The following is a 57671-nucleotide window of genomic DNA, read 5'->3' on the forward strand; positions in this document are numbered from 1 at the left end:
TCTGGTAAAATGTTGTATGGCGCCTTTGGCTGAGTAGGAGGGGACCGTGGCCGGGCTTGCGTAAGGTCCAGGGGATAGTCGCGTCTCTACAACATTGTAAGGCAGGGAGCGACTCGTGAAAATAGGTCTCGTGACTCCATACGATTGGAGCTATCCTGGTGGAGTGCGTGAACATGTCCGCCATTTGGCGCGTGAGTTTCGCAAAATGGGTCTGGAGGTGCGCATCCTTGCCCCGGTCTCTCGAGATGACGAGCGGTTGGCAGAGGAACAGGTCTATAAGATGGCCGGGGCCTCACCCGTTCCTTTTAATGGCTCGATCGCTCGCGTGGCCCTGAACCCCTATCTGGGGCGGCGCGTGCGCTCTGTGCTGCAGCACGAGCGTTTTGATATTATCCATCTTCACGAGCCATTGATTCCTGGTTTGCCCCTGGCGGTGCTACGCTTCTCGCGGGCAATCAATGTCGGGACATTTCACGCCTTTGCTGCTGCCAGGATTACCTCCACACCCTATCTGGCCTATGCATCGCTGCATCCTTTCCTGCGCCCTTACTTTCGCCGGCTGGCCGGGCGCATCGCCGTTTCATCGGCGGCCTACCAGTTTGTTTCACGCTACTTTCCGGCGGACTATCGCCTGATCCCGAATGGGATCGATCTAGAGCGCTTCAACATCTGGAACCAGCCTTTACCCTGGTTCATGGATGGGAAGCGGAACATCCTCTTTGTCGGGCGGTTTGAGAAGCGCAAGGGCGCCAAATACCTGTTACGCGCTATCCCCGCGATCCGTGAGCGCCATCCCGACACACGCTTCATTTTCGTGGGTGAAGGCGGGTTGAAGCGCGGTTTCGAACGCTTTGTGGAGAAGCAGGGCTGGCAGGATGTGGTCTTTGTGGGCCGGGTTTCGGCGGAAGAGCTGCCACGCTACTTTGCCAGCGCTCATGTCTTCTGTGCCCCCTCGATCGGCGGGGAAAGCCTGGGGGTGGTCCTGCTGGAAGCGATGGCTTCCGGCGTACCCGTGGTGGCGAGCAACATCGAGGGGTATGCCACAGTTATCACTCACGGCCTCAATGGCCTCTTAGCGCCCCCACGCGATAGCCTCGCGCTTAGCATGGCTATCTGTCGCCTGCTGGAGGATGAGCCACTGCGGCGCCGTCTGGTGGAGGCTGGCCTGCAAACCTGCCAGCAGTATGCTTGGCCACAGATCGCCCGTCGCGTGCTGGATTATTATCAGGAGCTGCTAGAAGAGCGGCAGCTCCTCTATGCCCTGCGTGAGCGGGAGCCGGTTTAAACGGCCCTTTTCTCCGCAGCAGGCCAGCGAACGCGCTGGATTGGGCCACAGCACCGGCTGGCTGCGCTTAGCCGAGCCGCTCAGTAGCGGTGAGCTGGATGGAGAAGAAGTAGACAGGCCAGGGAGAGAGATAGCTCCCACCTCCCATCGGATGGGAACGACTGGCTCACCAGCGAAGAGAGGAGAGCAGGGCAGATGGCCAGCCAGAAGCTAAGTGCTTTCAGGGCACGGGCAGCAAAGGGGCTGCTCCTGTGCCCGCCGTTGGCTCAATGTCGACCTCGCAAAACCTCGGCCAGCGCTCGGCTGCCTTGTTCACCGACGATCTGCGCTGCGCATTGCTCGCGCTTACGCTTGCCTCACTCTCTCGCCTTGCCGCTGCAGTGGTCATACTCTGGCTGCTGTCAGTCAGAGGGAAAACACCAGAGGCAGGGACGCGGTGCGCTACTCTGCGTTTGTTTGGTTGTGTAGTGCGTTGTCTACGTCATCTTCAGAGGCCCTCGCGGCAGGCTCGCTGCGAAAAAAGAGCTAGTCCGAAGAGGGCCGGGTATGGTACAATAAAGATATGTTAAGCAGACGCATCCAGCAACAAGTTCGACTCCTAGTGGCTTTCATTATCAGACCGCTAGCCAACCTTGGCGTGACTCCAAATATGTTAACGCTTGTCGGGCTGTTGCTTAGCGGCTTAACAGCCCTGGTGATAGCGCAGGGGTACCTGGTGGCAGGCGGTTTGCTGGTGTTGTTTGCTGGCATCTTCGACATGTTCGATGGGGCTGTGGCTCGCGTTCGCCAGGCGGCTACGACCTTTGGCGCTTTCTTTGACTCGACTCTCGACCGCTATTCGGAAAGTGTCATTCTCTTTGGGCTGCTCTGGTATGTGTTGCAGCGGCCAGATCTCCATGAGCAGCTCTGGCCCTTCGGCCATGAGCAGCTCTGGATGATTGTCCTGGTGTTTGTCGCTGTTGTCGGCTCGCTGATGGTTAGCTATACTAAAGCACGCGCCGAAGGTCTCGGACTGGAATGTAAAACTGGATTGCTTGCCCGCCCCGAACGTGTCGTCATCCTGGCCATTGGCCTGATTATGGGCATTGAGATCTGGGCACTGGTTCTACTGGCGGTCTTCTCTCAGGTCACCGCTCTCGAGCGCATGTTTTATGTCTGGCGCATCACGCGCCGGCAGGAGAGTGAGCGCGCCACGTCTCAGCCGGCTCCTGCTTCCGCTCCGCTCGCCAGTGATCAGCAGAGCAGTGCCCGCCTTGAGCGCGACCACGAGCAACGCGCTCGCTTCCTGGGCCGGGGCCGGGCCGGCAAGGCCCAAGAAACACCTGCGCGCCCCGTTCCCAGCCATATCCCGCCTCTCAGCGGCGGTATGCAGCAACAAGAGTGATTCCAAGCTTTGCGAACGGTGTAGAGGAGATCGGGATCGGACGTGCATGTAGCGTGAGGTGCCTGTCGCAAGAAGCGGAGGACAGGCAGGGCGGATAGATGGTAGTGAGCATCCGCCCATCTTTGCAACGCGGATCGGTGAAAGTACGGCGTGTTTCGATGTGCTTACTCTTGATTAGCTAGCCTTTTCCCGAGCACCCGTTGAAGTAGAGCAGACGATAGGCGAGCAATGACGACATCCATTCGCCCTGACGGTTCTGTGCGTCAAGTACCTCTCCCGAAAGTCGCCTGCGCTCCGGTCCCGAATTAGTGAGACTGGAGATCTTTTTGTGACAAGAGAACATTCGCAGCCAGAGAAGAGCGACGTTGATGTGTCCGTCGCAAAGGAAGCATTTGCCTCCGAAGACGCAGCAACTCCTGCTTCTCTAGAACCGACTGCGCCCCCCGGGGCGCAGGTGCCGGAGGGTACTGTGGAAGGGCAGAAGCAACCACCTGCGCGGGAGAGCGTGGACGCTGCTCCTGGCTATGAGCTTCCGTCTCGGGCGGAGGCCTCCTCTCAGCGCATCCAGGAAAGCGTCGCCGCCTACTCACCCGTTGAACCCCTTTCCGCCTCTTCCACTCCCTCTACACCAGCAGCACAGGAGGCCTTTGCGACAGCGAGCGAGGAAGGCTCCTCGCTCATAGAGGACTTTCTGCCGTTCAGTGAGGGGAAGGTCCGTCCCTTCAGTGAGTTTATTGAGGAGTTTCGTCAGGCAGAGGAAGCCCGCCAGGCCGCTACGCGCGAAGCGGTGCATGAGGCGCTAGATGCTCTCAGCTCCTTGAGTAGGGTGGGTGACTTGGCCACGTCCCCTGAGCGCGAGAGCGGCCCCTCCGCTCATCAACCGGCTGCTTCGCTGCCAGTCGAACCAATGCCTATGCTGGCCATTCCCGGACGCCTCTCGTTTGTGAGCAGCGGTAGCGGCCTGGTGATTAGCTCGCCTTCGGCGAGTGAGGCTCAGGTCCAGTCGGCAGAGCCGTCGACCGAGTCCGCTCGCGAGGAACAGAGCGGCGGTGAACCCGCTCAGCCTGGGCAGGTGCCCGCGCCTGCCGAGGAACCGACTGAAAAGCTGCCGGAGGAGCCGCCGGTTGCCCAGATGCCACCGGAGGCACAGGGTCCCGCGGCACCTGAGAAGCCTGCTGAGCGTCCACCGTCGCCATTGTTGCGCCCGGCGACGCGCATCCGTTTGCCTCGCTATGGGCGTCTGCGTGAGCCATTTATCGAGGAGCGCCCCTCTCCCGAGCCGGAAGCGGAAAAGGGCGCTGAAGAGGAAAGCCAGGCCGTCGCGCCTGCCGCGGCTCAGACCAGCAGCGAACCGATTGCCGTTCCTCCTCCCGGCGAAGGGGAGGCTGGCAACACCGAGGCCACGACCGTGACCGGCGAAGAGGGACAAACGGCTCGTCCCGCGCGTCGCTATCGCTTCGATCGTCCGGCAACTACGGTCAATAGCGCTATGTTCCTGGTCAATCCATCTCAGCAGTCGGCACCTCCTGAGCAGCAGCGCGAGACCGATGAGAAACTGGCTGCTTCTGGTAGCCGCGGTCCTAGCTTGGCGGCCCAAGAGGAGCATCGACCCGCGACGGAACAAGCGAAGACGACAACTACTCCCGGCCAGCGCGCCGGCGAGGTTCTTCCTGTCTCGCCTCGTGAGATGCTAAACGAGCAGACTGTGGAAGAGCAGCAATATAATAATCAGAACAAAGATAGTAGAAAGCAGCAACAAGAGAAAGAACAAGAACAGGAGCAGCCGGCTGCCCCTGTGACTTTGCAAGCGCAGCCGACGGCCAACGGCGCCAGGCCGGCGGCTCAGGAGGCCCAGGCTCCTGCCCCTGAAGATCTGCCTCCGCTGGAGTACTCTGAGATTCAGGCGGCCACCTCACGTCGGCGACGCCGTCGTCGTTCCAAGTCGGCGGCTGCCCCTGCGCCCGCGCCGGCAGTTGAGCCGACGCCACCCCCGATTGCTCCGCCGCCCACGCCGGTCTCTCCGGTCACTGTGCCGCCTGTGACGCAGCCGGCGTCGGCACCGGCCTCGCAGCCGACAGCTCCTGCCGGACTCTACCATATTATCTCCGGCACTACTATGAACCAGATGAACCTGGGTAACGAGTTCGGAGGTCCTTTCATGGCGCCAGAACCTTCGCCCGCACGCGGCAGCGTGGCTGTGCGCGAAGCTGGTGTGCGCCCTTCACGCTCCGATGTGCAGCGGAACAATGTTGTCTATCCTAATAACCGGGGCAGTGATCCTATGGCTCAGTTCGCCAATACGGTCGTGCAAGCCATCCAATCGCAAACCGACCGTATTGTAGCCGAGCTGCGCCGTTCTCAGCAGTCACCAACCAACGTTTCGGTCTCGATTCCCCCTCCGCCGTCCACAGAGCGGGTCGGGGTCTTCGTCGATGTAGCCAATCTGCTCTACTCCGCGCGCACGCTGCGGCTCACCATCGACTTTGGCAAGCTGCTCGACTTCCTGCGCGGCAATCGTCGTCTGGTGCGAGCCCATGCCTATTGCCCGACCAGCCCGCAGCCCGGCGATGAGCAGATGTTCCTGCAGGCCGTCAAGGGCCTGGGATACCGCATCACGACGAAGAACTATAAGACGTTCTCCAGCGGTGCCAAAAAGGCCGATCTCGATCTGGACCTCTGCATGGATGTCGTGCGGCTTGTCGAGAGCCGGGCTGTTGATTGTATTGTTCTGGTCAGCGGCGATAGCGATTTTATGCCGATGCTCGATTACTGCTCGGATCACGGCGTGCGCGTCGAGGTGGCCGCCTTCGACGAGGCCATGTCGGCCACGCTGCGCCAAAGCTGCGACCTCTTCATCAATCTCTCGGTACTGGAGGAGATCCGCGCCTGAGAGCGCCCTGGAGGGAAGCCAGAGGCACAGGCGCAGAGCTGTAGTCCTCTGTGACCACTGGCTCCCTCTGGAAGAACGTCTGCGAGAAGGTCGCCATACGGCTGGCACACCAGCACGGCGGCGAGGAGTCCAGGATCAGCCCAAAGCAGGCGGCTGATCGCTCCTCGCCGCTTTTCTTGCTCCCTGGTTGACTGCTTCTCCTCCCCTCCTCTGTCTGCTTGCTTGCCTATCTGCCTGCCCGAACAGTTCCCATCGGCCAATAGCCAGGCCAGCAAGCGAGTCGCGCCCGGGCTGCGCTGGACTGCCGACCTCTGAGCCTGTGAGATGTTACAGTTCAGCAGCGTATAATTGACATGGAACCACCGCAAGGTCTCTGCCGCTGCCCGGTGCTATCCCGCTAGAACAGTTGGACCGTGCTGTCCTGGTTTCTTACGGCTCTGCTTGTCTCTGGATCTGCAGCCTGCTGTTGGGTATGGCATAACAGATGGAAGCAGGGCGTCTTATTTGTTTGTCGCTACCACTACATTAACAGGAAGAGAGCTTTTCCGCTGGCACACTACAATCTCTGGGGAGAGAAGAAAGGAACGCGCGTATGCGAAACGGTGGCACATCAGCCCGCATCGTGGCACTGCTCACCTTCTTAAGTCTCCTGCTGGCTGCTTGTGGCGGTGGCAACACGAGCAGTTCGGGGGGCGGCGGAGCCACTACCCCCACAGCGCAGACGGCCATCTCGGTGGCCCTCGTCACAGATATCGGCGGTTTGAACGACCGTAGCTTCAACCACCTGGCCTACGTCGGCTACACTAAGGCTATGAACGAGTTCCATTTTACGCGCCAGGTGATCGAGACCAAAAACCAGGCCGATTACGTCAAGAACCTCACTTTGGCGGCCCGCAGCGCAGATCTGGTCTTCGCTGTTGGCTTCCTGATGCAGAATGCCGTCGATCAGGTGGCGCATCAGTTCCCCAATAAGAAGTTCGCCATCATCGATGGCTGCGCCGTTCCCGCCGGCAAGCAGGATTGCGAGTCGCTCTCGAACGTGGCCCCGCTTTTCTTTAAGGAGCAAGAGGCTGGCTGTCTTGTCGGCGCCATCGCCGCTCAGATGGAACTGGATGGCAAGTCTAAGATTCCCCAGTTGCGCGGCCACAATACGATTGGCGCCGTCGGAGGATTGCCTATTCCGCCCGTCAATCGCTATATTGCCGGCTACAAGTTCTGCGCTAAAAAGGTTGATCCCAACATCACGGTGGTAATTAACTATTCGCAGGATTTCACCGCCACCGACAAGTGTAAGGATGCCGCACTTAGCCAGATCAATCAGCACAATGCTGACATCATTTTCCAGGTGGCCGGCGGGTGTGGTGTGGGTGCCCTCGATGCCGCCGACCAGGAAGGGGTCTTCGGGATCGGCGTGGATGCCGATCAGAATTATCTCCATCCCAAGAGCGTGATCACGAGCGCACTCAAGAAGGTTGATGTGGCGGTCTATGATACGATCAGCGACTACGCTCATGGCAAGTTCACCAACAATCCCCCGCGCTTCGATCTGGCTCATGATGGAGTCGGCTACGGTACGTTGAGCAGCGTGGTGCCTGCCGATGCCAAGAACAAGGCCGACCAGATCGCTGATCAGATCAGGGCTGGCACGCTGGTGGTTCCTGAAAATATTCCTTCTTGATCGGCAGCGTAAGCCTATGACTTAGCGGCCCGGGCGCGACCAGAGCGGGAACCTTCCGCAGTCCCGCTCTGGTCCTTTGTTCTCTCGCCGCTTTCCTGCCGGTCTCCCGCTGTTCCGCTCCTTTCCTATCTGTCTGTCTGTTGTCTGTAACGGGCAGGGACTGGCCTGGCTGGCTGGGTGCGCTGGCCTGCAGGAGATCCTATTCCGCCATGAGCTGGCCCTGGGGAGACCGCCCTCGCTCCGAGCCGTATTCTGGGCGCCTGCTAGCTCTTGCCGTCCTTAAGCAGCGCTTGTCTCTGCTTTGTGCCAATGCTATCATTACAATTCAGTTTTTTGTGTGACGTGACGGAGCATATAGCCAGGCAGAAGACTGATCGCTTCTTCTCCCTTATCCTCGTCGTGCTGCCTGGTAACTGCTGATCTGGAGGACTTGCGATCTATGGCCTTGCAGACTGCTCAACCGCGCTCACCTACACCTCCGGCCCTGGAGACCAGGTCGACGGCCTGGCTGCTCTGGCTGCGCAGGGTCGGCGCCGGGCTGGGGCGCCCGCTGCTGGCACTGCTGCTGGCGATGGTGGCCGGAGTGATTGTGATCATGATCACCTCTTCCGGCTCGCTTCTCGATCGTTTCAACGCCGCCCTGCTGGCCTATGGCTACCTCTTCTCGGGAGCCTTCGGCAACGCTGCCAATCTCTCCTTCTCCCTGGTGAATGTTACGCCCCTCATCTTCACCGGTCTCTCCGTGGCCATTGCCTACCGGGCGCGCCTCTTTAATATTGGGGCCGAGGGTCAGTTTGCTGCTGGAGCGATTCTGGCAGCCATCATTGGCCTCAAGTGCTCGACCTGGCCTGGCTGGTTGCTGGCTCCGCTGATGATCGTGGCCGGGGCTCTGGCCGGAGCAGTCTGGGGCGGCATCGTTGGTCTTCTCAAGGCCTGGCGAGGGGCTCATGAGGTGGTGACGACCATCATGCTCAACTGGATTATCTTCTATATCAGCGACTGGCTCGTCTCCGGTCCCCTGCAGGCTCCGGGCCAGGCCGATCAGACATCCTCTATGCCCCCGCAGACCAATCTCCCCAAGCTCTCGGTGCTCTATGATCAGACGCTGGGCCATTTTCTCCCCCCCATCAATCAGCCTGAGCAGTACATCGTCGACATTAGTTTTCTCCTGGCCCTGCTGGCTTTGGTGGTCTACTGGTTCCTGATGACACGCACCACCTTTGGCTACGAAACGCGCGTGGTCGGGGAGAATCCACGGGCAGCTCAGTACGCCGGGATCTCGGTGAAGCGCAATGTGGTGCTGGTCATGACACTCGCTGGCCTCTTTGCGGGCCTCGGCGGCACATTGCAGCTGATGGGCCAGTACCCCTACGAGGTCATCGGCCAGGTCTTCCGTAACGATACTACCGGCTTCGATGCGATCGGCGTCGCTCTGCTCGGACGGATGACCGCCATCGGCATCTTTCTGGGAGCCTTGCTTTTCGGAGGCATGCGTCAGGGTGGCTCTCTGATGCAGCTGAAGGCCAATGTGCCCGGCGACCTGGTCTATATTATTGAAGCGCTGGTCCTCTTTAGCATCGCGATCCAGTTCCTCCCTGTCATTCGGCAGGCTCTGGTGAAGCGCTTCTCTGCGGCCCGCCGGCCAACGGTGGTGGCCGCTCTGGCCGGAGGAGTAGTCGACCTGGACCAGGCCCCGGCTAACGGAGCAGCTGCTCCGTCACTCGACGAGCAGCCATCATCTGAGACCGGGAGGGCTACCCTCGATGCCGGGCAGAGAGCGACTCAGTCTCAGCCTCAGTCCCCGTCTCAGGAGCGTCAACATCAGCAGAATGGGGAGGTGTGAAGCGTGTTCTGGCCTATCTTTTTGCGCGTGATTACTTCTGGCGATCTCTGGCAGGCCTCTCTGCAGTTCGCCGCTCTCCTGCTCTTGCCCGCCCTGGGTGGGGTGATCTCAGAGCGCAGCGGGGTGGTGAACATCGCAATGGAAGGCATGATGCTGCTCGGCTGCTATGTGGGGGTCGTGGTGACCCTGGCCAGCCATAATGTCATCCTCGGGGTTCTGGCGGCAATCGTGGCCGGCGGCCTGCTGGCCCTGGTGCATGGCGTGGTCTCGATTCATCTCAAGGCCGATCAGATTATTGCTGGTATCGCCATTAATGTGGCTGCCCTGGGCCTGACCAATTACCTCAATATCGTGCAGACCGGCGGCCAGGGTATTCCTAGCCTCGCTTCCTCTCTCCGCCTCCCGATCCTGGGTTGGGGACCACTGGGACGGCTGCCCTTTGTCGGTCAGGTGCTCTTTCAGCAGAATGTCGTGTTCTACCTGGCAATTGTCATTTTGATCGGCATGCAGTTCTTGTTGTTTAGAACGAATCTGGGCCTACGCATTCGGGCGGTGGGGGAACATCCCCAGGCCGCGGATACCGCCGGCATCCCTGTGCGTCTCATTCGCTATGCCTGCGTTGTGGCCAGCGGCCTCCTTTCTGGGCTGGCGGGGGCCTTTCTGGCTTTAGGGGTGGCTGGCACCTTTAATCCCAATATGACCGCTGGGCGCGGCTTCATCGCTCTGGCGGCGGTGGTCTTTGGCAAGTACACCCCGCTGGGGGCCGCTGGGGCCTGTCTGATCTTTGGCCTGGGCCTGGCCCTGAGCGTTCGTCTACAAGATACTGGCATCGACTCCAACCTGCTGGCTACGCTGCCTTACCTGCTGACCATTATTGCCCTGATCGGGCTGGTCGGGCGCACTGTGGCTCCGGCTGCCGATGGTGTGCCTTACGAGCCTGGTAGCGCTGAGTAGCGGGTGAGGATCCGAGGAGGTCAAGGAAGTATGCACGAACAGGAGAAGGCGTCTCTTGCCCAGGTGGAGAGCACTGGCTCGGTCCTCTCGCCCTACGCGGTCGAGATGCGCGACATCTGCAAAGCCTGGCCAGGTGTGGTGGCGAACGACCATGTGAACCTGCGTGTCCGGCGCGGCGAGATCCATGCCCTCGTTGGCGAGAATGGAGCCGGCAAGACGACCCTCATGAACATCCTTTACGGACTGGTGCGTCCCGACAGCGGAGAGATTTATGTTAATGGCGAGCGCGTCCATATCAGCGGGCCACGGGACGCCATCCGCCACCATATTGGGATGGTGCACCAGCATTTCATGCTGATTCCTCCCTTGACGGTGGCTGAGAACATCGTGCTGGGCCAGGAGCCTGGGGGACCGGTGGCCATCTATGATCGGCGCCAGGCCCGTGAGCTGGTGCTTCAGCTCAGTGCCCGCTATGGTCTGCCGATCGATCCCGACGCCCGCATCGAGAAGCTCTCTGTCGGCTTGCAGCAGCGGGTTGAGATCCTCAAGGCCCTCTACCGCGCCGCCGATCTTTTGATTCTGGATGAGCCGACCGGCGTGCTGACCCCTCAGGAAACCTACGAGCTGTTCGGTGTGCTGCGCTCCCTGTCTCGCCAGGGAAAAACCATCATCTTCATCACTCATAAGCTGCGCGAGGTTCTGGAGCTGACCGATCGCGTGACCGTCCTGCGCCGCGGGCGCAATGTTGGCGAGCTGGTGACTCGCGAGACAAACCAGGCCGAGATCGCGCGGCTGATGGTCGGGCGGGAGGTCCTCTTGCAGGTCGAGAAGCATCCGGCGCGGCCCGGGCCTGTCGTGCTGCGCGTTGAGAATCTGCATGCCAGGTCCGATCGTGGCCTGGAGGCTCTGCGCGGGGTCAGCTTCGAGGTGCGGGCTGGGGAGATCCTGGGCATTGCTGGAGTGGAAGGCAACGGTCAAAGTGAGCTAGTCGAGGTCCTGAGCGGCATGCGCCCCGTCACGGCTGGCCGCATAACGATCACTCATGCGAGTGGCGAGCAGGCCGGTCGATCCTACGACATTACGCATATGAATGCGCGCCAGGAGCGTCTCGTCGGGGTAGCGCACATTCCCGAGGATCGGCGCGGTACGGGTCTGGTGCTCAGCGATACCATTGAAGACAATACCATTCTGGGACGCGAACGCTGGCCGCGCTTTGCCCGCGCTCGCTTCATTCTGCGCCTGCGCGAGATTGCTCAGTGGGCACGGCGCCTGGTGCGCGAGTTCGACGTCCGTACGCCGAGCACCCGGTTGCCGGTGCGTGCTCTCTCCGGCGGTAACCAACAAAAGGTGATCGTGGCGCGCGAGTTTGCTGCCGATCCCCAACTGCTGATCGCGGCCCAGCCGACGCGCGGCGTCGATATTGGAGCCATCGAGTTCATCCACCGGCGCATCATTGAGCAGCGCGATGCGGGCAAGGCGGTCTTGCTCGTTTCCGCCGAACTGGACGAGATCCGCTCGCTCTCAGATCGCATTGCCGTGATGTATGAGGGGCGTATCGTCGATATCGTTACACCAGAGGCCAGTGAGGAGGAGCTGGGCCTGCTCATGACGGGCGGACGCCCGCCCGGGAAGCCGCGAGAGGAGCCGACGCCGGCGCCAGGAGAGTCGGGGCGCTGAGCGTCTGGCGGGGCGCCCCGCTGCCGCCAACTCTGCTTGGCGAGGGCTGAGGATCGTGCGGACAAGGCCTGCCGCGCGGAACTGACCATCTCCTGGCTGGCCTGTTCCTGGCGTCTGCCCTGGCGCATAAGATCTGGCTGACCGCCTAGCAGCGCAGGCCCAGCACGCGCAGCAGGCGCACGATCTCGCCAGCACGGCAGGCGTCGCGGCTGGTCAGGGCGGCCTGACCGGCCTCCTGCAGGAGCTGCACGGCTTCGGGCGTCTTGAGATCATCATCTAAGAGGGAGATAAAGCGGGTGCGCAGCTCATCGTCGCTCCCCTCGGTCGCGCTGGAGCCGGCCAGGGTGGCCACCTCTGCGAAAAGGGCGGCCTGCCGGGCGGCCTGCTGCAGATCAGCGGGGAAACATTCCCAGGGCTGGCGATAGTGGTGATTCAGCAGTAGGAGACGGATGGCGTTCGCGCTATACTGCTTCAGAAGGTCACTGACCAGGGTAAGGTTGCCCAGCGACTTGCTCATCTTCTCGCCCTGCTGATAGACCATGCCGGTATGCAGCCAGTAGCGCACAAAAGGCGCCTTGCCGGTGTAGTGCTCCGACTGGGCGATCTCGCAGGTATGGTGAGGGAAGGCCAGATCGGCCCCTCCGCCGTGGATATCGAGCTGATCGCCTAAATAGTGGAGAGCCATGGCGCTGCATTCGATATGCCATCCAGGACGCCCCGGTCCCCAGGGACTGGGCCAGGCCGGCTCACCGGGCGCCTGGGCCTGCCAGAGCACAAAATCGAGCGGGTCGCGTTTGCGCCGATCATCGGGATAATTGCCGCGCTCGTTGGCCACCGCCAGCATGGCAGAGTAGTCCTGCAGACCGATGGCCCGTCCCAGGACCCCGAAATCGGGATCGTGCCGCACATCGTAGTAGACGCTGCCATCGCTGACGTAGGCATAGCCGCGCTCAATCAGTGTCTGCACGATCTCGATAATGTGGGGGATCTCATCGGTGGCGCGCACGTAGAAAGTCGGACGGCGGACGTTGAGCGCGTCCATATCGCGCAGAAACCTCTCGGTCTCGCGCCTGCCCAGCTCGTCCCAGGGCACACCCAGTTCGCGCGCCTTGCGCAAAATATCGTCGTCGATATCCGTGACGTTCTGCACATAGCGCACGGAATAGCCACGGAATTCCAGATAGCGAATGAGCGTATCGAAAGAGGCGTAGGTGAAGGCGTGACCCAGATGGGTGGTATCGTAGGGAGTCACCCCACACACGTAGATACGCACATTGTTCCCTTCGAGTGGAACAAAAGCTTCTACTTGCTGGGTGAGCGTATTAAATAGCTTCATGGCGTTCTCCAAGACCGAACAGGCGCGTGGCGTTCGCCGTAGTAATCTGAGCGATTTCATCCAGCGTCAGGCCCCGGATCTCGGCTAGCTTCTGGGCGACGTACTTCACGAAGAGCGGCTCGTTGCGCCTGGCTCGCAAGGGCACGGGAACGAGATAGGGGCTGTCGGTCTCGATCAGGACCCGATCGAGGGGGACCATGCTGGCGACCGCGGGAAGGGCGTTGCCTGGACGGGTCAGGGGGCCAGCGAAGGAGAGCATGAAGCCATCGAAAGAGAGACATTCCTCTGCCTGGGCCACCGTGCCCGAGAAGCAGTGGAAGACCCCACGTAGCCCCTGACCATGCGCGCGCAACAGCTCGATCACGTCTTCGTGAGCGTCGCGCACATGGATAATACAAGGAAGGCCGCAGCTACGCGCCAGCTCCAGGTGAGCGCAGAAGACCGCTCGCTGTACGTCGCGCGGCGAAAGCATGCGGAAGTAATCAAGCCCAAATTCGCCAATGGCCACTACCTCGGGGGCCCGCGCCAGACTGCGTAGCTGAGCCTCTACCTCCTCGTTGTAAGAGGTGGCCTCGTGAGGATGCACGCCTACGGCGGCAAAAACTTGACCACGGTAGGTCTGGGCCAGGGCTAGCGCCGCCCGACTCGACTCCAGATCGCAGCCGGGATCAACAATCCTGCCGATCCCCCCGGCGAAGGCAGCGCGCAGCACCGCATCGCGATCTTTCTGAAAACGGGGAGCATCGACGTGGGCGTGGCTATCAACAAGCAACCGCTGCATCCTTTCCTCTATGAACAGGAAGACACGCAAAAAAAAGAAGGGTCAACGCTGGCTGTTCTTTCTCTGTTCAAGAGCTTTCTTTAGTATAGTCTATCGCAGAAATGGATGTCAACAAGGCGGCGGCGACGATCGGCGGGCCGTGCCCGCCCGGGCCGGGCGGGTCTTCGCTGGCCGTTGCTCCCTTCCAGAACCTGGCGGCCTGGGCGTCGGTGGCAGAGGAAGTCGTGGGAGATCAGAACCCTATGGAAAAATACGCGGGGAGGCCCCAGATAAAATCAGGTAATCACCTGATGCCTGGCCCTTTGCCATACGCTACGATAAACAGGAACATCTTGAGCCATGCTGTCAGAGCATGGCATCTGGCACTCGTGATCAAGAGGATGTCTTTGGAGGAGAGAGAATCGCATGCAGAATCTCGCGCCACAGGTTGTATCAATTGCTGATGCCTGCCTGGGCGGCTTAGACGGTCGCTCTGCCCTGCTCATCGGGCCGGAGGAACTGCGGCGGCCCTTCGTGCAGCTGCTGAAGCAAGCTGGCATGCAGTCTATCTTCGAGGAGGAGAGCACAAGCCAGCTTGACAGGCTTCTGCCGCAGGTGCAGTTGCTCATCAGCATCCCGGCTGTGACGCCTGCCGCCCCGCTCATCTCCGCTGCGGCCATTGCCCAGGGATGCGGCAATCGCCAGGTTCCGTTGATCATCCTGGACCTGGCGCGCAGCCCTTCCGTTGAAGAGATGGTCGGCCTGTTGCCCTTCGTTTGCCTCTACACGCCCGCCGACCTCCAGCGTATTCTCCGCAACAGCTGTGTTAAAGCAAGCTGATTCTATGGTACCATAGATAAAGAACTCTCTAGTTAGTTAGAGAAGGCGCGATCGCCAGATCCTGATGGCCCATCTGTTTCAGTAAGGTCTCTCTCTGCTGCCTCTTTCCAGGGGCAGGGGACGAATGAGGACATTATGGAAGTGATCAAGATCTCTCCCCGCGGCTACTGCTACGGCGTTGTTGACGCTTTGCAGATCGCGCGGCGGGCTGCCAAAGATCCAACGCTGCCCCGTCCAATCCATATCATTGGCCAGATCGTTCACAATCGGCATGCCATTGAAGAGCTAACCGCGCTCGGCATCATTACTCTGGATGGGCCGAATCGCGCGGCGATTCTTGAGCAAGTCAAAGAGGGGACGGTCATCTTTACCGCCCACGGCGTCTCGCCCCTGGTTAAGGAGCGAGCGCGTGAGCGCGGCCTCTACTGTATCGATGCCACCTGTCCCGATGTGACCAAGACGCATGAGCTGGTGCGCGAGCTGGTGGCGGAGGGCTACTATATTCTCTATATTGGCAAGAAAGGGCATCCTGAGCCGGAAGGCGTCATGGGTGAGGTCCCTGGTCATATCAGCCTCATCGAAAGCGAGGCCGATGTCGATGAGCTGCGGCTGACGCCCGAGCAAGAAAGCAAGCTGGCTATTTCCACCCAGACCACGCTCTCGCAGTGGGACACGCAGCGCATCATCAACTACATCAAGGCCCGCTATCCCCAGGTCAAGGTCTACATCGACATCTGCGCCGCCACCCAGCTCAGGCAGGAGGCGGTCGTGCGTCAGGCGAAGGGGGCCGACCTCACGATCGTTGTTGGTGACCCCCGCAGCAACAATACCAACCGCCTGGTCCAGGTCTCAGAAGAGCTGGCCGGCGTGCCTGCCGTGCGCATCGAGGATCTTTCCCAGCTAAAGCTGGAATGGCTCAAAGGCAAGAGGCGCGTTGCGGTGACGGCGGGCGCCTCAACTCCCAGCCAGATTACCCGCGAGGTGATCCGTTTTCTGGAGCAGTACGAACCAGAGTCCTAGCCCTGGCCCGTCTGGCCGGCCAGGGCTAAGCTGACGCCGGACGAGCCGGCTGGCGATGTTCCCTCTTCCCCAAGCCTGTATGCTCCGGTTCCGACCTGAAGGCCAGCCTTGATCCCCTCCTCCGCTTGCGAGCCAGCGGCCAGCCACTGACAAGGCTGCCCTGGCCCTGGCTGGTCTGGTACCCCCCTTCTCTCCTCTCGTCGGCATTCCTCGACGGTGGTTGGATGCCTGGGGCCTGATTCGACGGACCCGATCTAGCTGGTCAGAGCCTTGGCCGGCAAAGTTCTGGGGCGCGCTTTATGAGGCCCTCTGGTCCTGTCCCCCGAGCTTGCAGCCCTTCACTGGGGACCAAGCAAGGTATGGCGAATCAGCATCAGGTGAGTCAGCGGACCAAGGCCACCGGGTACCGGCGTCAGGAATGAGGCCACGCGGGCCACGCTCTCTCTATCGACATCGCCGACAACCTTTCCATCGACCGTTGTAATGCCGGCATCCAGGACCACCGCCCCCGGCTTCACCATCTCGCCGGTAATCAGGCCCGGTCTGCCCGTGCTCACCACCAGAATATCGGCGCTGCGCGTGATCTCGGCCAGATCGCGTGTCTGCGAGTGGCAGATGGTCACCGTGGCATCCTCACGCATCAACGCCAGGGCGATCGGTTTGCCTCCCGTATTGCCCCGTCCCACGATGACCGCATGCTGACCGGCCACGCGGATGCCTGCCTCGCGCAGCACCGTCAGCACCACCTCGGCAGTCGAGGGGATAAAGCTGGGAAAGCCGAGCAGGAGATTGCCGGCGTTGCGCGGACCAAGGCCGTCGACGTCCTTTTCGGGACGCAGCACCTCGGTCACCACGCGCTGGCGAATATGCTCCGGCAGCGGCAGCAGCAGCACGATCCCGTCAGTCGTGGGGGCCTCGCTCAGCGTCGCCACCTCGGCACGAATCTCCTCCTCGTCTACCTCGAATGGGTAGGCCAACGTCACGCAGCTCAAACCGAGGCGACGGCAGGAGCGGACAAGCTGGCGGCTGTAAACCTCAGCGGCGGGATCGTGGCCGATGATGATCTGCGCCAGGCGTGCCGAGCGACGATGCTGCTTGCGAAACTCGGCTGCCTCCTGCTGCAGCTCGGCCATCATGCGCGCCGCCAGAGGGCGGCTGTCGAAGATCGTTGCAGACATCAGTCAAGAAGCCTCCTTCCTCCACAGGCAAAATCTCCTGGCGTCCATCATACCATAGCCGGGAATGCGCCAGGGCGCCGTGCCGCTCCTGGCCGCTCCGCCCCACGGGCAAATCGCAGAGCGGCCAGGAGCGAAGCGACGGAGAGCTGGAGCGGCACGCAGGCAGGGCCAGGAAAGCAAGGGCGGCAAGGAGGAGCCTTCACGCTGCGAGCGTTCGCGTCTCAGTGCGCTGCAGCAAGAGCAACACAAGGATGCCAAGCGGCGCCAGCTCCAGAAAGGCCACCCCAGCCACAATACCCAGGCGCCCGGCGATCAGGCCCACGATACTGGGCAGGACCACCGAGAAGGGAGTGCCCAGGCTCAGCAAGGCACGACCGGTGCCAGAACGACCCGGCAGCCGTTCATAGACCTGGGCACGGGCCAGCGGAAACCACCCAATCGAGCTGGCTCCTACCACGCAGAGCAGCAGGCCCGCCAGCCAGGGAGAGCGCGTCAGCAGCAAAGCCGTCATCCCGACCAGAGCCACCAGGGCCGAGCCAGCCAGAACCTGACGCACCGTGAGACCCAGGGCCAGCAGCAGCTCGCAGATGACCAGGCCGGCAAAGCCAGAAGCGCTCTCAAACGTAATCAATCCCTCGACGGCGTCATCAGATAGGCGGAGCACATCCTGCAGATAGAGCGAAACGAACGAACGATAGACCTCATCGAGCATCACCGGCAACGTAGCGATGATCACCCAGCCGAGCAATAGAGGGTTGCGCAGAGCTGCCACAAAGCCTTCCAGCAATAAGCCCAGCCGCGAGCGCCGCCCCTCGCCCCGCTCCACCTGGGGAAAACGCAGAGGGCAAGAAAAGAGGGCCACCACCAGCCAGATGGCCGCGGCCAGCCAGCAGAGACTTGCCCAGCCGAGGGCCAGCAAGGCAACGATCGTCACTGTCAACGGCGTCAGAAAATCGCCCAAATTGCCGATGAAGGCCAGGCGCAGCATAGTGCGCGTGCTGCGCTGAGGATTCTCATCGATCAGCGAAGATTGGGCGGCCCCCAGGGCGATGTCGTTGGAGGGATAGAGCAAGGCAAAGGCCAGCAGAATCACCGCGAAGGAGTGAGCGAGGCCGGCCAGAACAAAGGAGCCTGAGAGTACCACCAGCCCACCGATCACCCAGACCTTCTTTGTCCTCCCCAGATCGCTCAGAACGTTGCTCAACGGCTCCAACACCATCGACATTGCTGCCCCCAGCGTAAAAAGCAGCCCGATCTGAGTATACGTCAGTGGTACCTGGTGGCGCAGCAGAGGCAGACCAATCGTCGGGATACCCGAGAGCATCTCTTCTAACAGGGTGATGCCGAACAGCGTCAGACGCAGAGGGGAGAGAGAGAGGCGGCCCGTCAGGGCCCTGGTAAAGAGCATGGAGTCTCCTTCCTTTCGGTTCGGTACGCGACCTTCGGGCGCATGGTCCGCCAACCGCCCCAGGAGCAGGCAGGCGCGCAACCCTGCCGCCGCCCTCGCTGCTGTCCCTGCTGAGCGGTTATGATGGCTAGAATTTTCTTGCTATCATCAAGTATACTCTAAAATCTAAATATTTGTAATATTGCTTAACAAGCGAGCAGAGTTACAGGTTGCTTCTATAGCAAGCGTCCTGTTTTTCTTGAGGGAGGGGGAGGGGGGAAGAGCCTGGGGGCTGGGAGAGGATGGCTAAGTACTTTAGTACCAAAAAGAGAGCTTCAATGCAGGATTGTAGTAACCTAGTGACAAAATGAAGGTGAACTTGTTGGCAGGTGCCCATTCTGAGTAGAGAAGAGAGAAGGAAGAAAGCGAAGCCCACATGCCTGGGAACAGACAGGTTTTCAAGACAGCAATGGATGCCGCCGACCGCTACCGTTGGGATAGCAAGTGGACGGAGGCAGCCCGCGAGTATCAGCGGGCGCTGGTAGAGTTCCCAGACGACACAGCGGCGCACGAGGGCCTGGGCTTCTGCTATATGCAGACCAAGCAGTGGCAGCAGGCGCTGGATGAATATGAGTATCTCCTGAAGCGCAAGCCTCATGATATCATTGTGCTGAGCAAGGTCGCCGAGCTATATAGCTGGTTGGGCCGGCGCGACGAGGCTTACAATGCCTATCTGCAGCTTGCCGATCTCTATGCCCAGGCGGGCCAGGGAGCGCGGGCCGAGGCCGCCTGGCAGAAGGCGCTTCAGTTCTCGCCTGCCAGCCCTGAACCTCACGAGCGGCTTGCAAACTACTACGCAGAGAAGAAAGATCTGTCGTTGATGATACAGGAGCGCCTGGCAGCCGCCAGGGGCTATCTGCTCCGAAATGACCTGGCGGCGGCGCGCGCTCAATGTGAAGAGGTCCTGCGTGTCGATGTCTCCAACGCTGAGGCGCGCTCGCTTCTGGCGCAGATCAGTGCTGGTCTGCAGCAGGGGCCGGCCGCCTCGCTCGTCGGCGAGGCCCCCGCAGGCGCGCCCTCTGGTGAGAACGGATACGCAGGTCAGGAGGCTTCTTTCACTGGTAGCCCGGTCGCTGGCCCTGCCGCGCCGGGCAACATAAGCGGAGGTAATACTGGCATCATGGGTAACATGGGTAGCGCGGGCAATTTCGGCGGCATGGGGAACCCGGGGCAGGCTCTCGCCCCTGCTGGCCCCGCTGGCGGAGGAGCGGCTCCGCAGAGACGGATCACGGCAAGCCAGGTCACAGGCATTTTGCGTCAGGCGCAGGCCTTCCAGGCCCAGGGTCGCTATAACGATGCCATCGATCTCTGTGAGCAGATCCTCGAAAGCGGCTTTGATCGTCCCGATGCTCGCTACTTTCTGGGCTGGCTCTATCAAGAGCAAAAGCGTTGGGATGACGCCATTCGCCAGTTCCAGATGCTGCTCAATGACCCTGAATACGCGCTTTCTTGCTATTACGCCCTGGGGCAGTGCTATCGCGCACGTGGCGACCTGCGCACGGCCACCGTGCATTTCGATGAGGCTGTCGACCGTGTCAATCTCGATGCTTTGACGCTTGAGGAGGCAGACCAGCTTGTCCAACTCTGTCAGGAAGCGGCCGAGGCTCACCGCCTGCTCGGCGAGCAGGAGCAGGCGCTGACGATCTACAATGCGTTGCTGGGCTTCCTGCGCAGTCGTGGCTGGAACGACAAAGTGGCTCAGGTGGAGCTGCTCTTGAAGCAGATGCAGAGTGCCCCGCCTTCTCCCCAGCCCAGTACGCCGCCACCTTCTTTGCAGCAGCAACAGATGCAGGTCCCCCCTGGCCTCTCACCTGAGCAGCCGGCGACCCCGTCCATCCAGGATGCGGCGACTATGATGTTCTCGGTCCCCAGTCCTGGCCAGGGAGCGGCTCCTCAGCCTCCCGCTGCTCCGGCCCCGGCTCCTGCTCCGGCGGCGCCGGCCTCATCGGCTGCCTCCGCCGCGAGCGAATTGCCCGACTGGTTGACGGGCATCCTCAGCGAGCCTGCGCCTGCGCAGCCAACGGCCAATCCGGCCCAGCCAGCGCCTTCTGCCGCTGCGCCCGCCCCTGCTGTGTCTCCGGCAGCTCCCCCGCCGCAGCCGGCGGCTCCGGCAGCTCCACCCCAGGCTCCCACGCTTCCCAATCCGCCGGCCCCAGCCTCAGCCTCTTCGGCTTCCTGGCTGACCGACAGTCCGACCCGGCAGGTAGAGCTGCAGCCTCCGACCCCTCCGGCCCCGGCGGCCCCAGCCGCCCAGCCGGCTCCCGCTCCGGCGCCAGCTCCCAACGCCTTCCCGGCCCAAGGCCAGCTCTCAACACCGCCAGTGGCTCCGGCGCCAGCTCCCGCTTCCGCTCCGCTGACGCTGGAGCAGCTCAGTCCGGCAGCTCCCACTCCTCCTTCGTCTACGAAGGATAACGTTGAGGAACTGCTGAGCAAGATCGCTGGCAATACGGCGCGCGACGAATCGCTGCAGCAGGTGGCCGGGGCCGTGCTCGCAAGCACGGCTGCCTTACCCGAAGGCATCCGTATGCAGGTGGTGCGCTCGATGCAGGATATCCAGCGCTACATCGAGCACGGCTTGCTGAACTCCGCCATCGATGAGTGCTTGAAGGTTATCGAGATCGCTCCCCAGTACCTGGATGTTCATCAGGTACTCTGCGAGATCTATGTGCGCCAGGGCCGCATCGAACAGGCGATCACTAAGTACGCTATCCTGGTCGATACCTATATCGCTAATGGGCGCATCGATGACGCCATCGCGACCTATCGGCGTATCCTGCAGTTGGAGCCGAATAATCTGACCTATCGCATGCGCCTGATCAACCTGCTCTCCTCTCATGGCAATAAAGAGGATCTGCTGCGCGAGAGGACCCAGGCCGCCGAGGCTTATCTTCGCCTGGGTTACATGGATCGCGCCCTCAGTGAGCTGGAGCAGGCCCTGCAGGAAAGCCCAACCAGCGTGCCGACGCGCTTGAATTACGCGCTGGCTCTGCAAAAACTTGGTCGCTCTCAACAGGCGGCCGCCGAGTACCAGCGCGTGCTCCAGGTCGATCCACGCAATATTGTGGCTCTGGTGCGCTGGCACCTCCTGATGATTACTGGCGCGGCCCCCGCGGGGCGCGCCTCAGCCCTGGAGCTGCTGACCCGCATCCGCTGGCAGTTGCGAGGCCAGGGCCAGCGTCACTATGAGGTGGTGGCGCGCGAGTATACCCAGGCTCTGGAACTGCAGCCAAATAACGCCGATCTCCATTTCGCTTTGGGGCAGATCCACCAGCAGGCCGGCTACTTCGATCGCGCTGTGGCTTCCTACCAGGAGGCAACGCGCGATAGCGCGGTGGAGGTCCTGGCTCGCGTCAGCATGGCCCATTGCCTGCTTTCTCAGGGAAAGCCCGAGGAGGCTATCCAGCAGCTAGAGCAGGCCCTGCAGTTGGTCCGCCGCTCGCCGGCTGCTATGGACCCCACGATCTGGGCCGCCCGCCCGCGCGAGGACGATGAGGAGCACCAGGCCCCCGAGGTCGAGATCTCCCTCCTGCTGGCCAAGGCTTACCGCCGCGCCGGCAAAGAGGAGCAGATGCAGGCGGTCCTCCGCCGCATTAAGCAGGTGACCACCTATCAGGACGAGGTGGCCTCTGCTCTGGCTGAGATCTCCGCGCGCCAGGGCGATATCGATAGCGCCCTCCAGGAGTACGCCGAGCTGGCTCGCTACTACCTCAGCAAGCGTCAGGGCGATAATGCTCTCAATGTGCTCAATGAGATGGTGCGCCTGGCCCCCCAGGACCCCCGCGCCCATGCCGAGCTGGCTGAGATCTATATTAATCGCGGCCAGCTTGAAGAGGGCATCGCCGAGCTGCGCCTCCTGGCCGATATCTATGAGCGCCGCAGTCAGCGCTCCGAAGCCTCGGAGGCCATGCGCCGCATTGCCGATATCTATGCCGAGATGGGCAATAATGAGGAGGCTCTGACTTGCTATCGCCGCGCTGTGGACCTCGCTCCTAACGATATGGGGCTGCTGCGCGAGGTGGTGGCTTTCTGCTGGCGCATCGGTCGTACGCGCGAGGCCACCGAGTATCAGACCGTGGTGGCTCGCTACTACTTCGAGACCCACCAGGTCAAAGAGGCTGTGGCCGCTTTGCAGCAGTTGATCGCGATCGATCGCCATAATTATGAAGCCTACGATATGCTCGGCCAGACCTATCAGTCGGTGGGAGAGTACGAGCAAGCGAGCCGCGTGTATAAGAATCTGGCTCGCATCAAGCCCGATAGCGCAATTGCGCGCGAGCGCCTGGCCGCTCTGCAGGCCCTGCGCTCCGGCCAGTAACAGTTGAGCGGGCAGGGCCTGCCCCCCTCTCGCTCGTTCGTTCAGCCGGATCGGACGGGGGAAGATCCTGAGTGCTGGCCTCTGACAAGGGGCCGCCTGCCAGATGCTGATATCCAGAATGATTCAAGAAGGGGGATCATCCAACCCGCCCCCAAGGGTGGCGGTACTGGGTGATCCCCCTGTTGCTTTTCTGCGCTTTCTGGCCTGAATGCCCCCGACCCCACGATCCTCCCTCTCTTCGAGCCGGGAGAGACCAGCCAGATAGACAGGCAGATGAATCTGCTGGTGTCTAGTGGGTGACGGCTGGGCGCTCTGCGGCGGCTGGCTGGCTGACGCTCTGCTGCTCCCGACGGCTCCGCTGCTGCTGATCGCGCCGGCGCTTCAGGTCCAGCAGACGGCGGTAGGCTTGATAGACGAGCGGTTTGTAGGCCAGGTCGTGAGTCTCTAGAAAGCGCAAGGGGTAGCCGCCGAAGCCCTGCTTGAAGATGTAGACCCCCCATAGCTCTTGACCTTCCTCCAGGACGTCGGGAATGCCTCGGAAGTTGTAGTACCAGCAGTCGTGCTCTTTGGCCCAGCGGATGGCCGTCCACTGCAGCAGATGGTTAGGCATGCGGTTGCGGTGTTCGTTGGAGGAGGCCCCGTACATGTACCAGCTCCAGCGGCCAAAGCGCAGGGCGATCAGGCCAGCGATGGCTTGCCCTTCGTATTCGGCTAGAAAGAGTGCGGCGCGATCGCCCTCGCTGTAGAGGCGCATGATGTCCTCGTAGTGGCCCTTCTCGTGAATGAAGAACTGATCGCGCTCGCTGGTGATGCGGTAGAGCCGATAGAAAGTATCGAGATCGGCAGGTCCCTCGCCCCGGCGTACGCTGACCCCTTTGCGCGTGGCCAGGCGAATGTTGTAGCGCCACTTCTCTTTCATGTTGGCCAGCAGGGTTTGCTCGTCGGGGCGGATATCCAGCACCCACTCGTGACGGATGTGCATGGCATAGGGGGTAGGGCGGAAGCCGTGGCGCCGCAGAGCAGCTAGCCAGCCCTCGTCGCCATCGGGGACGCTTGGCTCTACTTTGAGCATGAAGGCCCCGCGCCTCCGGGCCTCGCGACGCACGAAGTCCAGGAGCTGGCCGAGCGCCGGCGAATTGGGATCGTCTATGACTGGTCCCCTCGGGGCGTAAAAGTAGGTGCCCAGCACAGGGAGCCGCGAAACCAGAACCAGCATGGCCGCGCGGAGCTGTCCGCGCTCATCGACGACGCCTGTGTAGAGGGCTTCGGCGTTCAGATGGGGGGCGAGCTGCCCCCATTCATAAGATTGGGTAATATTGCAGCACACCGAGGCAGCTACAAAGTCGTTCCACTGCTGCCTGTCGGTAATAAAACGCGCTTCCATAAATTTCCCTCAAAGAGGTACAAAAAATGAAACTTCTACATCTTTATTGCTATTGTTACAGTGACTTATGAGACCATCGCTCAGGGAGAGTAGGAATCTCATCTAACGGCTACACTGGCGCCTGGCTGGGCTGGGACCCTTGAAGGCGCTGGGGTTACCTTGCCTGACCAGGGCTGGGGCCAGGCGCGTTGGTCCCCTCTGCCAGCCGCGGGACTGGCCCCGGAAGGGCGCCTGGCTGGCAGGGTACGGGAGGCCGGCCCTTACTGGCTGGTCCCCGAGGACGAGGCTGGCTCTGCTGAAGGCTGGCCTTTCTCCTTCGGGCCGCCGCTCCGGGCAGGCGCCGCGGCCTGGGCTGGCTGGCTGGCCTCAGATGATTGGCTTCGGCCTCCCTGCTTGCCTCGGGCTGCTCGCTCCAGCTCGACGCGCCTGCGCTCAGCTCGCCTGCGCTCACGCCGAATCTCTACCAGTTTGCTCCAGAGGCGGTAGATCAGGGGACGATAGACGTAGTCCTGCGTTGGCATATTGAGGCGCGAGTAGCCGCCGAAGCCCTGCTTGTACTCGTAGACGCCCCACATCTCTTCTCCTGGCTCCAGTACCTCCGGAATGGCTCGAAAATCGAAGTGGGTGCAGCCCTGCTCTTTGGCCCACTGGATGCAGCGATACTGGAGCAGATAGGCAGCTTTCAGGTTGCGCTTGTGGTTGGCGGTGGCCCCAAACATGTCCCAGCACCAGCTTCCGAAACGGATCAGCATTTTGGCGGCCAGGGCCTCACCTTCGTGCTCGGCCAGGAAGAGGACGGCATCGCCACGGGCGGCGAACTGGCGCAGGATCTCGCGATGGTAGTCCTGGCTGTGGATAAAGAAGGCGTCGCGCTCGCTCGTAATCTTTAGTAAGGCATAGTAGGCGTCGAAATCGGCATCGCTGCTGGCTTCGCGCACAGTAACACCCTTGCGCCCGGCTACGCGCACGTTCTGCCGCCAGGTCATCTTGAAGTTGGCAAAAAGGGTCTCCAGGGGGGGCCGGATATCCAGCACCCAGCTACGTCTAGGGTGGACAGCGTAGGGGTAGACCCGAAAGCCGAGGGCCCGATAGGCACTCTGCCATTCTTCCAGGCGCGGATCGTCATCGGCAATGTTCGGTTCGAGGCGCAGCACCACACTGCCTTCGCGGCGGGCGATGGCGTGGGCCTCAGTGATCAGGGCGGGGAGAGCGGGCGAGTCCGGCGCCTCGACCGTGGGACCACGGCAGCTATAGAGCCAGTTGAGTTGTAGACCAGGCAGACGAACGGGCAGAGGTACGGGAGCGACCGCTACCATCATAGCCCCAATCAGCCGTCCCGCTTCCAAGGCCCCTAATCGGTAAATGCGCCCGCCAAGGTACTTGTTTAGCTCGCCCCACTCGTAGGACTGGAGCAGATGCCCACCTGGTTGAGAGGTCAGAAAGGCGTTCCACTGCTCGCGGTCGCTGATTTCCTTTACAACAACTGTCATCGCAATGCCTATCCTCTGACAGACTTCAGCTTCCCCTGGTCTCCTGCTGGAGATGTTCAAGGTATTCGCTTCTGAGCAGGCTGTAGACTCGAACATCATGGTACTTGCCGAAGCGCAGAATCGCCTGACGCAGGGTCCCCTCGTATTTAAAGCCGGCCTTCTCATCGGCGCGCCAGCCGCCGATGTTCTCCTCCATGTCCTGCGTCTGAATGCGGTTCAGGTTCAGCTCCATGAAACCGTAGCGGATCATCAGCCTGGTGGCCTCGGTCCCGTAGCCCTGGCCCCAGACCGCTCGGTCGCCAATGATAATATAGAATTCTGCCGTCTGATTAAGATAGTTGATGTCTTTCAAGCCTACCAGACCTATCAGCCGGTTGTTGCTCTTAAGCGCCACACCGAAGATGATATGTTTGCCATCCCTGTAAAGCTGCTCCAGGCGTTCCTTAGCGCGAGCGTCGCTGGTAGGGTAAATCGAGAAATAGCGGCGAATCTCCTCGTCGTTGAGCCAGGTTGCATAGAGATGGTTGTCCTGGGTGGGTTCCAGCGGGCGCAGATAAACGCGCTCGCCAACAATAAACGGGTTCTGAAGATGGGTGATCTCTTCTGCCATCGTCTTCTCACTCCTGGGATAGACTGGTGCGCGCCACGCTCGCTGCTGATCGCGCTAGCGCTCCGGGGAGATACGGCGTGGCGGGCAGGAGAAACGTGTCAGACCTGTTCTTCTTCGAGCTGACTCTACTGAGAGCAATCGGCTAGTGCCAGTCCAGTATAGCATAGTCCCCAAAGGCCGACAACGCGCGCCTCTGTCCCTAGGACCAGAGGGGAGCGGCGGCGGGACGGACGGCGCTCTAGCTGGCCTGGCTCTCTACCCGGCTGAGTGGGTAGAGAGGAGGGGAGAGCCATCCCATCTGCCGCTGGCCCCCTCGGAGTATTCAGGTCGCTTCTTCCTGATCGTTGTTGGCTAGACAAAGCGGGGGAGAGGCCAGAGATGGTAATGGAGCTTCAGCGCGACGATGCGCGTGACCGAGGCGTCGATGGCGCTCTGCGAGAGCTGCCCGCTGGCCAGGGCCTGCTTGATGGCTGCGACGGCGCTGCGTAGATCGTAGGAGCTGCGTACACCCAGGATCATATCGTTGCCCGCCGCCAGGGCCAGCACCACTGCCTCCGGCAGGCTCCATTTCTTGGCAATGCCTTCCATGTAGAGGGCGTCGGTGATGACCACTCCATTGTAGCCCAGCTCGTGGCGCAGGATGCCTGTCACGATCGTCGGCGATAGCTCTGCCGGCCAGACAGGATCAAGTGCCGGCATTAAGAGGTCGGTCGTCATAATCATGCCGGGGTGGTCCAGCGGCTGAGACGACTGGACGAAGTACTTGAAGGGGACCAGCTCGGTGCTGTAAATCTGCTCGCGGCTGCGCTTAATCACCGGTAGATCGGTGTGGGCGTCGGTCTGGGCGGCTCCCAGGCCGGGGAAATGCTTGAGACAGGCAATTACCCCGGCGCCCTGGACGGCGCGCAGGTAGGCCCCCCCGTAGTCGATCACGGACTGGGGCGTATAGCCCCAGGTGCGCAGATACTGGTCTGGGCCATTGACCACCGGCACATCGACATCGGGAGCCAGGTCGGTATTCAGTCCCAGGGCCTTCAAATCGTGGGCAATCCCCCGACCAAGGGCGGCGGCGTTGCTGACTTTACCCGTCTGGTAAATTTCAAGGGCCCCTGGCCGGTGGCCGTAGATATTGTTGATCCGTTCGACAAAGCCTCCCTCCTCGTCGGCCGAAATGAAGAGCGGCATCCAGGCCCTGGCCTGCATGTGCTGAATATCGGCGCGCGTCTGCTGGAAGGTCCGCATCTGGGCCGCGTACATAATAACGCCACCCGCGTAGAGGTCGTGAATCATCGTCTCCAGATCCGCTGAGTAGGTGGTTCCATAGTACTGCACCATGAAGAGCTGGCCGAGCTTCTGGTCGAGCGTCATGTGCGACAGGTAGAGATGCGCCAGCGCCTGCTCGTTCATGGCGGCCTCGCGGTGGCGTAGGGCCTCAACCTGGGCAGGTGTCAGGGGATTGGTAATGAATGGGCCGGCAAGGAGCGTTTCTTGAAGCTGGCTGGCCTGCCGTGGCCCCAGCGCGAGGTCGCCCTTGCCCAGCAAAGCCGTGGCCAGCAGGAGCAGCGACCCCAGGCTCAGCAGGAGAAAACGCCGGACCGAGCGCGGGCGCTGAGAGCGACGCTCCTGCCGCCGAGACCGCCCGGCGGCTCCCGTTTCCGTTTCCTGGTCCCGCTCTTCTTGTGGACGAGGGCTAATCGTCGAAGGCTCGCTCTCTGTTAACATCGCTAGAAGACTCCCACCCGGAGACTAGCGTTGTACTTTTATTGTACAAAGCCTAACGAATGACAGATTTAGTGTTTTTAGAACATCTCTTGAAGAACGAAGGAAGCATCAGAGAGGCCGCGTCGGGCCTGTTCCTGGCGTGGCGGTCCTCAAGCTGCAGGAGGCACAGCGGGCATCAGATGGTACTGCATCTTCAGGGCCAGGATGCGGGTTACCGCCTCATTGACGCGCAGGATCGAGAGCCGCCCATCCTGGAGGGCCGCCTTGAGGCCATTAATCATTGCCAGCGTTTGAGCGCTTCCTGTGGGACCGAGAAGCATGTCGTTGCCAGCGTTGAGCGCCAGCACCGCGGCCTGGGGCATATCCCATTTCTGGGCGATGCCCTGCATATAGAGGGCATCAGTGATCACCACGCCATCGTAGCCGAACTCCTGGCGTAGAATCTGGGTCATGAAGCGGTACGACAGCTCGCCCGGCCACTGTGGGTCAATGGCGGGCATCAGGACATCGGTAGACATAATCATGCCCGGGCGCATAGATGGGTCGGGGGCCTTGGCAAAGTATTTGTAGGGGGCCAGCTCGGTCGAGTAGATCTGGCTGACGCTGCGATTATCCGAAGGCAGCGTCTTATGGGCGTCCTCCGTTGTATTGCCCAGACCACCCGGGTAATGCTTGATGCAGGCAATCAGGCCGTCCTGCTGCATAGCGGCCATAAACGGACCGGCGTACTTGATCACGTCCTGGGCTGTCGTACCGAAGGTCCGCGTAACGGTGTCGTAGCCTGGCACCAGCATCACATCGACATCGGGGGCCAGGTCAACGTTGATGCCGAGCGCCAGCAGGTCGTGGGCCATCTTGTGGCCCTGCTGGGCGGCATAGGCTACGCTGCCCGATTGGTAAATATCCCAGGCCGAGGGACGCGAGCCGTAGATGTGAGAGAGGCGGTGAACGTAGGGACCACCCTCTTCGTCGGTAGAGATCAGCAGAGGAATTTTGGCGTTTTGCTGCATGAGGGCAATATCGTGCTTGGTCTGTGAGAAGCTCTGCATTTGAAACTCGTAGAGGATCACGCCGCCAGCATGTAGATTCGTGATCATATTGTTCAGATCGGGCGAATAGTAATCGTCGGCGTACTCCACCATGATCAGCTGGCCCAGCTTCTCGTCGAGCGACATCCGTGCGACGTAGAGGCTTGCGAGCTGCTTATAGGACATGTGGTCGCTCAGGTGGCGCAGAGCATTGATCTGGGTTGGGGTATAAGGAGGAGTAATGAACGGGCCGGAGGAGCTGTCTCCCAGAAGACCAGACCCAGAGGAAGGGACAGGTCCGGGAAAGAGATAGGCGGCGTTAAAATAGGCAAAAAGCGCTCCGCCGGCGGTGAGGATGGCCAGCGCAATCATCACAATGGCGAGGAGGAGTCGCAGCCGATGGCGACCTCGCCGCTCCGGCAGGCGTGGTGGACGTCGGTCTCCATTCCTCGGCGGTGCCGAGCTGGCAGGCGCCCCTGTCCAGTCCGCTGGCGTCCGGCTGGCCGGGCCAGCGGCAAGCGCGCCCTCGGCTCCCTCTTGGGAGGCTGGGCCGCCTGCTGAAAAGATAGAGCTTTTTACTGACTTTCTTGTGAACAGAGACATAAAAACTCCTGATAACAACCACGCTGTGTATCTATTATAAAAGAGTTATCAATAAATGTTTAAAATCAGGCATCATCAGAGCGTTCTGAAGAGGGGCCTGGGGCTGGCTCCTGTCCCTCTCTCTCTAGTTCTAACGCCCGGGAAGAACGATTTGTTACATCAGGAGAGAAGGGGAGGGGGTGGCGTGAGGCGGAAGGTGGGAAAGAAGGCTCAAAGGCCCCGGTCTCGGCTTCGATCGGCGAGGGCGCCAGTGAGCCGCTTGTTGAGCTGCCGGGAGCGGTATGGGGCAAGTGTAGGGGAGCAGGAGCGGCCTGCCGGCGGCGCATGCGAGAGGCGCGCACGTTAGGCACCGTCAGAGCCGGCTGCAGCGCGTAGTCAAAGATTACCTTAATCGCGCGTGTCTGGGCCCGGCGCATAGCCGTGCTCAGGGCATGGCGGTAGTCGGTCAGAGCGAAGCGATGGGTAATCAACTGCTCGGGGGCCAGCAATCCCTGAGAGATCAGCTCGCAGGCGACTGCGAAGGTCGAAGTGCGGCTCGGCTGCTCCGGTGGCCAATACTCCTGTCCATGCGTCAGCGAGCCGAGCAGATTCACCTCGCGTGACCACACTGGAGTCAAGTCCAAACGCAGGCGATGGAGGCTGCGACCAACCAGCACGACGGTGCCGCCAGCGCGTGTCCAGCGCAGCGCATCCTGGAGGGTTTGGCTCCCCCCCACGGTATCGTAGATCACATCGTAGCCACCCAGCAGGATTGGCTGGCCGAGAGGCCCGCTGACCACCTCCGCGCCTGTGACGCGCGCCACCTCGCGATAGCGATCCTGCGGATAGATAATGTGGGCCGCTCCCAGACGGGTAGCGCGCTCCACCTGAAAGGCGTGGCGGGCCATCACTCCCACTACCGCCTGGGGTACCAAGGCCCGCACGACCTGGAGCGTCAGCAGGCCGATCGTTCCCGCTCCAATGATGAGGACCCGCTCGTCTGGCTGCGGCAGGCAGCGCAGCACCGCATGCAGTGCCACCGCCGTTGGCTCCAGCATCACAGCTTGCTCGTCGCTCAGCAGCGGCTCGCCTGGCTTCTCGGGGGACTCAGGAAGGCGAAAGAGCTGCTGCTCGTGGACCAGCATCTCCTCGCTCCAACCTGAACCGATCTGGGTGGGTCCAGGCTGGTAGGCGCGCTGGCAGAGGTTATAGTCTCCCGCGGCACAGGCCCGACAGGGAGGTTGCAAGCCCGCCGTCAGACAGTGGGGCGCATACTGCAGCACTACTGTATCGCCCACTTGCAGCGTCTGGACCGCGTCGCCCACCTCGATCACCTCACCCACCACCTCGTGGCCTGGATAGAGCTGTTGACCGGCCAGCGCTGCCGTCACCCGCGGATCAACATCGGCGGTAATCAGGGGCAGATCGCTGCCACAGATCCCCGCCAGCCGGTTACGCACCCGCACCCAGTCGGGAGCCGGCAAAGGACGCCGAGGCAGGTTCTGTACCTGCAGCGGAGCAAACGACGAAAAATAGGCTCCTCGCCAGAAACGTCCCAGCAGCGAAGTCACAACGGCCCGTTTGGGATCAAGGTCCAGGGTTGACGTCCACATAGCGGTAGCCCTCCACCGCGCAGGCTTGGCTCACACGGTCACTCAGCTACGCGAGGACCGAAGCGTCCCTCTCTTCGCTGGCTGCCTGGCTGTAATTGCTGGCCGATGTCGCCTGTGGCCCTTCCCTGCCATGAGCAGCTCAGCAGCGATCGAAGGCAGTGTACCATGTGCACGAGGCGCGGTCAATGCTCGTGGTCAATGCTCTTACGATCGTCAGTTTGATCAATAATCGACAGCCAGGCGGGCGAAGGCGGGTCTGGTCCCGCCCGTCGGCTGCTACCGCCTGCAAGGCGTAGGGAGGGAGGGAGATGGTGAGGGGCAGCCTGGGAAATCCGCATGGAAGCATAGCAAGCCTGGGGAGACCGGTGAGGCCGTGCAGGAATGGCTAAATAAATAGGGATGCGCTGGCCCTACAGAGCCAAAGGCGTGACCGCCGCTAGTGCTCTGCCCCATTCGGCGAAGGCAGGGGCCGCGTTGGCGAGCCGGGCAGGCAGGGCAAAGTCAGAGTGAAGACAGAGCCCTTGTCTTGCTCGCTGCGCACGCTGACCTCTCCCTGATGAGCGTGCGCGATCGCCCGCGCGATGGCCAGGCCCAAACCGGCGCCAGGGATGGCGCTGCCATCCGCCCGGCTGGGCGGAATATGGCGACCGCGATAAAAACGCTCAAAAATATAAGGTAGATCCTCGGGAGCGATTCCTGGCCCATTATCGATCACCTGGACCTCGCCAAGATCGGCCCGGCGATCCAGGCGGACAAGCACCTGACCCTCGGGAAAGGGGCGTCCATACTTCACGGCGTTATCCAGCAGTGCCGCCAGCGCCTGCTTCAAGCGATCCGTATCGCCGCGAACGACCAGCCGCTCCTGGGTAGCCAGCTCCAGCTGGATACGCGGGCCTTGCTCGCCCGAGGAGAGGCGGGCCTGCTCGACGCTCTCGACGGCCAGCTCCACCAGGTCCACCTCGCGTAGCTGCAGAGGGCGCCCTTCCTCGAGGCGCACCAGCGTCAGCATATCGTTAATCAGGCGGCTCATCCGCTCCGATTCGCTCTTGATCAAACGCAGAACGCGCTGCAGCAGCTCGGGATTCTCGACTGGTCCACGCAGCAGAACCTCAGAGAGGCCGCGAATCGACGTCAGCGGAGTGCGCAGCTCGTGAGAAGCGCTGCTGAGGAGGCGCTGAACGCGAGCCTCACTCTCGCGCTGGCGAGCGGTGGCCAGCTCCACCTGACCAGCGAGGGCGTTCAGGCTCTGACCCAGACGAGTCAGCTCATCGGGAGCTGGAGGGGCTGCCGCAGAAGGAAGTCGTGCTCGCTGGCTGAAATCGCCTCTGGCCAGGACCTGGGCGACCTGGGTCAGCTCCTGGAGAGGACGCAGCAGCAGCGTTGTCGCCAGCACGCTCAGGCCGCCAGCGAACAGCACCAGCAGCAGATAAGCGCCCACAAAAGCCAGCGGCGCATTCAGTGACCTCAGATGGAGCAACAGGAGCATTAGCAGAGCCATCAGCGCCAGGCTCAGGGCCAGGATAGCCAACTGCAAAAGCGCCAGACGCAGGCTCAGGCGATCTAACGGCAGGCGCACAGAAGTGGCCAACAGCGGACCGGTAGTCAGATAACGCCGCTGCAGGCTGGCCAGGGCCGAGGTCTCGACCCGCTCATCGACCTGAGCGCCGGCCTGTGCCCCAGAAGTCATCTTTCCTTCCGCTGATGATTGTCTCATCTGCTCATGCTCGTTACCAGTGGACCCATTGGGAACTCCCTCCGCGCGTGTCCTCAGCGTTCCTCGCTCGGTTGGCATAGCAGCTATCCCTGGCCTTTCAGAATATAGCCGACCCCGCGCACCGTCTGGATCAGGCGGGGAGCGCTCGGGATATCCTCAATTTTCTCACGCAGATAGCGCACATACACCTCAATGATATTGGTCTCCCCAAGGAAATCATACCCCCAAACACGATTGAGGATCGTCTGACGATCCAGTACCTGGCGCGGATGGGTCATAAACAAATGCAACAGATTGTATTCTGTGGCCGTCAGCTCGATCGAGCGATTGCCACGGCGGACCTCGCGCGTGGCCGTATTCATCCAGAGGTCCTCGAACTGCAGAATATGCGCAGAATCGGAAGAGCCGGGCCGCTCGCCCTGGCCGCTGCGTCGCAGGCGACGCAGGATAGCGCGTATGCGTGCCACCAGCTCTTCGAAGCTGAAAGGCTTCGTCAGGTAGTCATCGGCGCCGCTGTCGAGACCGAGCACCCGATCGCGCACATCATCCCTGGCTGTCAGCATTAAGATCGGCACATCGCTCGTCACCGGATTCTCGCGTAAGCGACGGCAGACCTCCAGGCCATCCATATCCGGCAGCATCAGGTCCAGAATCACAATATCGGGGTCGCAACGCTGTGCCGCCGTCACTCCCTGCGCGCCGTCGGGGGCCGAGACCACCTCGAAGCCCTCGTAGTGAAGACCCAGCTTGATGAACTCGATAATCGACTGCTCATCGTCGATCACCAGCGCCTTGAGGGGCCGTTTCTCCTGATCGGTGCGTTCGTGAACTGCTTGCGGCATGGCTGGCATCCTTCTCTGTAGGATTCAATTTTCATTATAGTTACCACGCAGCAGCAGTGCAAGGCGTGCGCCAGCGAGGGCCGCTCAGCAGGGTCAAGGCGATGGGAAGCTGCCCGCTCTGCTCTGGCCGGCTCCCCTTCTCTCAAGCTCATGCTCGTCAACGTTGCCTGGTCGGGGCCAGTATCCGGGATCTGGCGGGCAGCAGCCAGGTGGGTGCGCTCTCCAGCTGGAGTCGGAGAGCCTCGGGCGCGCCTCCGGCTCTGGCGAGCAGAAAAGCGAGCTGGCAGGTTCTCAGGGCAGGTGCGGTATGAGCAGGCACGGCGCGCTCGCGCCCGGTCAAGCTCAACAGCTTTGGCCGCCACCGTAATCTTGCCATCTATTCCCTCCCACGAGAAAGGTGATAGAAGAGTTTCAGCAAGGACACGAAAGTGTCCTGTATTTTAGCAATGTGTTTCTAATTGTCTTATCCTGGTGATTGGTAGCGATCTTAAAAAACTCTTAAGAGCGCTAGACATTGATTGACAAGTCAAAGGGGACTCATTACAATGGTATTGATAGAGACGGCTCACGTAATCAGCAGGAGGCAGATTCATGGCAGTTGTGCATCCCGACTTCTATCGTCATGAGCACCTCGTCCGCAAATCGATTCAAATTCCGTTGACCCAGCACCAGGAGCTGAAGGCGCTGGCGATGGAACTGGACTCCTCCCTCGGGGATGTTGTGGAGACAATCATGGAACTAATGCGCCGGGATAACTACCAGCAACTGCGTCAGGCGATCCTCCAGAAACGCGAACAGGCTCTCTCCTCCTTGACTCACTCCCTCGATGAAGCGTATGCTTATCTAGGATCTCTCCCTGAAACTCTCGAAGATGCCCGATTTTATTTTGAGGCCGGGCGTGAAGGTATCGTTGCATGAGTAATGAGGCCAGGCAAACATCGCCCAGCCCCAGCCATAGTGAGGATACTGCCAATCGAATACGCGAAATGCCCAGTCCCAGGCGCGGCGAGATCTGGGATGTCAACTGGTCTCCCGGGCGCGGCGCGGAGCAGCAGGGTGTCCGCCCTGCCTTAATCATCCAAAATGATCGAGGCAATGCCTCCTCCACTTATCCGTTGACGATTGTTGCCTCGATGAGCCGTACGGAGCGTGAACTGCCCCTGCACGTACGCATCGCGCCAACGCCCGAAAACGGGTTGACCGACTTCACCGATGTAAAGTGCGAACAGATCATGACGATCGAGAAGTCGCGTCTGATCCGCAAGCGCGGGAGCATTACAAAGGAGGAACTCGCGCGCGTCGACATGGCCCTTAAAATCAGCCTCGATCTGCTCTCCTGATCTCAGGACAGGAGCGGCAAGCCGTCGCGCTCTCCTCCTCGGGGTACCGCCTGGCAGCATCCATGCTGGAGGTTGCTCGGTCCGTTTGGGTGTCCTTGTTCTGTGTTGTTATGCCTGGCTGCTTGCTTGGAGAGAGGGCCGTCGTCTGATGGCCTGGCCTGGAGCAAATCTGGCCGCAGACCGCCGGCGATCGATTGGCCGCCTTTTCGAGCGGCGGGCCGGTGGCTGGTCGGACCGTCAGGGCCACTGTAGGGGGGTGTCCCTTCCCTTCGCCCTTCCCTCCACCTCCGTATTTCTGTCTCTCGTTCTTTCTCCTTTCCTTTACTTGCTTTCTCTCTGGCTGATCTCCCCTCGCTGGATTGGCTGGTGTGAGCTGACAGCCAATGTGCTACAATGAAGGCCAGATGTTGAGGCAAGACCGCAGGAGATGATCAGCTATGCAGCAGAGAACGGTCGGAACGGTTGATGTCAAGCGTAGCTTCCCTGAGATGCTCAAAGGTGGCGTGATCTGCGATGTGGTCAATCCCGAGCAGGCCAGGATCGCCGAAGAGGCCGGCGCGGTCGCGGTGATGGCCCTGGAGCGGGTTCCCGCCGACATTCGCGCTCAAGGCGGCGTTGCGCGTATGACCGATCCCGAACTGATCATTCGCATTAAAGAGGCCGTCACGATTCCCGTCATGGCCAAGTGCCGCATCGGCCACTTCGTGGAAGCGGAGATCCTGCAGGCCATTGGCGTTGACTGCATCGATGAATCGGAAGTGCTCACGCCCGCCGACGAGCAGTTCCATGTCAATAAGCACTTGTTCTCGGTGCCTTTCGTCTGCGGGGCGCGCGACCTGGGCGAGGCCCTGCGCCGCATCGGCGAGGGGGCGGCCATGATCCGCACCAAGGGCGAGGCTGGCACCGGCAACGTGGTAGAGGCGGTGCGCCACATGCGGGCCATCCAGGATGGCATCCGTCGCCTGCAGATGCTCCCCGAAGAGGAGCTGATGACCGAGGCCAAGCGCCTGGGCGCCCCCTATGAGCTGGTCTGTCAAGTAGCACGCACCGGCAAACTGCCGGTGGTCAACTTCTCGGCGGGCGGCATTGCTACCCCGGCCGATGCCGCGCTCATGATGCGTCTGGGGGCAGAAGGTATCTTTGTCGGTTCCGGTATCTTCAAGTCGGGCGACCCGCTCAAGCGCGCCCGCGCCATCGTGCGCGCGACCACCCATTTCGACAACCCTCAGATCCTGGCCGAGGTCTCGCGCGACCTGGGCGAGCCAATGGTGGGCATCAATCTCGACACTCTGCCCGAACAGGAGCTGATGGCGCGCCGCGGCTGGTAGCTCTTGAAAAGCTGCCCGCGCCTGGCTCGGCTTGCCGGGGGGGAAGTAGGAGGCGGGCGGAGCCACCAGGCCACGAACCTCATCCCGTCTACGTCGCCGGCTCGCCTCCGTCGATCCAAGAGCAAGGCCGAGAGCCGGCGACGCGCTTTTTTGGGAGCCTGGGGCGGGGGAAGACGGACGGGATGAAAAGCCGCCGTCATAGGCGTTCTCTCAGCAGAGGCAGTCTCTAGTATGACGAAGGAAGGAGGGGGCGGTGCTCCGGGGTTTGTGGTGACCCGGCGCCGCGAGAGCAGACCTATGATCCACAATGGACAGGAGCGACCGCTGATCGGGGTGCTAGCCCTCCAGGGAGACTTCGAGGCGCATCTCAAGGCCCTTTCCAGGCTGGGCGTGGCAACACGCGCCGTAAAACTCCCTGAGCATCTGACCGATTTAGATGGTATAATAATACCCGGTGGGGAGAGCACCACTATTGGCAAGCTCATGGTCGAGTATGGCCTCGATAGGCCGCTAAAGACCTTGATCGAGCAAGGCCTCCCCGTTTGGGGAACCTGTGCCGGCTTGATTCTCTTGGCCAAAAAGACGGACAACGCTCTGGAGGGCCAGCCGTTGCTGGCCGCGATGAACATCGCTGTCCGTCGCAATGCGTTCGGTAGTCAGCGGGAAAGTTTTGAAACTGATCTGTCGATACCCGTGCTGGGTGAAGCACCGTTTCATGCCTTTTTCATTCGGGGGCCAGCCATTACGGAGGTCGGCCCGACTGTGGAAGTGCTGGCAACGCTCGATGACGGCACCATCGTCGCTGTCCGCGAAGGCAACCGGCTGGGTACCGCTTTTCACCCGGAGGTTTCCAGAGATCCGCGATTCCATCATTACTTTCTCCGCCTAGTACAGAGCGTTCGGAAGTAGAGGCGTGGCGACGCGACCAGGCGGTAGGCCCCGCTCCCCGGTCCCAGTCAGATGACGTGGATCGCGGTGCCAGCCTGGAGGCCAACAGGCCGGCTGGCCCAGAACCGCTTTCGGCTCACCGGTCAGCAGCAGGGAACATGGAGAGATGGGTGCGGGGCCTGGCACGCGCCACTGAGCGTGGACGAAGTATAGAGATCTGCCTCTGCTTGGCGCAGGAGCACTGATGATACGACCGGTACCCTACGTTGACCTACCGGGAATCATCTACGCATTAGATCGGCGCGCTCGTATGCGACAGCGCGCACTGGCGAATTTCGTGTGCTGGCTGGAACCAGTAGAGCACCGTACTTCGTGGCCTCCTCTCCTGCGCAATATCTTTCCTCTCGATCCGGTAGCGCGTACCTGGCTGTGTGAAGATCGCTGGCGCATCCTCGGATTCGCTCAGGTACGCGAGCGCCCATCGGGAACGATGTGGGAGCTGACATATCTGGCCTCAATGCTCCAAAGTGCCTTCTCCGGCGAGGACGTCCTTTCCGCCCTGCTCGACTATGTTCTGGAGATGGCCGCCGCCCACGGCGTGCTGCGCGTCTTCGCCAGAGTCGAGGAGACGCTACCCGAAATGGAGCTGTTCGCTCGCAGCGGCTTCCAGCGCTACACGCGCGAGTTTACCTATGTCTACGGGCTGGAGGAGGAGGAGGAAGAAGAGAAGAAGCGGGAGAACAAGGCCGACTCGCTGCAAGAGGTCGAGGGCGCACCCTCGACCAGGACCAGGCAGCCTTCCCCCGGGCTGATACTCAGCCCTGCCCCTGCCGCCCGTCTGCAGGAGCTGACTGCCTTGCAGCGCTGGAGCCGCCATCATGTCTGGGGCCTGCACCAGCTCTATCGCGCCGTCACACCTCAGCGGGTTCAAATGGCCGAATTGCTGGAAAATAGCGACGAGTACGCCCGCCTGCTCGTCGGCTCCCAGCGTTCGGGACTCCTCCCGCCTGGACGGCGGTGTGAAACGTATGTCTGCGACATGGGGGTACGCCTGGGGGCCTGGCTGCAGCTCCGGCGAGGGCGTGGCACAAGGCCGCATCAGCTCTCGCTCATGGTTCACCCAGAGTATGCCGATCTGGCCGAGCCGCTCGTGCGCTTCGCCTGTCACCGCTTGCTCGAGAGCGACAGGCGCCCGATCTACTGCCAGGTGCGCGAATACGAGGGGGCAGTCATCAATGCCCTGCGCGCCAGCGGCTTTCTGCCGAAAACCACCAGGGTCTTGCTTGTGCGCCACATGGCCTATCTGGCTGTGAGACAGCGCGTCGTTCCTGCATTAGAACAACGAGTAATTTATGGCGTGAAAGGTCTGGGTACGGCCAGCTCACGCCAGACTATGAGGTGATTAAACTGTCTATGCACAATGCGATCACTGACGATCTGGAGGCTCTGCTGGAGGCTCTTCCCCCCAGCATCCACGAAGCGGTCGACCGCCTGGACAACCGCGGTGAGCTGCTAGAGATCGTAATGGACCTGGGGCGCCTGCCCGAGGCCCGCTTCCCGGATGGAGAGGTGATCCTGAGCGACCAGCCCATCACCTATGCTGATCTCGAATACGTAGTCGAGCGCATCGGCGAGTTCGGCGACGATAACCGCGCCGGCATTGAGCGCACGCTGCACCGCATCAGCGCCCTGCGCAATCGCAAGGGACGCGTGGTCGGCCTGACCTGCCGCATTGGCCGTGCCGTGCTGGGCAGCATTGCGCTGATCCGCGATATCGTCGAGCAGGGCCAGTCGATTCTGATTCTTGGTCGCCCGGGCGTAGGCAAGACGACGCTGCTGCGCGAGATCGCGCGCGTGCTGGCCGATGAGGCTAATAAACGAGTGGTGGTGGTCGATACCTCGAACGAGATCGCCGGCGACGGGGATATCCCTCACCCCGGTATTGGACGCGCGCGACGCATGCAGGTGGCTCATACCTCGATGCAGCATGCGGTCATGATCGAGGCTGTGGAAAACCATATGCCCCAGGTGATCGTGATCGATGAGATCGGCACGGAGCTGGAAGCGCAGGCGGCGCGGACGATCGCTGAGCGTGGCGTCCAATTGATTGCCACGGCGCACGGCAACTCGTTGAGCAATTTGCTGGTCAACCCCACGCTCTCCGACCTGGTGGGCGGTATCCAGACGGTGACGCTCGGCGATGAGGAGGCCCGCCGGCGCCATACCCAGAAGAGTATCCTGGAGCGCAAGGCTCCGCCTACCTTCGATGTGGTAGTGGAACAGCAGAGCTGGCAGGAGCTGATCGTCCATCGCGACGTGGCTGAGACGGTCGATAACCTCTTGCGCGGCCAGCCGGTGATTGCCGAGGTGCGGACACGCGACGAGGAAAGCGGACGGGTCTCGGTGCGCCGTGTGACGATCGGCGGCATGGAGCTGCCCGCCTGGGGCGGCTCTGGCTCACTGGCGGGACGCCAGGGCGGCTCTCTCCCTTTCGAACGCTCGGCGGGCGGTTGGAGCAATCTGCGCCAAATCGGCCAGGTCACCTGGCGCGACGCCGCTACGGCTGATTCCTTGCGCCGCAATGGCCAGTCATCCTTGCAGGCTCTCGCTCCCACTGGCCTGGCTACCCACCTGCGCCGCGCGCCCTCCGGCCTGGTGACCTTGAGCAATACCGCTCCCGCTCTGGCTTCCGACGAGGAGCCGGCGAACGAGCTGGAGGCTCAGGAGGCCGCCGCTCCTTCCCCCCCCAGGCCGATCCGCATCTACCCCTTCGGGGTCAATCGCGATCGCCTGGAACAGGCCGCCCGCCAGCTCGGGGTCCCGGTGATCATCACCAAGAATGAGAATGAGGCCAATGCTATTATCACGCTCAAGAATTACTATCGCCGTCAGCCTGAGCGCCTTCAGCAGGCCGCCGATGATCAAAAGACGATTATCATTCTGAAAAACAATACGGTGGCCCAGATGCAGCATGCGCTGGCGCGCATCTTCGCTCTTCCTGAAGAGGAGGAGGAGGGAAACAGCGATTCGTTGGTCGGCCCGGTCCCAGATGAAGAGACGCGGCGCGCCCTCCTTGAGGCGGAAGACGCCATTCATCGCCTCCTGAACAACGGGCTGACTGCCGCCGAACTGGCTCCCGCCAACGCCTATGTGCGCCGGCTGCAGCATCAGCTCGCCAGCCGCTATAACTTATTCTCGCGCAGTCGGGGGAAAGAGCCGAATCGGCGCGTCAAGATCTTCCGTAGTTGATAGGGGCAACCAGGCAGGATCGAATACGACGCGACGGCGCGGCATGGGCCGCCCGCCGGTCTTGGACCTGCGCACCGGGGACCGCCCGCCGGACGCGGTTGGGCGCCGTGCCGCGGGGCTGGCCGCTTCTCCCCTCTGCCGCGCCGCCCCCACCCGGCTGGGTGGGCTTCTTCCTCTCCTTCTCCTCTTGCACTGCAGGGGAAGGCTGCGCTATAATAGCCCCAATTCGGGGGAGGGGAATACGTGGCATGCGAGTCTAACCCGTCCCGTCAACAGGTGACAGGAAGCAGGCAGACCGGTCAGTCTGGCGAGGCTGGGGATGGACCATACAGGGAGATGAGGAAGGGAGGTCACAGTCGCTCGCGCTCCAGCGCAGCGCCGCGCTGAGGGCAGAGGCGAAGGCAGGGAAGGATGGAAGCAAGGGAGAAGGAAAGGCGCCAGCCACAGTGCTGTGGTCAGGTTCATCACTCTGTGAAAGGAACTATGCCACCTATGCGTGTTGTGAACGATGATCATGCCACCGGTACCGGCGAGCCCACAGATAGGGGAGGAACACCTGCGACCACTCCTGCTGCTCTCCTGTCGTCCTCTAGCGCTCTCCCCGTGACGATCGCCGATATCTGGGAGGCTTATAAACTCCTGAAGCCGCTGCTGCATCATACTCCGTTAACCCCCTCGCGCACGCTCCGAGAGATGACCGGCGCGGAAGTCTATTTAAAGGCCGAAAATATGCAGCGCTCTGGCTCCTTTAAGGTGCGCGGCGCGAGCTTCAAGCTTTCGCGTCTGAGCGAGCGGGATTATCAGCACGGGGTGATCGCCGCCTCGGCTGGCAACCATGCCCAGGGTGTGGCTATCGCTGCGGCCCAGCATAAGATCCGCTGTACGATCGTGATGCCGGAGACGGCGCCCCTGGCCAAAGTGATGGCGACTCAGGGCTATGGGGCTGAGGTCGTCCTGCATGGCTTTACCTACGATGATGCCTATGAGCGCTGCCTGCAGTTACAGGAGCAGACTGGGGCGACCTTTATCCATGCCTTTGACGATCCCGATATCATCGCCGGCCAGGGAACCCTTGGCCTGGAGATGCTCAGCGATCTTCCCGATGCCGACGCCATTCTGGTCCCCATCGGCGGCGGTGGCCTGATCGCCGGAATCGCTATCGCGGCCCGTGCTCTGCGCCCCAATATCACTATTATCGGCGTGCAGGCCGCCGGCGCCCCGAGCTGCCGCAGCTCGCTCGATGCGGGCAAGCCTCTGGAGCTGCCGGCCATCACGACGGTGGCCGACGGTATCGCCGTGAAGCGCCCGGGCGAGCTGACCTTCTCGGTGATCCAGCGCCTGGTCGATGACGTGGTCCTGGTCGACGATGAGGCCATTATCAGCGCCGTCCTCTTCCTGATGGAGCGCTGCAAGATGCTGGTCGAGGGGGCGGGCGCCGCCGGCGTGGCCGCCTTGCTAAGCGGTACAGTGAAGCTGCCCGGTAAAAAGGTCCTGGTCCCGCTCACCGGCGGCAATATCGATATCAACCTCGTTGGCCGCTTCATCGAGCATGGCCTGGCCGCCGCCGGTCGCTATTTTGTGATCCATACGCGCCTCAACGATCGCCCGGGCGAACTGATGCGCTTCCTCAGCATCATTGCCGATATGCGCATCAACGTGATTGATGTGCGTCACCAGCGCATATCAAGTCACCTGCCAATTATGCAGCGAGAAGAGACGCTGACGCTGGAGACGCGCGACCGCGCCCAGTGCGAGCAGCTGCTTGAGCGTCTACGGGCTGCTGGCTACGTGGTGGAGGAGGCCCAGTCGCTGGATTAGGATAGGAATCTGGCCAGAGTGGCCTGGCCTGCCGACTTCTCTGCGCTGCTCAGGTCTGGGTATCCTCTTCCCGCTACTTCGCAGATTCTCCGCCAGAATGGGCTTGATGCCGCGTTGAACTATTGGGCAGATGCGGCAGATGGGTTATGCTGCCCATCGGCCTGCGGAACTGCCGGCCTGAAGCGTGGGGGTGGCGGTGGTGCTGGGCTATCGAGGGGGCCTGTCGAGGCCGGAGGCGGGTGGGAGCTGTGTTGCTGACCCCCTTTTCCCTCCTCGCTTGTGGCTTGACCTGCCCGGCTGGCTAGCGAGCTGTTAGCTGTGAGCCGGCCAGATCGGGTGAGCTGGTCAGGCGTCGCGCCTCGGCGAAGAAGCCGATTGCCATTGCTCCCTTTGCTCCGCTATAATGGCTGGCGAATGTCAATTCAGGGCATGAACGAGAGTCTGCAGCGAGATCAAGTAGTCAAGAGAAGGAGCCAGGGAAGAATATGGATGCCGTCAACAGTCCTCCGGGCCTGGCCACTCTACGGTTTCTAACCGGCCCCCTGGCGGGCACCACCGTACAAATCGTCAAACCTGTGACTACCCTTGGGCGCGAGCCTAGCAACGATGTCGTTATTTCTGACCCAACGGTCTCGCGTCAACACGCTCGCCTGCTTTACGAAAACGGGACCTGGGTCATCGAGAAGCTGAGTCCCCAGAATACACTGAGCGTCAACAAGCAGCAGGTGCAGCGGGAGACCATTCACGATCGGGATATCATCGGGCTGGGATCGGGTACGACCTTTCTCTTCCTGGTTGCGGCTGGGCAGGCCGGCAGTGGGCCTAACGCCAACGCCGCGCAGCCTTCTGGTGGAGGAGGAACGACCAGCCCCGGCTCTCTCCAGGGGCAGGCCCAGCCAGCGGCCACACCGGGTGCAGCTCCCTCGCCGTCGGGGTCAGTTCCGCCACCTCCCGTGGGACCGGTCGGAGCCGTTCCTGTTGGGGCTGTTCCGGCTGCGGGTGAAGGCGGGACCCAGCGCGTCGATTCCGAACTCTTCAAGGCTCAGCTCGCCGCGGCGGCGAATGCCGGGGTACCTCAGGGAGTACCGTCGCTGGAAATCAGCAGCAACGTACGGCGGGAAAAGCTGGTCTATCCGCTCAATAAGCCGATCATCAGTATTGGGCGCGATCCCTCCAACGACATTGTCATTCCAGAGCCAATCATCTCGGCCTTCCACGCCCAGATTGTCTTCGACGGCAACCAGCCCTATATTGTGCATCCCCATCCAGCGCGTGGGCGCACCCTCAATGGCCTCCTCTATCGGGGCCAGCGCATTCGCGGAGACGAGCAATTCCGCAAGCCGCTGGAGCGGGGAGATATCTTCCGCATTGGCGACGAGCACGGCACCCTCGTCACCCTTGCCTATAACGATGGCAGTGGCCAGGTCCAGGAGATGCTGCCCGAGATCCACCCGGTGCCCCTGGGCGCGCCGGTCATCACTATCGGGCGCCATCGCGATAACATGCTCGTCCTCAGCCACCCCCAGGTCTCCGGCCATCATGCGCGCCTGGAGCGCCTGGCCGACGGCAGCTATCGCATCGTCGACCTCGGCAGCACTAACCATGTCTACGTCAACGGGCAGCGCGTGGGCCAGCGCCTGCTCATGCCCGGCGACGAGATTCGTATCGGCCCCTTCAGACTGATCTATACCGGCACCGAGCTAACCCAGCATGATGAGAGCCGCAGCATCCGCATCGATGCGCTCCACCTGAAGCGCTACGGCACCCACCACATGCTCTTGTTGCAGGACATCTCGCTGGTCATTCCGCCGCGCAAGTTCGTCGCCGTCGTCGGCGGTTCGGGCGCCGGGAAATCGACACTTATGGATGCCCTCAACGGCCTGCGACCGGCCCAGGAGGGTCTTGTCCTCTACAATGGCCAGGACTATTACAAGAACCTGGCCGCCTTCAGCACGCAGCTTGGCTATGTGCCCCAGGATGATATTGTCCACCGCGACCTGACGGTGGAGCGCGTGCTCTACTATGCCGCCAAGTTGCGTCTGCCCGAGGATTTCACCCACGAGCAGATTCAGAAGCGCATTGAGGAAGTACTGGAAGATGTCGAGATGACCCACCGGCGCCACCTGCTGGTGAGCAAGCTCTCCGGCGGCCAGCGCAAACGGGTCTCGATCGCGATGGAACTGCTGGCGAATCCGAGCGTCTTCTTCCTGGATGAGCCAACCTCGGGCCTCGACCCCGGCCTGGATCGCAAGATGATGCTCCTCCTGCGCCGCCTGGCCGATAAAGGGCACACGATTATTCTGGTAACCCACGCTACGACCAATATCAATGTCTGCGACTATATCTGTTTCCTGGCCCCAGGCGGCTACCTGGCCTACTTCGGGCCGCCGGAGGACGCCAAGCAGTTTTTTGGTCGCAGCGACTTCGCGGAGATCTATAGTCTCCTGGAGCCGACCGACGAGAACCCCTCTATTCCCCAACAGGCCGCGGAGCGCTTCAAACAATCGGCCGATTACCAGAAGTATGTCGCCATGCCGCTGAGCACGGGGCCGGCGGGCCGCCTCAACCAGCCGGTTGCACAGACCGCCGCCGTCAAGCCGCCGAAACGCGGCAACCCCTGGCGGCAGTTCTGGCTGCTCTCCTTCCGTTATCTGGAACTGCTCAAGAACGACGTTGGCAACCTGCTCATTCTCTTGCTGCAGGCGCCAGTGATCGGTATCATTCTCTTTTTCCTGGCCGGGCATGGAACCTTTGATTCCAGCAGCATCGCCACCTGCCAGACGCAGCCGCCGCCGTCGGGCCTGCCGGCCATCCCGATCACCGTCCCCAATGGCAACAAATACGACTGCCAGAACGTGATCAACGCCCTGCAGACCCCCCAGGGCCAGGCTCTCCTTGCCCAGAAAGGGCTAAGCGAAGATCAGGCGCTGAACTACTATATTGTTCCCGGCTCGGGCGGCGACGCTCAGAAGATCCTCTTCATCATGGCCTTCGCTGCCGTCATGTTTGGCTGTATCAACGGCGCACGGGAGATCGTCAAGGAGGCCCCCATCTACCGGCGCGAACGCGCGGTCAACCTGGGCATTATTCCCTACATGTTCTCTAAGATCGCCGTGCTTGGCCTGCTCTGCCTGCTCCAGAGCCTGGTTCTGGTGATCATGGTCAACCTGAAGGCGCCTTTCCATCAGGGGATTTTCCTGCCCGTCGGACTGGAGATCTACATCACCATGGCTCTCACCTCGCTGGCGGGCCTCATGCTGGGTCTGACGATCTCGGCCATCGCCCCCAATAATGACCGGGCAATGAGCTTTGTTCCCATTGTGCTTATTCCTCAGGTCATTTTCTCGGGCATTATCTTCGCCCTCAATGGTCCCCTGATGCAGTTCCTGGGAGCCTTCTTCGCCGCTCGCTGGGCGATGGCGGCCCTCGGCTCCTCAATCGGCCTGCACGGAGACAAGTTGGGCGCCGACGGCTTCTCCTATCACGGGACGCTCTTCCCGACCTACGATGGCCATAGCCAGGCCGAGGCGGTCTTTCACCTGCTGCTGACCTGGTTCGCCCTGGCCCTCATGAGCGTCGTTCTGGCTCTGCTGATCGCCTACTTCCTCAAGCGCAAGGATGTGAGGCGCTAGCAGAAAGGAGAGAACGGCAGAGCTGAGTGAGGCAGACACACCGAAAGCCTCTGGTTGGGGCGACTCTCAGGTAAGCGAGGAAGATGAGACCTAGACGAAGAGGACAGCACAGGACGGGGGCCGGGACCGCGGCGCAAGCAGGCTCTCGCTCGCCCGCCGCTCCAACCCGTTGAAGCGGGCCAGAGTGCGGGACCGAAAGGAGAGAGGCTAACGCCGACTCGCCCACCCAGCCAACCCGGCTCCCGCCTCCCGCTGGCGCGCCTCCTCCTCTCCTTCCCCCTCCTACCAGGTCCGATCGAAGAAGGCTGCAATAGCAAGGAACTGTGAGGAACAGGGCCAGGATATCGGGCATAAAGGCGAAGAGGGGCGCATGGTACTTCTTGGCATCTTGCTTGATCGCACTTTTCACCTTATGTTATTGTAACAATGTTCTTATCCGGGTACACCCGGGCCAGTTCTGGGAACAATGAGCGAGCAAGCGAGCGGACGGGCAAGAGGGAAAGTGTTACTCAACAGGCGTATTATCGTTGGCATTTGCGGGGGGATCGCCTGTTACAAGGCTGCTGATCTCGTGAGCAAGTTGCAGCAGGCGGGAGCGCTCGTCGATGTGATCATGACGAAGCGCGCCGAAGAGTTTGTCCGTCCCTTGACCTTTGCTGCTCTCAGTCATCGGCCCGTCTATAGCGATCTATGGCAGGCGGCAGAGCATGCCGCCGAGTTGCACATTGAGCTGGCGCGCGCTGCCGAGCTGTTGGTGGTGGTGCCGGCGACGGCTAACACGCTGGCGAAGCTGGCTCATGGAATCGCCGATAATTTGCTGACGGCGGTGGCCCTGGCAACGCGGGCCCCGCTCTTATTGGCTCCGGCAATGGACGCCGAGATGTATGAGCATCCGGCGACCCAGGCGAATCTGGCCCTGCTGCGCGAGCGCGGGGCCCACGTGGTCCCGCCCGAGGTGGGGCACCTGGCTTCTGGGGCAGTCGGCCCCGGACGCCTGCCGGAAACGCCGGTCCTGCTGGGGGCTGTGCGCTGGCTGCTGGGTCGCTCTGGCGACCTGGCTGGTCGGCGTGTTGTCGTAACTGCCGGCGGAACACGTGAGCCGCTGGACCCGGTCCGCTTCCTGGGAAATCGCTCCTCGGGGAAGATGGGCTTCGCCCTGGCTGCCGAGGCTCTGGCCCGTGGCGCCCAGGTGCGGCTGATCTCTGCCCCTACGGCTCTGACTCCTCCCTACGGGGCGGAGTTCGAGGAGGTGGAGACCACCCTCCAGATGCTGGAGGCTGTGCGCCGGGCCGTGGCTGCCGCCGATGTGCTGGTGATGAATGCAGCGGTGGCCGATTTCCGTCCCGTTGCCCCAGCGTCGCGCAAGATCAAAAAGGAGGAGCTTGGCGCCGGCGAGGGCTTGCCTGCCCATGCCCAGGCTCAGGCGGAGGGGGAGGGAGAGCTGACCCTGCGTCTGGTGCGCAATCCCGATATCCTGCAGGAACTCGCGCACCTGCCTCTGTCGGCTCACGCCTCGGCCTCGCCAGCATCGGCAGAGGGTGCTGGCTCGCCGCCCTCACGCTCGCCGGAAATGCCTGCTCGCCCACGCCGCCTGATCCGCGTTGGCTTTGCCGCCGAGACCCATGATGTGCTCTCCTACGCCCGCCAGAAGCTGGCGCAGAAGGGCCTGGATCTCCTGGTCGCCAACGATGTGACTCGCCCCGATAGTGGCTTCGGCTCCGATACAAATAAGGTCTATATCTTCCACGCCGATGGCGGCTTGGAGGAGCTGCCGGTCATGCCGAAGGAGGAGGTCGCGGCTGCCATCTGGGATCGGATCGTCCCCCTGCTGGGGACGAACTAAGTTGGGAGGACGTGGCTTTGTGATGGGTGCTTTTCTGTTAGAATTGTTGGGTACACGGAGTACGCAGGAGGAGTCCGCTATGGAACGCAGTGCTAGTGCTGGTTTCGAAGGAATCGCCCAGCTGCTGCTGGAGCAGAAGAAGTTGATGGAGGCCCTGGAGGCCGAGAACCGCGAGCTGCGCCGCCAGCTCGCCGACCTGCGCCGCGGCGTCGGCATCGCTGTGGTGATCGAGGGAAAGACCATTCAGTTGGCTACCGATCAGCCAATGGCTCAATCGCAGGCCGCTCTGCAAAGCTTGCAGAATCTCCAAAGCGCTCCGGTGACGCCGAGCGCTGCTCAGAATCCCGCTTACCCTTCGCAGCCAATGCGCCAAACCGGTAGCCAGCAGTCGGTGAACCTCAATGAGAAGCGGGAGAACGGCAATAATCGCAGCCCGCTCGCTGATAGCTTTGTTCTCTAGCTTGCCCGCTTCGATGACCTGGCCCGATTGCCCACTCGCTGGCACTCGACGAGCTGGCCGATGAGTGGCCGGCGCCGCGCTCGTGGGTCGGTGGCAGGCTGTCAGGAGAACAGCGCTGCATGCTGCCCGCCTGCCTGTCTATCTACCTTGCCCGATTGCACGCCTTTGTTGCTCTTGCTCCGGCTGGCATCAGGCATGTCGCCGGGCGTTGCTGAAGAAGCGGTCGCTGGCGGAGACCCTCAGCGGCTCCCGAGAGCGAAGGTTCTGTAGGCGGTTCGTTTGCTCTGTCCCGCGTTGCACTGGCCCGCGGTTGAGGGTCTCTTTGCCTTTAGTTCGACGGTATGAGCCAGGTTTGGCTTGGCTTGGCTCTCATCGGCACGCCTTCTTTGCTGAGTGCGTGGCGCTGTGCTCTGAGCCGCCGCGCTGACCTCAGCCTTCCGATTGTCTGTTACGCTCTGGCATTGTGTGCGACTCTGACTCTGCCCTACTCTGATGGAGCAGATGGCTGGTCTGGAGAAAAGGGGAGGATCTCTTGCCCGTCAGGCGGGCGCGATCTCTCCTCTCCCTCCTCCTCTGAGCCAGCCTGGTCCTGAACTTTCCCTTCCTGTCTCGCTCCCCAGGCTCTCGTAGCTGCGTTCACAGCCTGGCCTGTCCCCAAGGTGGAACCAGACCAGACGATTGGCCTTCTCCGTCAGGCAGTAAGAGGACAGAACAGGTAACGCAACCTGGCAACGCGCTCTGGAGTCCCGGGCTTTCCCTGCGTTTATATTTTTCAGAGGGGAGCCGGCCATTTTTGCTTTCCTGTCGTGGCTCTCTCTGCTTCCCTGGCCGGAGGAAAGGAGCCGGATCCATGCGGAAGCGAGGGTGCAGGGCAAGCGATCGCCATCTCTGTGCTGCTGTTTGAAAGTTGCGAGAGGCCAGGCGGGAGCGGTTCTGCTCCCTGATGTGATGCTTGCTGCTCTGGCAGGTGTGGCTGGCGCCTCGCCTGGCCTATGTGAACCTACCACCACCAGGGAGGTTTTGATAATGATCTGTCCCCGTTGTCAGAGTCAAGTCGCCGATGGGGTGCGCTTCTGTGGTACCTGTGGAATGCCACTGCAGCCGCTGGGAAGAACACCTGCGCCGCCCGCGTCCTCGTTGCCGCCGGGCAGCGACCCCTACAGTGCTCCTGCAGGGGGCTATGTGCCCCCCAATCAGTACGAGGAGTATGGCAGCAGCCCCTTTGGCAACGCCGTTCCCCGGGCAGAGTTGCATAATCCGCGTGGCCCTCTGCAGGTAGCTGATATGACCATCTCCATTGAGGGCGAGCTGGTGCCGGTAGTCGATATTATGCTTGGCAGTCAGATGCCTATCTACTTTGAGCACCATATTTTGCTCTGGAAGCATCCTGGAGTCCAGATCGGCTTCAAGTCTCTTAGAGGGGCGGCCCGTCGTTTCTTCGCCGGCCTGCAGATTTTTTTAACCGAGGCTTATGGGCCAGGCAATATTGCCTTCTCCCGGGACTCGGTGGGCCAGATCGTTGCGCTGCGCCTCCAGCCTGGTCAGACCGTGGAGGTGCGCGAGCACCAGTTTCTGGTGGCGACCGGCAACGTCGACTATGACTTTACCTTTGTCCAGGGAATTGCCAACATTCTCTTCAGTCGTACCGGCTTCTTTATTGATCGCTTTACTGCCGTTGGCAGCGAGGGGATCGTCTTGCTGCATGGCTACGGCAATGTCTTCGAGAAGGTACTGGCGCCGGGCGAGGCCCTGGATATTGAGCCGGGGGCCTGGCTCTGGAAAGATCCTTCGGTCCAGATGACGGTGACCACCGTGGCCGGCTCGCAGCGCGGTGGCGGCATTCTGGGAGCCATCGGCGGTTTTTTGGCGGGCGCCTCGATCACCCTGAATCGCTTCATCGGCCCGGGACGAATAGGGATCCAGTCCATGACGTACCACCCACCGCAGTACGAGGGCGCGCCCCAGGCCGGAGGAACCAGCAACTTCGGAGGACTGGGCGACCTCTTCAGCTAGTCCATCGACAGCAAGCCTGCGATGCCCTGTGGCCAGGCAAATCACGGGGAAAGGAATGCAAGGACCGGTTAGCTCGCTCAACCCGGCCGAGCGAGCGAGTTGCGCACGTGGGGCGAGCGGGCTGTGCGGAGGGATGCGGGGCAGGAGGGGAGAAGACAGGCAAAGCAAGGCCAGCCAATCCGCCGGCCACGCGCCTCTCCTGCCTGCTCGGGGCCGGGCAGCCTCCTCCCTGGTCCAGTCCCTCTCACTGGCCAGCGTGCAGCCTCCTGCTGGCTCTGGCTGCACTGCCGCACTGCGCTCCGCTTTCGAAGGCTAGGAGCCAGCCCGTCCCTGGTCCTTATCACGGCTCATGCGCAGCACCTTGAGCATGTACTGCTCCGAGTTGAGGTAGTAAGGATTGCGTTTGATATATTTCCCAACCACGGAGATAGGGTGCAGCTTAAGCAGCTCGGCCACCAGGCCGGGCATCAGCTTGCTATGGTCATAGTGCATCAGGGCGATGATGGGCGCATTCTGGAAGGTGAAAACGGCATCGGAGGCAGCTTCGTATTTAAGAATCTGCTCCGGCGTTGCCACGTCGCTGGTCAGCCAGGTCATATCGATAGAGATGCGGACAGCCTTCCAGCCTTCACGCAGCGCCTGAGCGATGAAAGTCTGATGGGAGGAGAGCAGGAAATAGGGATCGAAGCGGGAGCCATTGGCGAGAAAGCTCTCCCGCTCCTCGTGCAAGACCAGCTGTCCGCTGGCGAGCGCGGCATTGACATCGACGTTCAGTTTTGCTAATTCCTCTCGCAGCTCCTCAACCTGGGCGGGTGCGGCGGCGAAAAGGCACTTTTCCGAGGCCGCCAGGCCGACTCGGAGGAGGCGCGCCGTCACGCCTGGAATCTCGGTCACCTTGCTGTAGAGCTGGCAAATGTGCGAGCCGGGAGGAATGCGCTCAGATTTGCCCTCGACACTAAGATCCATACCTACCTCCACGGTCTTCTTCTTGTTGCTGTTGTTATTGATTGATTACGATTCTGCGTCTTCTGTCCGGCGCCTCTGGCTTAGGCGAGCCAGCCGCTCCTGGCGGAGGCGAGCGGCTCGGTTGTTGGTGGCGATGACGACCAGGCTTAGGAGGCCAAAGACCATCACGCCTGAGAAGAAGGTAATGAGTACGAGTAGAACGATGCGCTGCGGAGAGAAACCGAGGAGCAGGGACAGGACGAGCGTCAGCAGCGTCATGGACACGGGGACAACCAGTGTCCAGGCGATGATGATGCGCAGGCTCTGTTTGATCGTCAGCGCCTCTCCGCCGCTGTAGGGGAAGAAGACCCGCCGAAACAGGGAATAGCGCGTGCGCTCTTCGTGTTGCTGTTGCATAGGGCTAACAAGATCCTTCCTGCCGATGCCGCTGTTGTAGCCAGCGCTGCAAGATGGCCTCCGCCTGATAGAGGATATTGACCTCATTCTGATACGTCAGGAGGCGGCAGGCCTCGCCCAGGGAGAACCAGCCCACGCGGTCATACTCGTGATCGTGCAGCGCGATGTCGCCGCCGATGGCTTCCAGCAGGAAGTGACGCACCTGCTTATGGTAACGAATGTGGTCGCGCACGAAGCGGTAAGAGATCGTGCCAATGTAGGCGATCAGGCGCACCTGCAGGCCCGTTTCCTCCTGCACCTCGCGTAAGGCCACCTGCTCGATCGTCTCACCGGCGTGCGGTGTTCCCTTGGGAAGCACCCAGATGCCTGGATGGCTGCGGCCTACCAGGGCCACCTCGATGCTCATCCCGTCGCTCCCAGGCAATCCCCGCGCATTGCGCAGCGCTTTCCCCTGAACGGATCGCTGTCTGGCGTAGTGTTGCTGTTGTTGCTGCTGCCTTTGGATCACCGGGGCGGGGGCTGGAACCAGGCGGAAGACAACGCCTCCGGCTGAGTACGCGCGCAGTGTACGATAGGGCTGATAGCGCTCCCAGCCCCGGGCCGTTTCCTCTTTATGCCATCGCAACTTCGCCCCACTCCTCCTTACTACTAGTGCTGCTGCTGACCGTCGCCTCTCTTCTCGTTTCACTGATCAGCCAGCCAACAACAAACAAAAGAATTGGGCGCGACCTGAGAGAGTCGCGCCGCGTACTGATACCTGCCAGAGCGTTGACGCAGCGCGAAACCTCTTCCTGTGCAGGGAACAGGTTGCGCCGCTCCTTATCGTGGCAGTATAGCGAATGCCTTGACATGTGTCAAGACAGCATACGTCGGACAGCCTCCAGATTTCTGGGAGGGGCATCGGGGGGGACAGCGCAGCCTGGGGCCAGAATGAACTGCTCGCCGCCGGTCAGCTCCAGCGCTTTCTGCACCTCCTCCTGCACCTGGTCTGGGGTACCGGTGCGCAGCACGGTCTTTTCGCTGATGCCGCCCATCACCGCTTTGCCCGAGCGGCGTTTCCCCTCACGCAGGTCGGGGTTCCCTTCCAGGGTGGCGGCCCAGCTAATGGCATGGACGGGATAGTTCGCCAGCAAGTCAAAGTAGATGTGGGAGCCGCAATTGTGCAGGATCGTGAACTTACTGCGCCCCTTGATAGCATCCAGGAACTCCAGGTCGTACTGTTCGCCGAACTCGCGGTACTGGTCCTGGGTGAGCAGGCCCTCGCGGGCCCAACCATTTGTCGCATAGAAGATGCCGCTGGCCCCCTCTTCCATGCAGGCGATGGCGAAGGTGGTAAAGGTTTCCAGAATGGTACGCAGTCCGGTATGGAGGGCCTTGCGATCCTCGCGCATGCTGTGCAATACTGCCTCGGTGCTGTTGCCAGCCAGGTACCTGGCCACGCCCAGAGGGCAGAAAATCGTTTGTACAAAGTAGGCATCGTTCCCAAGATGGTACTTGATGAGCTGCAAGGCTCGTAGCTGCTCGGCCAAGGCTCCCTGGGTCGGCTCCAGTGGGCGCAGCCGCTTCCAGTCCGCGGTGCTCTTGATAGGGGTATCCTCGAAGACCGGCGGCTTGTATTTATCGCCGGAGGGGCGCACGCGGACGTTCCAGCCCTCGACGTGGTAGGAGGCACGAGGGTTGACTTTCAGGAAGTCCCAGTCATAGCGCGTGAAGTTCTCGATCATCGCTTCCACAAACGTCTGCACGTTCCACTCGCGCTCGTAGTCGTGGCCCCACATGCTCACTGGCACGCGATCGACCGGTTTACCGCGCAAGGCGGCCTCAACACGTTCCTTCTTGTTCAAGGTCTTTCCCATCCCCTCTAGACGAGATCACTAACTGGACACAAACCAAGTCTACAGCTGTTCCGGGTAGGCAGCCCACGAGCCGCTGCCCACTCGGTCAGATCCGATTCATCGTCAGAAGAAGGCGCCAGAGACAGGACAACCAGGCCTCCGCTGGCGAGTGGCGAGGCCCGCGGCTCGCCTGGGAAGGGTGGCACCGGCTAGCTGACTGGTCGGTTCGTTAATCGACTGGCTGATCGCTCGGTCAGGGCAAGGGTCGTTCCTCGCCGGGCTGATCCGTTGCGCCTCTTCTTGTCCCCTCCTGCCAGGGTAGGACTGTGGCCGCGGTGACCGGGCAGGCCGGGACTTGCGGACGCTTGGTGGTAACGGGACCAGCCGCCGCGCTCATAACCCCAGGCGGGCCGTGAGCTGGTAGCGGACCGGGAGCGAGGTGGCGACTGCCCGGGCGGAAATCACAAGGACGACCCGGCTGACCTTCCTGCCAAAGCCCGGAATGGTCACGGTGGCCTGTCCGCTGGCTATGTCGGCAGCGAGGCGGCGAACGCTGAAGTCCTGGCCTTCATAGACCAGGGCCTGCACAGTATAGTGTTCCGGCAGGACGTTGGCCGAGCGGATAAAGCCGTGGCTGATCCAGCCGTTGTCGCTGGTCAGGGTGTCCTCAAAGTGCAGCTCCGGGATGCGTATCCAGGCTAGCGCGAAGCCCTGACGATTGACCGCATCATCGGTGACCTCCTCAAAGCGCAACTGGATGCGCTGACCGGCATAGGGGGTTAGGTCAATCTGCTCTTCGACCCATTGTGGGTTGCTGCCGCCGCCGCTGGTTCCGGTATAACCGTAACCCCAGTTCCCTCCGTTGGGATTGCTGGCCGTCGTGTAGCGGCCGGGCAGCGTGGTCCAGTTGATTCCATCGGTTGAGGCTTCGACGAAAGCATAGTCGTAGTCGCGTTCCAGGTCGAACCAGGCGGCGAATTGCAGGGTCACGTGTTTGCCCTTGAGCTTGCTCAGGTCGAAGGCGCGCGTCAGGGTACTATCCATATTATCATATCGGTTGCTCCACCACTCATACTGGGAGCGGTAGGGTGTATTGGCGATGATGGGAGTGGTGGGTGTGCCATTGAAGGTCAGGGTCAGAGCGCCTGCCTGCCCCGCCGGCTCGAAGGTGTAGTACTCTGCGGCGTACTGGTGGATCGTGTTGATCATGGTAAAGGGATAGCTGGCGACCTCCTGCGATGGAACGGGGTTTCCAACTCCAATGGTGGCATAGCCGTAGTCCCCCCTGTCAAGATTGGTGTCCTGGACGATGTTGGCGAGATACCACTTATTTACTACGTCGTCAAAACGGTCTTTATAACCGTGACGGGCCAGGACGTGGTCGAAACTGAGAGGGGGATCGGCGGGATCGCTCAGCAGCTCTTTGAGAATGGGGTAACCGCCGTAGTGCTCGGCGAAATAGGTGAGGAAGAGGTAGGCGGCTCCGTAGTGATCCAGGGCTGCTGGCATATCGTCGCTCCAGTCGGTGAGCTGGGTATTGGGGTGGGAGAGAAAGGCGCGATCGGCTCCGTCCACGGAAAAGCCATTGATGTGCTGAGCCACGAGAGACATCCCTTCGTTGATCCAGCCTGGATCGCTCGGGTGCAGATGCCAGTGAATCATGTGCTGTAATTCGTGGGCCAGCGTGCTGTTGTAGTCGGCCGTCCCCGGCAGCATGGCGTCGAGATCGATGTAGATCATCTCGCGCTCGTTGCTGTAAGGGTTGATGGTCGTGGGGTATTCGTCGGCGGAGGAGAAGTAGCCGCCAACGCCGTTGCCCAGGCCGGCAGCGTTCAGAATGGTCAGGTGTGGGTCGTCGTCGATGCCCGGCTGCCACTCGCTGCCGAAGATGGCGTGCTCGCTGGGATAGAGGCGCTCCTCAAAGAGGTCAGCGGAGCTTTTGAGCGCGGTCAGGCTGGCGCTCTGGCCATCCTCGACGTACATGTAGACGTGCGGAGTAATGTAGACCAGCCTGGCATGGATGCGCTGATAGCGATGGGTGTCGAGGTTGATGAGCCAGAACTGGTCTTCCTGGCCGAGGTGGGCGTTGAGAGGCGCACTGCGCCCGCGCTGGGGCGGCGGCTGAGAGCTGTGCAGCTTGAGGCGCTGGGCCAGGCTGTAGAGATCGCGCGGCGGGTGGGCTGTCGTGGTCAGCAAGCGCTCAGCCTGCAAGAGGGCCGGCAGGTTCTGGGGCGTCGGCGACGGCTTCAGGCCGGCGGCGACGTCGCCGGACGCCGGTGTCTTGACGGTGGCGGCGCTGCCAAAGGGGACACAGGCGCTCGCTGTGACCGCTAAGGTAAGCACGAGAGCCAGCAAGCCCAGCCATTCGCGAAGACGCAAGGTGCTGCCCCGAACCCGTTTGTTCATGATCGCTTAGCCCTCCAGTTCTTTGAAGCGGTAGCCGACGCCTCGCTCGGTGAGAATGTATTGGGGGTGAGCAGGGTCTTTCTCGATCTTTTGCCGCAGATAGGTGATGTAGAGCCGCAAGTAGTGGGCCTCATCGCGGTATTCCCGCCCCCAGACTTTGGAGAGCAGGGTCTCGTGCGTGAGCAGGCGCCCGGCGTTGTTGACGAGATGGTAGAGCAGACGGTATTCGGTAGGACGCAGGGTGACCTTCTGGCCACGGACAATGACCTCCCGCCTGGCAAAGTCGATCTTGAGGTCCTTGTCGACGACGATCTCGGTCTTGCGCGCCGGCGGAGGCATGAAGGCCCGGCGCAGCAAGGCGCGGATACGTGAGAGCAGCTCACGTGGACTGAAGGGCTTGGCTATGTAGTCGTCGGCTCCCAGGTCCAGGCCACGAATGCGGTCATGCTCGTCCTGGCGCACTGTCAGCATAATCACTGGAACCGTCGAGACCTCGCGGATCTGGCGCAGGGTCTCAAAGCCGTCCATGTCTGGCATCATGACATCAAGCACGATGAGATCTGGCAGATTTTCGCGCAGTTGCTCCAGTGCCTCCTCTCCACTACTTGCTTCCAAAACATGATAGTGCTCTAGCTCCAGATTCATCCGGACAAGGTCGCGGATACGTGGTTCATCGTCGACAATAAGAATAGTGATATCACGGTGATCGAAATTTTCCTTCTCCATCTTTAAAACACCACCATAGGCAATTGCGCCTTTTCTTTGCGAGGTAGGCTGAACGAGAAGGTCGAGCCTTGATGCAGCGCGCTTTCTACCCAGATCCTTCCTCCGTGAGCCTCGATGATGGCGCGGCAGATATAGAGGCCGAGGCCGGCGCCCGGACGGCTGGAGAGCGATGGGTGGTTGAGACGTTGGAAGCGTTGGAAGAGTCGCTCCTGATCGCGCAGCGAGATGCCCATGCCCTGATCGCTGACGCTCACGATCACCTCATCGCCCACGGTGGAGCAGCTCACGGTGACCGTGCGCTGCCGGGGCGAGTATTTGATGGCGTTATCCAGTAGGTTCTCCAGCACCTCTTCGATGCGGTCGCGGTCGGCCATGACGAGCGGCAGGTTGGGCGGGAGCTGGACCCTGAGATCAACATCGGCGCTCCTGGCCTGGAAGCGTCGCACCACGCCCTGAATCAGCGGCTCCAGATCCAGGGGGGCGATCTCCATGTGCAGGCCGCCGGCTTCGATGCGGGAGGCATAGAGCAGGTTCCCGACCAGCTTGTTCAGGCGGTCCGCCTCCTCCTCGATAGCGAGAAGGCGTGCGCGCAGCGTCTCGCGGTCAAAGCTGGCATCGGCGCGGGCCAGCGTCGAGGCATAGCCTTTGATGATGGCGATCGGCGTTTGCAGTTCGTGCGAGATGACCGAGATGAACATCGAGCGCTGCTCTTCCTGCTCGCGCTCGCGGGTGATATCGCGCACGGTGAGAATGCCGTTCATCGGCTCGCCGCGCGCCGAGTGGACGCAGGAGGCAGAGACGCTGACGCTGAAGCGCTGCCCGTCGCGGGCCGTGATTTGGATCTCGCGATTGACCACGGGCTTGCCCGCGAAGGCCTGCAGGATAGGCGAGTTCTCTAAGCCCAGATCGTTCCCCTGTCGATCCTTGGGGCGCAGCACGTCGTAATAGAAACGGCCCAATACCTCGCTTTCGCGCCAGCCTGTCAGGCGCTCCATTGCTGGGTTGAAGTCGATGATGCGAAAGGCATGGTCGACAGTGAGGATGCCATCCGTGCTGTACTGAAAGATGGCGGCTAGGCGCTCCTGCTCGCGGACCAGCGACTGCGCCTTGAGGGCGAAGCGCATGCTGGCGGCGAGCTGGGCGCGGAAGAGCGCAAGGCGAATCTCGTCGTTCTCCAGG

At 61.6% G+C, this 57671-nt stretch carries 39 protein-coding genes and 1 pseudogene (1 of these 40 running past the window's edge); 21 read left to right on the forward strand and 19 right to left on the reverse strand.

From position 1 onward, the window contains the following. Nucleotides 1-115 precede the first annotated feature (115 nt). The 7 genes and pseudogenes from ACFMO7_RS15885 (at nucleotide 116) to ACFMO7_RS15915 (ending at nucleotide 11711) form a co-directional block, all read left to right on the forward strand. Nucleotides 116-1285 carry a glycosyltransferase family 4 protein gene (locus ACFMO7_RS15885; RefSeq protein WP_322480833.1) on the forward strand — a complete coding sequence of 390 codons (1170 nt, stop codon included), beginning with the start codon at nucleotides 116-118 and terminating at the stop codon, nucleotides 1283-1285. Between the two features lie 562 nt (nucleotides 1286-1847). After that, a pseudogene (locus ACFMO7_RS15890) lies at nucleotides 1848-2346 on the forward strand (CDP-alcohol phosphatidyltransferase family protein); the annotation flags it as partial. 828 nt (nucleotides 2347-3174) lie between these two features. Further along, a complete protein-coding gene (locus ACFMO7_RS15895) occupies nucleotides 3175-5559 on the forward strand; it encodes an NYN domain-containing protein (protein WP_376796474.1) in 2385 nt (794 codons plus the stop codon). A 592-nt stretch (nucleotides 5560-6151) separates the two neighbouring features. Further along, nucleotides 6152-7237 carry a BMP family protein gene (locus ACFMO7_RS15900; RefSeq protein ID WP_376796475.1) on the forward strand — a complete coding sequence of 362 codons (1086 nt, stop codon included), beginning with the start codon at nucleotides 6152-6154 and terminating at the stop codon, nucleotides 7235-7237. 439 nt (nucleotides 7238-7676) lie between these two features. Continuing rightward, nucleotides 7677-9080 (forward strand): ABC transporter permease, encoded by a 1404-nt coding sequence (locus tag ACFMO7_RS15905; protein WP_376796476.1) that lies wholly within the window; start codon nucleotides 7677-7679, stop codon nucleotides 9078-9080. 3 nt (nucleotides 9081-9083) lie between these two features. Then, complete coding sequence (locus tag ACFMO7_RS15910) at nucleotides 9084-10034, forward strand: ABC transporter permease (RefSeq protein ID WP_376796477.1); 951 nt, start codon at nucleotides 9084-9086, stop codon at nucleotides 10032-10034. 30 nt (nucleotides 10035-10064) lie between these two features. Then, complete coding sequence (locus tag ACFMO7_RS15915; protein ID WP_376796478.1) at nucleotides 10065-11711, forward strand: ABC transporter ATP-binding protein; 1647 nt, start codon at nucleotides 10065-10067, stop codon at nucleotides 11709-11711. A gap of 145 nt (nucleotides 11712-11856) precedes the next feature. Here ACFMO7_RS15915 and cysS read toward each other — a convergent pair whose 3' ends face one another. Both cysS and ACFMO7_RS15925 read right to left on the reverse strand, forming a co-directional pair. Further along, a complete protein-coding gene (gene cysS / locus ACFMO7_RS15920) occupies nucleotides 11857-13047 on the reverse strand; it encodes a cysteine--tRNA ligase (protein ID WP_376796479.1) in 1191 nt (396 codons plus the stop codon). Continuing rightward, the gene (locus ACFMO7_RS15925; protein ID WP_376796480.1) at nucleotides 13034-13828 is read right to left on the reverse strand and encodes a TatD family hydrolase; all 795 of its coding nucleotides are present in this window, start codon (nucleotides 13826-13828) and stop codon (nucleotides 13034-13036) included. The genes cysS and ACFMO7_RS15925 overlap by 14 nt, the downstream gene beginning before the upstream one ends. A gap of 405 nt (nucleotides 13829-14233) precedes the next feature. On the opposite strand from ACFMO7_RS15925, the gene ACFMO7_RS15930 reads away from it, so the two are divergent. Both ACFMO7_RS15930 and ACFMO7_RS15935 read left to right on the forward strand, forming a co-directional pair. After that, the gene (locus ACFMO7_RS15930) at nucleotides 14234-14647 is read left to right on the forward strand and encodes a hypothetical protein (RefSeq protein ID WP_376796481.1); all 414 of its coding nucleotides are present in this window, start codon (nucleotides 14234-14236) and stop codon (nucleotides 14645-14647) included. Nucleotides 14648-14782: 135 nt separating this feature from the next. Further along, nucleotides 14783-15667: a 4-hydroxy-3-methylbut-2-enyl diphosphate reductase gene (locus tag ACFMO7_RS15935; protein WP_376796482.1), complete on the forward strand. Its 885-nt coding sequence runs from the start codon at nucleotides 14783-14785 to the stop codon at nucleotides 15665-15667. Nucleotides 15668-16005: 338 nt separating this feature from the next. Here ACFMO7_RS15935 and ACFMO7_RS15940 read toward each other — a convergent pair whose 3' ends face one another. Both ACFMO7_RS15940 and ACFMO7_RS15945 read right to left on the reverse strand, forming a co-directional pair. Further along, nucleotides 16006-16845 (reverse strand): bifunctional 5,10-methylenetetrahydrofolate dehydrogenase/5,10-methenyltetrahydrofolate cyclohydrolase, encoded by an 840-nt coding sequence (locus ACFMO7_RS15940; RefSeq protein WP_376796483.1) that lies wholly within the window; start codon nucleotides 16843-16845, stop codon nucleotides 16006-16008. Nucleotides 16846-17044: 199 nt separating this feature from the next. Continuing rightward, a complete protein-coding gene (locus tag ACFMO7_RS15945) occupies nucleotides 17045-18253 on the reverse strand; it encodes a sugar MFS transporter (RefSeq protein ID WP_376796484.1) in 1209 nt (402 codons plus the stop codon). A gap of 415 nt (nucleotides 18254-18668) precedes the next feature. Here ACFMO7_RS15945 and ACFMO7_RS15950 point away from each other — a divergent pair, with 415 nt between their 5' ends. Beyond that, nucleotides 18669-22607, forward strand: a complete 3939-nt coding sequence (locus ACFMO7_RS15950; protein WP_376796485.1) for a tetratricopeptide repeat protein — start codon at nucleotides 18669-18671, stop codon at nucleotides 22605-22607. Nucleotides 22608-22896: 289 nt separating this feature from the next. On the opposite strand, the gene ACFMO7_RS15955 is transcribed toward ACFMO7_RS15950, so the two are convergent. From ACFMO7_RS15955 to ACFMO7_RS15990, 8 genes are all read right to left on the reverse strand, one after another. Continuing rightward, the gene (locus ACFMO7_RS15955; RefSeq protein WP_376796486.1) at nucleotides 22897-23991 is read right to left on the reverse strand and encodes a lipid II:glycine glycyltransferase FemX; all 1095 of its coding nucleotides are present in this window, start codon (nucleotides 23989-23991) and stop codon (nucleotides 22897-22899) included. A gap of 260 nt (nucleotides 23992-24251) precedes the next feature. Next, a complete protein-coding gene (locus ACFMO7_RS15960) occupies nucleotides 24252-25481 on the reverse strand; it encodes a lipid II:glycine glycyltransferase FemX (protein WP_376796487.1) in 1230 nt (409 codons plus the stop codon). 25 nt (nucleotides 25482-25506) lie between these two features. Next, nucleotides 25507-26091, reverse strand: a complete 585-nt coding sequence (locus ACFMO7_RS15965) for a GNAT family N-acetyltransferase (RefSeq protein WP_376796488.1) — start codon at nucleotides 26089-26091, stop codon at nucleotides 25507-25509. 351 nt (nucleotides 26092-26442) lie between these two features. Further along, nucleotides 26443-27813: a glycoside hydrolase family 3 N-terminal domain-containing protein gene (locus ACFMO7_RS15970; protein WP_376796489.1), complete on the reverse strand. Its 1371-nt coding sequence runs from the start codon at nucleotides 27811-27813 to the stop codon at nucleotides 26443-26445. A 149-nt stretch (nucleotides 27814-27962) separates the two neighbouring features. Beyond that, on the reverse strand, nucleotides 27963-29444 hold the full coding sequence (locus ACFMO7_RS15975) for a glycoside hydrolase family 3 N-terminal domain-containing protein (RefSeq protein ID WP_376796490.1): 1482 nt from the start codon (nucleotides 29442-29444) through the stop codon (nucleotides 27963-27965). Between the two features lie 65 nt (nucleotides 29445-29509). Continuing rightward, nucleotides 29510-31036 (reverse strand): zinc-binding dehydrogenase, encoded by a 1527-nt coding sequence (locus ACFMO7_RS15980; RefSeq protein WP_376796491.1) that lies wholly within the window; start codon nucleotides 31034-31036, stop codon nucleotides 29510-29512. Nucleotides 31037-31472: 436 nt separating this feature from the next. Beyond that, complete coding sequence (locus tag ACFMO7_RS15985) at nucleotides 31473-32828, reverse strand: sensor histidine kinase (RefSeq protein WP_376796492.1); 1356 nt, start codon at nucleotides 32826-32828, stop codon at nucleotides 31473-31475. A 5-nt stretch (nucleotides 32829-32833) separates the two neighbouring features. Then, nucleotides 32834-33592 carry a response regulator transcription factor gene (locus ACFMO7_RS15990; protein WP_376796493.1) on the reverse strand — a complete coding sequence of 253 codons (759 nt, stop codon included), beginning with the start codon at nucleotides 33590-33592 and terminating at the stop codon, nucleotides 32834-32836. A gap of 591 nt (nucleotides 33593-34183) precedes the next feature. Here ACFMO7_RS15990 and ACFMO7_RS15995 point away from each other — a divergent pair. The 11 genes from ACFMO7_RS15995 (at nucleotide 34184) to ACFMO7_RS16045 (ending at nucleotide 50163) form a co-directional block, all read left to right on the forward strand. Continuing rightward, a complete protein-coding gene (locus ACFMO7_RS15995) occupies nucleotides 34184-34510 on the forward strand; it encodes a hypothetical protein (protein WP_112430539.1) in 327 nt (108 codons plus the stop codon). Further along, the gene (locus ACFMO7_RS16000; protein ID WP_376796494.1) at nucleotides 34507-34932 is read left to right on the forward strand and encodes a type II toxin-antitoxin system PemK/MazF family toxin; all 426 of its coding nucleotides are present in this window, start codon (nucleotides 34507-34509) and stop codon (nucleotides 34930-34932) included. Before ACFMO7_RS15995 ends, ACFMO7_RS16000 begins: the two co-directional genes overlap by 4 nt. Nucleotides 34933-35369: 437 nt before the next feature. After that, the gene (gene pdxS, locus ACFMO7_RS16005) at nucleotides 35370-36260 is read left to right on the forward strand and encodes a pyridoxal 5'-phosphate synthase lyase subunit PdxS (RefSeq protein WP_376796495.1); all 891 of its coding nucleotides are present in this window, start codon (nucleotides 35370-35372) and stop codon (nucleotides 36258-36260) included. Nucleotides 36261-36557: 297 nt separating this feature from the next. Then, complete coding sequence (gene pdxT, locus ACFMO7_RS16010; protein WP_376796540.1) at nucleotides 36558-37169, forward strand: pyridoxal 5'-phosphate synthase glutaminase subunit PdxT; 612 nt, start codon at nucleotides 36558-36560, stop codon at nucleotides 37167-37169. A gap of 223 nt (nucleotides 37170-37392) precedes the next feature. Further along, nucleotides 37393-38550, forward strand: a complete 1158-nt coding sequence (locus ACFMO7_RS16015; protein WP_376796496.1) for a hypothetical protein — start codon at nucleotides 37393-37395, stop codon at nucleotides 38548-38550. A gap of 11 nt (nucleotides 38551-38561) precedes the next feature. Further along, complete coding sequence (locus ACFMO7_RS16020; RefSeq protein WP_376796497.1) at nucleotides 38562-40397, forward strand: R3H domain-containing nucleic acid-binding protein; 1836 nt, start codon at nucleotides 38562-38564, stop codon at nucleotides 40395-40397. Between the two features lie 492 nt (nucleotides 40398-40889). Continuing rightward, entirely contained in the window at nucleotides 40890-42215 is a 1326-nt protein-coding gene (gene ilvA, locus ACFMO7_RS16025; protein ID WP_376796498.1) for a threonine ammonia-lyase, read from the forward strand. A 485-nt stretch (nucleotides 42216-42700) separates the two neighbouring features. Continuing rightward, nucleotides 42701-45847: an FHA domain-containing protein gene (locus tag ACFMO7_RS16030; protein ID WP_376796499.1), complete on the forward strand. Its 3147-nt coding sequence runs from the start codon at nucleotides 42701-42703 to the stop codon at nucleotides 45845-45847. 466 nt (nucleotides 45848-46313) lie between these two features. Then, nucleotides 46314-47690 (forward strand): bifunctional phosphopantothenoylcysteine decarboxylase/phosphopantothenate--cysteine ligase CoaBC, encoded by a 1377-nt coding sequence (gene coaBC, locus ACFMO7_RS16035; RefSeq protein ID WP_376796500.1) that lies wholly within the window; start codon nucleotides 46314-46316, stop codon nucleotides 47688-47690. A gap of 79 nt (nucleotides 47691-47769) precedes the next feature. Continuing rightward, nucleotides 47770-48150, forward strand: a complete 381-nt coding sequence (locus tag ACFMO7_RS16040) for a hypothetical protein (RefSeq protein WP_376796501.1) — start codon at nucleotides 47770-47772, stop codon at nucleotides 48148-48150. A gap of 1026 nt (nucleotides 48151-49176) precedes the next feature. After that, entirely contained in the window at nucleotides 49177-50163 is a 987-nt protein-coding gene (locus ACFMO7_RS16045) for an AIM24 family protein (protein ID WP_376796502.1), read from the forward strand. Between the two features lie 312 nt (nucleotides 50164-50475). Here ACFMO7_RS16045 and ACFMO7_RS16050 read toward each other — a convergent pair whose 3' ends face one another. From ACFMO7_RS16050 to ACFMO7_RS16080, 7 genes are all read right to left on the reverse strand, one after another. Further along, a complete protein-coding gene (locus ACFMO7_RS16050) occupies nucleotides 50476-51129 on the reverse strand; it encodes an MEDS domain-containing protein (protein ID WP_376796503.1) in 654 nt (217 codons plus the stop codon). A gap of 45 nt (nucleotides 51130-51174) precedes the next feature. After that, nucleotides 51175-51525 carry a hypothetical protein gene (locus ACFMO7_RS16055; protein WP_376796504.1) on the reverse strand — a complete coding sequence of 117 codons (351 nt, stop codon included), beginning with the start codon at nucleotides 51523-51525 and terminating at the stop codon, nucleotides 51175-51177. A 4-nt stretch (nucleotides 51526-51529) separates the two neighbouring features. Then, a complete protein-coding gene (locus ACFMO7_RS16060) occupies nucleotides 51530-52150 on the reverse strand; it encodes an NUDIX hydrolase (protein WP_376796505.1) in 621 nt (206 codons plus the stop codon). 229 nt (nucleotides 52151-52379) lie between these two features. Then, the gene (locus ACFMO7_RS16065) at nucleotides 52380-53369 is read right to left on the reverse strand and encodes a uroporphyrinogen decarboxylase family protein (RefSeq protein WP_376796506.1); all 990 of its coding nucleotides are present in this window, start codon (nucleotides 53367-53369) and stop codon (nucleotides 52380-52382) included. Nucleotides 53370-53753: 384 nt separating this feature from the next. Further along, nucleotides 53754-55766: a hypothetical protein gene (locus ACFMO7_RS16070; RefSeq protein ID WP_376796507.1), complete on the reverse strand. Its 2013-nt coding sequence runs from the start codon at nucleotides 55764-55766 to the stop codon at nucleotides 53754-53756. Between the two features lie 6 nt (nucleotides 55767-55772). Then, nucleotides 55773-56492, reverse strand: a complete 720-nt coding sequence (locus ACFMO7_RS16075; protein WP_069804796.1) for a response regulator transcription factor — start codon at nucleotides 56490-56492, stop codon at nucleotides 55773-55775. Nucleotides 56493-56494: 2 nt separating this feature from the next. Then, nucleotides 56495-57671: the 3' portion of a sensor histidine kinase gene (locus tag ACFMO7_RS16080; protein ID WP_376796508.1), read on the reverse strand. The gene runs 467 nt beyond the window's last position; only the last 1177 of its 1644 coding nucleotides appear in the window; its start codon lies off the right edge, out of view; it ends in the stop codon at nucleotides 56495-56497.

Source organism: Thermogemmatispora sp., from assembly GCF_042408735.1.
Taxonomy (GTDB): Bacteria; Chloroflexota; Ktedonobacteria; order Ktedonobacterales; family Ktedonobacteraceae; genus Thermogemmatispora.

Excerpts from the sequence above, each read along its gene's own strand:
- ACFMO7_RS15945 (WP_376796484.1), bottom strand. The coding sequence starts at position 18,253 with ATGCTCTTTACCAGGGCCCTGACGGGCCGCCTCTCTCTCTCCCCTCTG.
- ACFMO7_RS16015 (WP_376796496.1), top strand. The coding sequence starts at position 37,393 with ATGATACGACCGGTACCCTACGTTGACCTACCGGGAATCATCTACGCA.
- pdxT (WP_376796540.1), top strand. The coding sequence starts at position 36,558 with ATGATCCACAATGGACAGGAGCGACCGCTGATCGGGGTGCTAGCCCTC.
- ACFMO7_RS15975 (WP_376796490.1), bottom strand. The coding sequence starts at position 29,444 with ATGTCTCTGTTCACAAGAAAGTCAGTAAAAAGCTCTATCTTTTCAGCA.
- ACFMO7_RS15900 (WP_376796475.1), top strand. The coding sequence starts at position 6,152 with ATGCGAAACGGTGGCACATCAGCCCGCATCGTGGCACTGCTCACCTTC.
- ACFMO7_RS15995 (WP_112430539.1), top strand. The coding sequence starts at position 34,184 with ATGGCAGTTGTGCATCCCGACTTCTATCGTCATGAGCACCTCGTCCGC.
- ACFMO7_RS15930 (WP_376796481.1), top strand. The coding sequence starts at position 14,234 with ATGCAGAATCTCGCGCCACAGGTTGTATCAATTGCTGATGCCTGCCTG.
- ACFMO7_RS15970 (WP_376796489.1), bottom strand. The coding sequence starts at position 27,813 with ATGTTAACAGAGAGCGAGCCTTCGACGATTAGCCCTCGTCCACAAGAA.
- ACFMO7_RS15940 (WP_376796483.1), bottom strand. The coding sequence starts at position 16,845 with ATGTCTGCAACGATCTTCGACAGCCGCCCTCTGGCGGCGCGCATGATG.
- ACFMO7_RS15960 (WP_376796487.1), bottom strand. The coding sequence starts at position 25,481 with ATGACAGTTGTTGTAAAGGAAATCAGCGACCGCGAGCAGTGGAACGCC.
- ACFMO7_RS15990 (WP_376796493.1), bottom strand. The coding sequence starts at position 33,592 with ATGCCGCAAGCAGTTCACGAACGCACCGATCAGGAGAAACGGCCCCTC.
- ACFMO7_RS15915 (WP_376796478.1), top strand. The coding sequence starts at position 10,065 with ATGCACGAACAGGAGAAGGCGTCTCTTGCCCAGGTGGAGAGCACTGGC.
- coaBC (WP_376796500.1), top strand. The coding sequence starts at position 46,314 with ATGAGCGAGCAAGCGAGCGGACGGGCAAGAGGGAAAGTGTTACTCAAC.
- ACFMO7_RS16075 (WP_069804796.1), bottom strand. The coding sequence starts at position 56,492 with ATGGAGAAGGAAAATTTCGATCACCGTGATATCACTATTCTTATTGTC.
- ACFMO7_RS16045 (WP_376796502.1), top strand. The coding sequence starts at position 49,177 with ATGATCTGTCCCCGTTGTCAGAGTCAAGTCGCCGATGGGGTGCGCTTC.
- ACFMO7_RS15985 (WP_376796492.1), bottom strand. The coding sequence starts at position 32,828 with ATGCCAACCGAGCGAGGAACGCTGAGGACACGCGCGGAGGGAGTTCCC.
- ACFMO7_RS16055 (WP_376796504.1), bottom strand. The coding sequence starts at position 51,525 with ATGCAACAGCAACACGAAGAGCGCACGCGCTATTCCCTGTTTCGGCGG.
- ilvA (WP_376796498.1), top strand. The coding sequence starts at position 40,890 with ATGCGTGTTGTGAACGATGATCATGCCACCGGTACCGGCGAGCCCACA.
- ACFMO7_RS15905 (WP_376796476.1), top strand. The coding sequence starts at position 7,677 with ATGGCCTTGCAGACTGCTCAACCGCGCTCACCTACACCTCCGGCCCTG.
- ACFMO7_RS15965 (WP_376796488.1), bottom strand. The coding sequence starts at position 26,091 with ATGGCAGAAGAGATCACCCATCTTCAGAACCCGTTTATTGTTGGCGAG.
- ACFMO7_RS16070 (WP_376796507.1), bottom strand. The coding sequence starts at position 55,766 with ATGAACAAACGGGTTCGGGGCAGCACCTTGCGTCTTCGCGAATGGCTG.
- ACFMO7_RS15925 (WP_376796480.1), bottom strand. The coding sequence starts at position 13,828 with ATGCAGCGGTTGCTTGTTGATAGCCACGCCCACGTCGATGCTCCCCGT.
- ACFMO7_RS15950 (WP_376796485.1), top strand. The coding sequence starts at position 18,669 with ATGCCTGGGAACAGACAGGTTTTCAAGACAGCAATGGATGCCGCCGAC.
- ACFMO7_RS15980 (WP_376796491.1), bottom strand. The coding sequence starts at position 31,036 with ATGTGGACGTCAACCCTGGACCTTGATCCCAAACGGGCCGTTGTGACT.
- ACFMO7_RS15955 (WP_376796486.1), bottom strand. The coding sequence starts at position 23,991 with ATGGAAGCGCGTTTTATTACCGACAGGCAGCAGTGGAACGACTTTGTA.
- ACFMO7_RS16030 (WP_376796499.1), top strand. The coding sequence starts at position 42,701 with ATGGATGCCGTCAACAGTCCTCCGGGCCTGGCCACTCTACGGTTTCTA.
- ACFMO7_RS16000 (WP_376796494.1), top strand. The coding sequence starts at position 34,507 with ATGAGTAATGAGGCCAGGCAAACATCGCCCAGCCCCAGCCATAGTGAG.
- pdxS (WP_376796495.1), top strand. The coding sequence starts at position 35,370 with ATGCAGCAGAGAACGGTCGGAACGGTTGATGTCAAGCGTAGCTTCCCT.
- cysS (WP_376796479.1), bottom strand. The coding sequence starts at position 13,047 with ATGAAGCTATTTAATACGCTCACCCAGCAAGTAGAAGCTTTTGTTCCA.
- ACFMO7_RS15935 (WP_376796482.1), top strand. The coding sequence starts at position 14,783 with ATGGAAGTGATCAAGATCTCTCCCCGCGGCTACTGCTACGGCGTTGTT.
- ACFMO7_RS16040 (WP_376796501.1), top strand. The coding sequence starts at position 47,770 with ATGGAACGCAGTGCTAGTGCTGGTTTCGAAGGAATCGCCCAGCTGCTG.
- ACFMO7_RS16050 (WP_376796503.1), bottom strand. The coding sequence starts at position 51,129 with ATGGATCTTAGTGTCGAGGGCAAATCTGAGCGCATTCCTCCCGGCTCG.
- ACFMO7_RS16020 (WP_376796497.1), top strand. The coding sequence starts at position 38,562 with ATGCACAATGCGATCACTGACGATCTGGAGGCTCTGCTGGAGGCTCTT.